Raw genomic sequence first — 56,741 nt, forward strand, 5'->3', positions numbered from 1 at the left:
TCGCTGTCGCTGATGGGCACCTTCCTGGTGCGCTCCGGCGTCCTGACCTCGGTGCATGCCTTCGCCAGCGACCCGAGCCGCGGCGTCTTCATCCTCTGCATCCTGTTGATCTTCATCGGCGGGGCGCTGTCGCTGTTTGCCTTGCGCGCTCCGCTACTGTCGGCCGGCGGTCTGTTTGCGCCGATCTCGCGCGAGGGGGCGCTCGTCGTCAACAACCTGATCCTGACGGTTGCCTGCGGCACGGTTCTGACCGGCACGCTTTATCCGCTGGTGCTGGAAACCCTGACCGGCGACAAGATCTCGGTCGGCCCGCCCTTCTTCAACCTGACCTTCGGCCTGCTGATGGCGCCGCTGCTCGTCATCGTGCCCTTCGGGCCGCTGCTTTCCTGGAAACGCGGCGATCTGCTCGGCGCCCTGCAGCGGCTTTATGTCGTGGCCGGCCTCGCCTTCGTCGCCGCCCTGGTCTTCTTCTATATCGAACATGGCGGTCCGGTCATGGCCATGCTCGGCCTTGCCGCCGGTCTGTTCTTGATCCTGGGCGCGGCCGCCGATCTCTGGTATCGCGCCGGCATCGGCAAGGTGAAGGTCGATATTGCCTGGCGGCGGCTGACCGGCCTGCCGCGTTCGGCCTTCGGCACGGCGCTTGCCCATGCCGGCCTTGGCATCACCGTGCTCGGCATCGTCGCCGTGACCACCTTCCAGACCGAGCATGTGATCGAGATGAAGCAGGGCCAGGCGACGGAAGCCGGCGGCTACAGCATCGTCTTTGACGGCATGCAGCCGGCGACCGGCCCGAACTATACCGAGGATCGCGGCCACTTCTCGATCCGCCGTGCCGGCGCCGAGATCGCCGATGTCTGGTCGGCCAAGCGCCTCTACACCGCAAGGCAGATGCCGACGACGGAGGCCGGCATCCTGACCTTCGGGCTCAGCCAGCTCTATGTGTCGCTCGGCGACGCCACCCATGACGGCGGCATCGTCGTGCGCATCTGGTGGAAGCCGTTCATTCTGTGCATCTGGGGCGGGGCGCTCGTCATGGCGCTCGGCGGCTTCGTCTCGCTCAGCGACCGGCGCCTGCGGGTCGGGGCGCCGAGCAGGAAGGCGAAGGCAAAGACCGGCAAGCCGGCAGCACCGGCCATGGAGCCGGCGGAATGATGCGGCGGCTCCTCCTCGCCCTGACCCTGTTGATGGCGGCCGCCCCGGCCTTCGCCGTCAACCCCGACGAGATGCTCGCCGACCCCGCCCTCGAAGCCCGCGCCCGGACGCTCTCAGCCGAACTGCGCTGCATGGTCTGCCAGAACCAGTCGATCGACGATTCCAACGCCGATCTCGCCAAGAATCTGCGCCTGCTCGTGCGCGAGCGCATTACTGATGGTGACAGCGACCAGCAGGTGCTGGACTACATCGTCTCGCGCTATGGCGAATTCGTCCTGCTGAAGCCGCGCTTCAGCATGCGAACGCTGCTCCTCTGGGGCGCGCCCGTGCTGCTGATCCTGGCCGGCGGCATCTCCCTCGTCGTCTTTGCCCGCAAGCGAGCCGGCAAGCCGACCGGAAGCAAACTCACGGCGGAAGAGCAGGAAAGGCTTGCCGAATTGCTGGAGAAGGAAGCGATCATTCCGCCAAGGCACATGACGGAATGATCGCTCCTATGTCTTGCGATAGGGAAATAGCGCCCGCACAGCCGGATCCCTTAGCCACAGCCCGCCCCACATGAACAGCCCGAGATAGATGCTGAACAGAATGTGGCTGAAGAGCGGATTTCCGGCGCGGATCTGCGTCGCCATCGCACCCCCGAGCAAGCCCATCATCAGCACTGCGCCGAAGACGCTCGTCTGCGGGATGAGATAGAGCACGAGGCAGATAAGCTCGATCAGGCCGATCATCAGCACATAGCCGTTCGGCCAGCCGAGTTGCGTCATCGTTTCTTCGGCGACCGACAGACCCAGAAGTTTGGGCGCTATCGATGCACCAAGCATGAAGAGTGCGAAAAGCCCGGTCAGCACGCGGCCGGTCCAGATCATCGCCGTTTCATTCATCGCTGGCCCGCCGGGATCGTGTTGACCATCCAGGGCGTGCCGAAGTGATCGGTGAACATGCCGAAGCCAGGCGACCAGAAGGTTGCGTTGAAAGGCATGGTGATCCTGCCGCCTTCGGAGAGCGCGTCGAAGACCCGCTTCGTCTCTGCCGCGTCCTCGCTATGATAGGTGGCGCTGAAACCGCCCATATCCTCCTGATATCCGGGAGGGGCGTCGCAGCCCATCAGGGACTGGTCGCCGACATCGAGCCAGGCATGCATGATTTTGTCTTTGAAGGACGCATCGACCGGCACGTCGCCGGGTGCTTCGCCGAAGGTGAACATGCCCGTCAGCTTGCCGCCGAGCACTTTGGCGTAAAATTCGAAGGCCTGCCGGCATTCGCCTTTGAAAACGAGGTTCGTTACGAGTTTCATGGTCATCACTCCCTTTGATGTCCTTGCGCTGCAATCCAGCGTTCCAGCCTGCCGAAGGTGCTCTCCCAGCCATAGCGGTGCCCGGCAACGCTCTCTTCGGATCTCAGATCCGCATGGGTGAAATCCATCCGCGTGCGGCCATCGGCCAGTTCCTCGAAGACGACGGTTACGAGTGTCACGACCGGGGCGCCATCCTCATGCGATCCCTCCCACTGGAAGGTGAAGGAGAGACGCGATGGCTCCTCGATCTCCCTGTAGACACCGCTCTGCCATAGGAGGCGGCCATCTTCCGCATTCTTCAGGCAGGCACGATAAGCACCGCCGACACGCAAATCCTGTACGACACTGACGGCCGGCCATTCGACGGGGCCGAGCCAGCCGACCACCATTTCCGGCCGCGTCCAGGCAGCCCAGAGGAGCGCACGCGGCGCATTGAAGACCCGCTGCATATGCAATGTGGAGCGCGATAGCTGATCGGCCATAATTATTTCCCTGTTTGATTGAGGATGCGCATCGACATTCAGTTGCGTGGGCCGCTATCGTCCGCTCTCTGGACCTTCTGCAGGTAATCGTCCAGTCGGTCGAAGCTCGTTTCCCAGAACCGTCTGTATTGTTCCAGCCAGTCGGCAATACTCTTCATTGCCATCGGCTCGAGTCTCGCCGGCCGCCATTGCGCTTCCTTGCCCCGGCTGATCAGCCCCGCCTTTTCCAGGACCTTCAGATGTTTCGAAACGGCCGGAAGGCTCATCTCGAAGGGGGCGGCAAGTTCGTTGACGGAAGCCTCGCCTTCGGCCAGCCGCGCGATGATCGCCCGGCGTGTGGGGTCTGCGAGGGCCGCGAAAGCGGCACTCAAAGCGTCAGTCTGCATGATCTGCCTCGTATATAACTCTATGGTTAAATATAGGGCGTTGGCCTGCTTGTCAACCGATCGGTTAAATAAGGATGGGCGAACGCCTCGTCCGTCTGACGAGCGCAAAAGATTGCCGGTACATTACGAATTTTTCATCGGCTAGACAGTTCGCAGTAAGGTGTTACGTCCTATATCTCGATCATCACCGATCCGGCATTGCCTGCCGGGACGAGATCTGAACAAGAAGAGAAGGTGCTCAAATGCTGAATAAATTCCGCGGACGTCCGTCCCTCAAAACGGTGCTTCAGGCATCCACCGTTGCTGGTCTGGCTGCCGCCGTGCTCGCAACCGGTATCCCTGTCGAGATCTCCCGTTCTTACGCCGAGGCTGTCAATGTCCAGGCTCCCTCGGTTCCGAGCTTCGCCAACGTCGTTGACGCCGTTTCCCCCGCTGTCGTCTCCGTCCGTGTCGAAAGCCGCATGAAGCCTGCTTCCGATGATGGCGACGGTTTCTCCTTCGATTTCAATGGTCGCGGCTTTGACGATCTGCCCGACGCTCTGAAGCCGTTCTTCCGTCAGTTCGGCGAACAGCAAAACCGTCAGGGCCAGAACCAGCAGCGCCGCTTCGGCCATCAGGGTGAGGGCCGTCTGCGCCCGGTCGCCCAGGGCTCAGGCTTCTTCATCACCGAAGACGGCTACATCGTTACCAACAACCACGTCGTTTCCGATGGCTCGGCCTTCGTTGCCGTCATGAACGACGGTACTGAGCTTGACGCGAAGCTGATCGGCAAGGACCCGCGCACCGACCTCGCCGTGTTGAAGGTCGATGGCAAGGGCCGCAAGTTCACCTATGTGAACTGGGCCGATGACAACAAGGTTCGCGTCGGTGACTGGGTCGTCGCCGTCGGTAATCCCTTCGGCCTCGGCGGCACGGTGACGGCGGGCATCATTTCGGCCCGCGGCCGCGATATCGGCTCCGGCCCCTATGACGATTATCTGCAAGTCGACGCAGCCGTGAACCGCGGCAACTCCGGTGGCCCGACCTTCAACCTCAATGGCCAGGTTGTAGGCATCAACACCGCGATCTTCTCGCCGTCGGGTGGCAGCGTCGGTATCGCCTTCGCAATCCCGGCTTCCACCGCCAAGGATGTCGTTGCCGATCTGATGAAGGACGGTACGGTTTCCCGCGGTTACCTCGGCGTGCAGATCCAGCCGGTCACCAAGGACATTGCCGACTCCCTCGGCCTCTCCGAAGCAAGTGGCGCTCTGGTCGTTTCCGCACAGGACGGCACGCCGGGCCAGAAGGCCGGCATGAAGACCGGTGACGTCGTCACCGCCGTCAACGGCGAACCTGTCAAGGATGCGCGCGATCTCAGCCGCCGCATCGGCGCCATGACGCCGGGCAGCAAGGTCGAGCTTTCGCTATGGCGTTCCGGCAAGGCCCAGTCCGTCACCGTCGAACTCGGCACACTGCCGGCCGACCAGCAGGCCTCGGCTGACGACAACAACGACCAGCAGGAGCAGGCTCAGCCGCCGGCATCCGAAAAGGCGCTCGCCGATCTCGGCCTGACGGTCGGTCCGGCCGAAGACGGCAAGGGTCTTGCCATCACCGGCATCGATCCGAACTCCGATGCTGCCGACAAGGGCATCAAGGAAGGCGAGACGATCACCTCGGTCAACAACCAGGAAGTCTCCAGTGCTGACGATGTCGTCCGCGTCATCAACCAGGCCAAGAAGGACGGCCGCACCCGTGCGCTGTTCCAGATCCAGTCGAAGGACGGCAGCCGCTTCGTCGCCCTTCCGATCAACGGCCAAGGCTGATCTTCTGCCCCAGAATCTGGAGCCGCGCAGATGCTGCGCGGTTCCAGATTTCCAGTTCTGCCAATTTATTTAAGTTTGCCGAATTCTTCACAGCCGCCAAATTCTTCAATTATGAAGGACGCCCGCAATGACCTCTGCACCACAGGAAAACGCTTTCAGCCTTGCCGAAAAGCAGCCGGAGGGTAATGTCGGCCGAATGAAGATTCTCATCATCGAAGACGATCTGGAGGCGGCGGTCTATCTCACGAAAGCTTTTCGTGAGGCGGGTATCGTTGCCGACCATGCAAGCGACGGCGAAAGCGGCCTCTTCATGGGTTCGGAAAATACCTACGACGTCATCGTCATCGATCGTATGCTGCCGCGCCGCGATGGTCTTTCCGTCATCAGCGAGCTGCGCCGAAAGGGCATCCACACACCCGTTCTTATTCTCTCCGCCCTCGGCCAAGTCGACGACCGGGTAACGGGTCTGCGCGCCGGCGGCGACGATTACCTGCCGAAGCCCTATGCCTTCAGCGAGCTGCTCGCCCGCGTCGAAGTGCTCGGCCGCCGCAAGGGCACGCCCGATCAGGACGTCGTCTATCGCGTCGGCGATCTCGAGCTCGACCGCCTCTCGCACGAGGTCCGCCGCGGCGGCAAGGAAATCCCCCTGCAGCCGCGCGAATTCCGCCTTCTGGAATATCTCATGAAGAATGCAGGCCAGGTGGTGACCCGCACCATGCTGCTCGAAAATGTCTGGGATTACCATTTTGATCCGCAGACCAATGTCATTGACGTGCATGTCTCGCGCCTGCGCTCCAAGATCGAGAAAGACTTCAGCCAGCCGCTGCTGAAGACGATCCGCGGTGCGGGTTACATGATCAAGGACGAGGGATGAGCCGTTTCTGGGTTCTCTTCAAGTCCACAGCAGTCCGCCTTTCGGCCCTTTATATTCTGCTCTTCTCGATCTGCGCCGCGACGCTTGTCTTCTATGTGACGGCGATGTCTCAGCGGCTGCTGACCGGCCAAATCCGTGAGGCGGTCGCCCAGGAGGTGACGCAGGTCCAGCGCGCCTATGATGCCGGCGGCATGAACCTGCTGCTGCGCACGATGGAGCGCCGCGCCCGCCAGCCGGGTGCCAATCTCTATCTCATCGCCGGTCCCTCGGGCGATATCCTCGCCGGCAACGTCGCCTCGGTGCAGCCGGGCGTTTTCGAGGAGCAGGGCTGGACCTCGATACCCTTCATGTATCAGCGCTACACCGATAGCGGCGTGGTGCGGCATACGGCGATTGCCAATATCTTCGTTCTGGACAACGGCCTGCGGGTGCTGATCGGCCGCGACCTCGGCGAGCCGGAGCGTTTCCGCGTGCTGGTGCGCCAGGCACTGATGATCGCGCTTGCCATCATGGGCCTCGGCGCCATCATCATCTGGTTCGGCATCGGCCGCAACGCGTTGAAGCGCATCGACCGCATGTCGGATGCCAGCAAGAAGATCATGGCCGGCGACCTTGCGCAGCGCCTGCCGGTCGGCGGCTCCGGCGACGAGTTTGACCGTCTCTCCATCTCGCTCAACACGATGCTGGAGCGCATCGAGAAGCTGAACGAGGGCCTGCGGCAGGTCTCCGACAATATCGCCCATGACCTGAAGACGCCGCTGACGCGACTGCGCAACAAAGCGGCAGATGCGCTCGACAGCGAAAATGGCGAAGCGCGCCGCGGCGCACTGGAAGGCATCATTTCCGAATCCGACCAGCTCATCCGCACCTTCAACGCGCTGCTGATGATCTCCCGCGTCGAAGCCGGTTCTGTCGCCGCGGAAATGTCGTCGATCGAGCTGTCTGCCATCGTCGCCGATAGCGCCGAACTCTACGAGCCCGTCGCCGAAGAGGCGGGAATGGCGCTGATCTCCGAGATCGAGCCTGACATCGAGATCCAAGGCAACCGCGAACTGATCGGTCAGGCGATCTTCAATCTGATCGATAACGCGATCAAATATTCCGCTGATGCCGAGGGAGCAGGCTCGGTCTTGGTGAAGCTCAGCCGCCGCCCCGACGGCATCTGCCTCTCCGTCGCCGACCATGGCCCGGGCGTCCCTGCCGATCGGCGCGAGGATGTGCTCAAGCGTTTCGTGCGCCTGGATGAGAGCCGTTCGAAGCCAGGCACCGGCCTCGGCTTGTCGTTGGTGGAAGCGATCATGGAACTGCATGGCGGCACGCTGGAACTCTCCGACACCGAACCCAGCAATGTCGACCGACCGGGCCTCACCGTCAGCATGGTTTTCCCTGCCAAGCCAGCCTGATTTTCCTGATCATTTTCATATTGGCGCTTTCGGCTTGAGGCCCTAGTTTAATGTCGCATTGCGGCATGGCGGGGAGAGCGAATGCTGACGAAATCGAAGCACGGGCTGAAGGATGTCACCGAAGGACTTCTGCGGCCGTTGAACCAGACGGAACTGAAAGCGGCGCTGGTTGACCTGCAGGATATCGGCAAGAGTGAGCCTGTCGTCGCCAACATGCTGAAGACCGAGGGGCCGCTCCGCGATTTCGTCACCGCCGCTTTGACGCTTTCTCCCTATTTGCGCGAGATCGCCAATCTCGATCCGGCTATCCTCGTCTCAGCCATCACCGATCCACTGGAGCCGCAGATCGAGGCGCTGATTTCAGAAGCGCGCGACTGCTGGAAGCCTGACAGTGAAGGAAGCGCGCCGAACGAAGGCCAGGTGATGACGAGATTGCGCATCGTCAAGCGCAGGGTGGCCTTCCTCGTCGCCCTTGCAGATCTCGCCCGCATCTTCGACGGTCGGGCGACGACCGGCTGGCTCAGCGAACTAGCCGAGGCTTCGGTAGCGGCCGCTATCGATCACTTGCTGCTCGCCACGCATGAAAGCGGTAAGCTGAAACTGAGCAATGTAGCAGACCCAAGCGAAGGCTCCGGCTTGATCGTTCTCGGCATGGGCAAGCTCGGCGCCTTCGAGCTCAACTACTCCTCCGATATCGACCTCGTTGTCTTCTTCGACGAAGAGGCCGGCATCGTGCCCGATCCCGATGATGCGATCGAGATCTTCCCGCGCATGATGCGGCGGCTGGTGCGCATCCTGCAGGAACGCACGGCGGATGGTTATGTCTTTCGCACCGATCTTCGGCTGCGGCCCGACCCAGGCTCGACACCGCTCGCCATCCCTGTCGATGCCGCCATGATCTATTATGAGGGCAGGGGGCAGAACTGGGAGCGGGCGGCCTTCATCAAGGCCCGCGCAGTTGCCGGCGATATCGCAGCCGGCGAGCAATTCCTGCGCGGCCTCGTCCCCTTCGTCTTCCGCAAATATCTCGATTATGCGGCGATTGCCGATATCCATTCCATCAAGCGGCAGATCCACGCCCACAAGGGCCATGGCGCGATCGCCGTGAAGGGCCACAACGTCAAGCTCGGGCGCGGCGGCATCCGCGAGATCGAATTCTTCGTGCAGACCCAGCAGCTGATCGCCGGCGGCCGCATGCCGGCCCTGCGTTCCCGTGTGACGGAGGAGACGCTCGCCGAACTCACGGCGGCGAAGTGGATCGACGCGCAGACGCGCGACGAGCTGACGGAGGCCTATTGGTTCCTGAGGGACGTCGAACACCGCATCCAGATGGTGCGCGACGAGCAGACCCATCTCCTGCCGGAAACCGACGCGGAGCTGAAGCGTATCGCCTTCATGATGGGTTTTACCGATACGCCGAGCTTTTCCGAGCGGCTGGTGGAGGTCTTGAAGACCGTCGAACGTCGCTACGCCGATCTCTTCGAACAGGAAACCAAACTCTCCGTTGGGACGGGCAATCTCGTCTTCACCGGCCAGGGTGACGATCCCGATACACTGGAGACGCTGAAGAAGCTCGGCTTCGAACGCCCTTCGGATATTTCCCGCGTTATCCGCACCTGGCATTACGGCCGCTATCGCGCCACGCAATCGGTCGAGGCGCGCGAACGTCTGACGGAGCTGGCGCCCGAGCTCCTGCGCGTCTTCGGCGAAAGCAAGCGGGCGGACGAGGCGCTGCTGCGCTTCGACAGCTTCATTTCCGGCCTGCCATCCGGCATTCAGCTCTTCTCGCTGCTTGGCAGCAATCCGGCCCTGCTGTCCCTCATCGTCAACATCATGTCCTCGGCACCGAAGCTGGCGGAGGTCATTGCGGCGCGGCCGCATGTCTTTGACGGCATGCTCGATCCCGGCTTGATGGCCGAGCTTCCGACGCGCGATTATCTCGGCGAGCGGCTGAAGGCCTCGCTCGTGCAGGCGCGGCATTATGAAGAGGTGCTGGATCGGCTGCGCATCTTTGCATCCGAACAGCGCTTCCTGATCGGCATCCGCCTGCTGACAGGCTCGATCAACGGCGACATGGCCTCGCGCGCCTTCACCCATCTGGCCGACCTTATCATCGAAGCCGCGCTCAATGCGGTCATGAACGAGATACGAACGGTCCATGGCGATTACCCGGGCGGGCGCATCGCCATTGCCGGCATGGGCAAGCTCGGCAGTTTTGAGTTGACGGCGGGCTCCGACATCGACCTCATCCTGCTCTACGATTACGACGACGCGTCAGCCGAATCCGATGGCGCAAAGCCGCTCGACGCGACACGCTACTTCACCCGCATCACCCAGCGCCTGATCGCCGCTTTCTCCGCTCCGACAGCGGAAGGCGTGCTCTATGAAGTCGACATGCGCCTTCGCCCCTCCGGCAACAAGGGACCGGTCGCCACCCGCATCAATGCCTTCGGTAAGTACCAGCGCGAAGAGGCCTGGACCTGGGAACACATGGCGCTCTCCCGCGCCCGGCTGATTTGCGGCGATCCGAGTCTGATCGGCGAGGCCGAAGACATCATTGCCGACGTCCTGTCGAAAAAGCGCGATGTCGCCAAAGTCGCCCATGACGTTGCCGAGATGCGTGAGCTGATCGAAAAGGAGAAGGCGCCGGAAAATGGCTGGGATCTGAAGCTCATTCCGGGCGGTGTGGTTGATATCGAATTCATCGCCCAATATCTGGCGCTGATCGCCCCGGCAAAGGGTGTTGATACAAGGGTGAACGGCCTCACCACAGGGGCGGCGCTGAAAGCGCTGGGTTCTGGCCTGATGGCCTCCGCCGATTTGGACACCTGCCTGGAAGCCTTCGCGCTTTACACCGAGCTTTCACAGCTTATCCGCCTATGTATTGACGGCCCGTTCGATCCAAAGGACGCGCCGGCCGGCCTCATTGAACTCGTCTGCCGTGCTGGAGATTGCCCGGATATCAAGACACTCGAAGGTGAGGTGAAGCGGCTTTCCAAGGCCGTCCGCAAGATTTTTCAGACGGTGGTGAAGGTCGTCTAACCATCTTAGGCGTGATCGGGGATACGCAGCAAGATTACCGTGCCGATGGATTCGCGAGAGCGGATCTTCATGCTGCCGCCGTGAAGATGGGTCAGCGACCGAGAAATGGCGAGTCCGAGGCCGGAACCGCCCTTGCTCTTAGCATACTGGCTTTGTACCTGCTCGAAGGGCTGGCCGATCTTGGTGAGCGCCGTCTGCGGAATGCCGATGCCGGTATCGGCGATGGTCACGACGACGCCATCGGCGACACGGCGGGTGCGAACGGCAATGCGCCCGCCCTCGTTCGTGAACTTCACGGCGTTGGAGAGCAGGTTCAGCAGCACCTGCTTCATGGCGCGGCGATCGGCCATCAGTGTCATGCCCGAGCAGATGCGCTGTTCGATGACGATGTTCTTCTCGGCTGCCGGAATGGCGGTAAAGCGCAGGCTTTCCTCGATCAGTGGTGCGAGGTCGGTAGGCTCGCGCGACAGCAGCATATGGCCGGCCTCGATCTTCGACATGTCTAAGATGTCGTTGATGACATTCAGCAGATGCTTGCCGCTGTCGTGGATATCGCGGGCATATTCATAGTACTTGGCCGAGCCGAGGGGGCCGAACATCTGGTTCTGCAGGATTTCCGAGAAGCCGAGAATGGCGTTGAGCGGCGTGCGCAGCTCATGGGACATGTTGGCGAGGAATTCCGATTTCGCCTTGTTGGCCGCTTCCGCGCGCTCCTTCTCCACGAGATAGTTGGAGTTGGCGGTGGAAAGCTCGGCCTTCTGCGTTTCCAGTGTCTGACGCGAGGCGGAGAGGTCGTTGATTGTCGCCATCAGGCGGCGCTCGGAGTCGCGCAGGCGATCCTGGTGTCGCTTCAGGAGCGTGATATCGGTGCCGACGGACACGCGGCCGCCGTCGCGGGTGCGCCGTTCGTTGATCTGCAGCCAGCGTTCGTCGGCGAGTTGTACTTCCGTCGTGCGCGAATAGCCTGAACCATCGGCATCGGCGATACGCCGCTCGATGACCGGGCGCGCCGCAGCGGCATTGACCACCGAACGCTCGGTGCCAGGCACCAGCACGCTGTCCGGAAGCCCGTAGGCCTGCTGGAAATGCGCGTTGCACATGACGAGCCGATCGTTCTTGTCCCACAGCACGAAGGCTTCCGAGGTGCACTCGATGGCGTCGGCCAGTCGCTGGTCGGCCTCGGCGTAGCGCTGGGCGAGGCGATGTTGCTCGGTCACGTCCATTGCGATGCCGATCATGTGCACGCGGCCGGAATGGCTGCGGATGACCTGGGCGCGGGCGCGCATCCACACGTAATGGCCGGCCGCATGGCGCATACGGAAGATCTGGTCGACCTGGCCGGAGTTGCCATTGGCGACGGCGCGGGCGATCTCATGCAGCCCGTTATCTTCGGGGTGCATCAGGCGGGCCGCATCGGCAAATCGCATCGTCTTGTCGGAACCGGCAAGTCCGAGCATCTCGTACATCGAGCGCGACCAGAAGAATTCGCGATTTTGGAAATCGAAATCCCAGAGGCCGCAGCGGCCGCGCGACAGCGCGGTCTCAACCCTGAGGTTCGATTCGAGGAAGATATCGTCGGCATCGCGCGCCCGCTTCACCTGCATGTAATAGGCGTAGAGGATGACCAGCAGGATGGAAGAAATGCCGGCAAACAGCGTGACGTTGAGCGTCAGCTCCTCGCGCCAGAGGCGGTTGATCTCGTTGAGCGAAGTGGCCGAGATGATGTAGCCGCCGGCCGATCCCATTAGGGCAATTTCGGCATAATGCAGCTCGCCGCCGATGCTCGTCTCGATGACATCGGTGTGATCGCCGAAGCGGCGAATGGCGGAGATTTCGGGAAAGAGGCTCGAGACATCGGCGCCGACATAGGTGGCCCCTGCCGCCGTTGCCGCAAAGACCTTGCCGCTCGCCTGCACCAAAAGCACGAAGCCGCCGTTTTCCAGGCGGTCTTGCGGCAGGAATTTCGCAAGCCGCGTCTGCGCTTCCATGGCATTGCCGCTATCGAAGAGATCGGTCGCATCGGCGAAGACGGCGGCCGCCGTCACGGCGGAAAGCGCCGTCGCGTGGCGGGCGGAAGCCTCCATGCGGCTGTATTCGCTGATCATGCCGAAGAAATGCGAGGCGGCCACGACTGCAAGGAAGGCGACGATCAGAACCGGAATGGTACGCTTCAGCAGAAGCTCGGCCTTCGGCAGATGGCGCAGCAAGGGTTCAGGAGCGGTTGCGGCCTGCTCGGACAGACTGTCGCGCCAGGCTTTGAGCCCGGCAAAATCGACACGCAGCCGTCCTTCGGCCGCGGTTGCCCGCCGCACGTCCATCATCTCTGAACCTTGTCCCTCGTGTGATTCGCGCGCCGCTCGCTCGAATTACACGTATGGAATCACGCGTGATTCGCCTTGTCCAGAGCTGGCGGTAAAAATTTGTCAACCATTTATAAACGCTGGTTTTTTCAGAGAGATTCGCTGATAGCACACATGGCTGTCTTCGCGATGGAAGACAGCCAGGCGGCAAATCAGTTGCGGCAAATCACCCCTTGAGGGTGCGCTCGACGATATCGCGAACATCGGTCGAAAGGCTGGCTGATTTTTCGATCTCGGTTAGCGCCGCGCGTGCATGATCGGCGCGTGCCGGTTCCAGCGAACGCCAGGAGCGCATCGAGGTCAGCAGGCGTGCGGCGAGCTGCGGATTGCGCTGGTCGATATCGAGAATCTGATTCGCCAGGAACCGGTAGCCTTCCCCATCGGCGCGGCCGAAACCGGTTGGATTGCCGAAGGCGAAGGTGCCGACCAGCGAGCGTACGCGGTTCGGATTGGTGCGCTTGAAAAGCCCGTTTTCCATCAGTGCCTTGACGCGGCCGAGCGCGCTCGGTCCGGGAATGCCGGCCTGGATCGCAAACCACTTGTCGACGACGAGCGCATTTTCCTGAAAACGGCTGCGGAAGGTTTCGAGCGCCGTCTTGGCCTCCGCGCTGTCGGGGAAACGATGGGCGAGGATCGTCAGTGCGTGGCTGAGATCGGTCATGTTGTTGGCGCCGTCGAAGGCTGCCTTGGCGCGATCGGGATTGTCCTCGGCATAGGAGAGGTAGGTCAGCGCAGCGTTGCGCAGTGCGCGGCGGCCGGCGCTCTTGGCATCCGGGCTGAATTCGCCTGATGTGATCATCGCGTCGTAAAGGGCGGCGAAAGTGGCTTTGCCGGCATCGGCGATCTGCTTCATGACGGCCTGACGTCCGGCATGCACGGCGTCGGGGTCGATATTGCTGCCGAGTTCGCGGGCAATGTCGGACTCGCTCGGCAGCGCCAGCGCCTGGGCGCGGAAGGCGGGCTCGAGACTTTCATCGGCGGCAGCCGCAATCAGCGTATCGACGAAGGTCTGCTCGCAGACGATTGCCGCGCCCTCCCGGGCATCGCGGGCGGCCTTCAGGAGGTTCGGCAGCGCCAGATCGGTCAGCGCCTGCCAGCGGGCGAAATGATCTGTCTCGTAACGGGCGAGCAGCGCTAGATCGGCCGGGCTCTGGTCGAAATGCAGGTTGATAGGCGCGGAGAAGGAACGGTTGATCGAAACGACCGGACGCGAGGCAACGCCGTGGAAGACGGCAGTTTGCGTGCGAGCGGTCAGATGCAGAACCTCGCCGGCATATTCCGCGCCATCGACGGAGGCGGGCTCGATCTTGGAGCCGTCCTCGGCAAAGAGCGCCAGGCTCAGCGGAATGTGCATCGGCTCCTTGGTCGGCTGACCGGGCGTGGCCGGGATCATCTGTTCGAGCGACAGGCTGAAGCTCTTGGCACCTGCATCATAGGTGCCGGATGCGGTCACCAGCGGCGTGCCTGCCTGATGATACCAGAGCGAGAACTGCGAGAGATCGCGACCGCTTGCATCCTCGAAGCACTTGACGAATTCCTCGATCGTGACGGCCTGGCCGTCATGGCGATCGAAATAGAGATCCATGCCCCTCTTGAAGGTCTCGCGGCCAAGCAGGGTCGCGATCATGCGCGTCACTTCGCTGCCCTTCTCATAGACCGTCGTCGTATAGAAGTTGTTGATCTCGCGATATTTGGTCGGGCGCACCGGATGGGCGAGGGGGCCGCCATCTTCCGGGAACTGCTCGGATTTCAGATGGCGCACTTCGGCAATGCGCTTGACCGGGCGCGAGCGCTGGTCGGAGGAGAATTCGTGGTCGCGATAAACGGTCAAGCCTTCCTTGAGGCAGAGCTGGAACCAGTCGCGGCAAGTGATGCGGTTGCCGGTCCAGTTATGGAAATACTCATGCGCGATGATCGCCTCGATATTGGCGTAGTCGGCATCGGTCGCCGTCTCGGGATCAGCGAGCACGTATTTGTCGTTGAAGATGTTGAGGCCCTTGTTCTCCATCGCCCCCATGTTGAAGTCGGAGACGGCGACGATCATGAAGATATCGAGATCGTATTCGCGGCCAAAGACGTCCTCGTCCCACTTCATCGAGCGTTTCAGCGCGTCCATCGCATAGGCCGCACGCGGCTCCTTGCCATGCTCGACATAGATCTTCAGCACGACCTCGCGGCCGGACATCGTGGTGAACGTATCTTCGACGACGCCGAGATCGCCGGCGACCAAGGCAAAGAGATAGCTCGGCTTCGGATGCGGGTCGAACCAGGCGGCGAAATGCTTGCCGGGGCCGTATCCGGCGCCACCGAGGAAATTGCCATTCGACAGCAGCAGCGGGTTGGCATCCTTGTCGGCGATGATGTTGACCGTATAGGGCGCCAGCACATCCGGCCGGTCGGGGAAATAGGTGATGCGGCGGAAGCCTTCGGCCTCGCACTGCGTGCAATAGATGCCGTTGGTGCGGTAAAGGCCCATCAGCTGGGTGTTGGCTTCGGGATTAATCAGTGTCGTGACGGTGATTTCGAAAGGTACCGTTTCCGGCAGGTCGCGGATCGTGAGGCTCTCGGGCGTTGCCGTGTAGCGTTCCGGCGCCATTTCATTCTGGTCGACGAGCAGGCTGGTAAGCGTGAGTTCGTCGCCGTCGAGGATGAGGGGGGCCGAAGCGTCGGCGCCTTCGCGGCGGTGGAAGATCAGCCGTGCTTCCACTTTTGTTTCTGTCGGATCGAGTTCAAAGGTCAGGTCGACGCGTTCCAGCACGAAATCGGTTGGGCGGTAATCTGCCAGATTGATGACCTGGCCGGTATCTGTTCGCATGTTCCGTGAAGACCTTTATTAGACAATGGCCGAATACAGAGGCGGGCGCACCCTGCTTAAATTCGGCGCCATAGTTACATTAAAGTCTGAACTAAAGTTAAAGCAAATTGGTCGTGAGCACGAAGTTCTCACCCAAATTATTATGTTCAATTTGTCGTGTCTGCAGCTGAAACGAGAAGTCTGCTATTTGAGATTGAGGGCGGTCTTGATCTCGGCGTCGCTTTCCGTCTGCTGAACGACAACGCCATACCAGCCGAGCCCGTCATAATCCTCGTAACCGAGCGTGCGGGCGAAGGCGACGATCGAGCCGCTATTGTCGTAGTAGCTGCCCTTCGGCTGGCCCGTCTGGTTGGCGAGCGCGAAATGGGTGAAGAGCATGGCTGGATTGGTGCTGGCGATCACCCGGCTTGCGCCGTCGAGCAGCATGACGGTGGTTTTTTCGGCAAGCTGCGGCGGCAGGTTCGCTTCCTTCTCGACGATCGCCTGGCCCTGGTTCTGCCAGTCGAAATACACACCCAACGTACCCAAGAGCTTGCCATCGACCTTGCCCCCTTCGCGAATGCCGGTGGCGTAGACCAGCGCATGCCGCTGGTCGTGCAGAAGGCTCGGCTTTACGTCGTCGACAATATAGTCGTCGCCGGACGCGCAGCCTGCCGCAGCCCGGAACCATGGATCGCCGGCAAGCGATGAACCCGATATCTTGCGACGGAAGTTGGGGTTGGCCGATGCGATCACCCGGCCGGAGAGATCGGTCATCACAAGATCAAGATAGACGGTATAGAAGCGGTTGATAGTGCCGAGCCGCTCGGCGGCGAAGGCGACACGATCCTTGTCCGGCTCCTGCAGCGCCTGCCAGAGCGCGGTATCCGTTGCCCACCAGCGCACGTCTGCAGTACGTTCGAAGAGGTTGCGCACGATGAGCTGGACCAGTGTCTGTGCGAGATCGGTCAGCCGCACGCCTTCCATCTCCGTGACCAGCGAATCCGCCATCGTACGGCTGAGGCCGATACGCCCGAGCACGTTGCTCTCGAACTTGCTGGTGATTTCAGTCGCGATCTGGGCCAGGCGCTGCACTTCGTTGGCGACGACGGCAAAGCCCTTGCCGGTTTCGCCGGCGCGGGCCGCCTCGATCAGCGCATTGATGGCAAGCAGCTTGATCTGTTTGACGATGCTGGTGTTGTCGGTGCTGAACCGCTCCAGATCCGTGCTGATGCCGTCGGTCACGACACGCATCGAGCGGGGCGTTGCGTTCTGCGACCGGGCAATGATCTCTACGCTGAGTGGCTTCATTTAAAAGGATCCTGAAAATGATCAGACGCGACTGGCTGCGAAAATGAATGCGGGATCTTTTGTATGATTAATTGACTGGAAAGATGCGGCTGCATGGTTTGCAACCGGTTAACGTCGTGGGTGCAAATGAGAACATTTTCGGGAGAATGAGCCTAAAACGTAAAGTTTTTTCATCAGCAACGGGAATTGCACAGAAAAGCGGCAGATAAAGAGCGGGTAAATACTTGCTACTTGATAGGTGCAGATTTTTTCCCGCCGGCGCAGTTCTTCGGTTACGATGAAAAAATCGTCCGCTGCGTTCGAGTCGAACGCGTCTCCCCGCTCGGCATGCCCGCATAAGAGCCTGGATCATGGAATCGGTTCTCAGAAACCCGATGAGAGGCATTGCGCTGAAAGTCTCATCGGTCGTGGTCTTCCTGGCCATGCAGACATTCATCAAGCTGGCAGGGTCGGATATTCCGCCGGGGCAGGTGACTTTCTGTCGCTCCTTCTTCGCGCTCTTTCCGATTATGGCCTATCTCGGCTATCGCTATCAGCTGAGGTCTGCTTTCTATACTGCCAATCCGATCGGCCATCTGAAGCGCGGCACGCTCGGCATCATCTCCATGGGCCTCGGTTTTTACGGGCTGCTGCATCTGCCGCTGCCGGAGGCGATCGCGCTTGGTTACGCCACGCCGCTCGTCGCCGTCATTTTCGCGGCCATCTTCCTGGGCGAGACGGTGCGCGTTTATCGCTGGAGTGCCGTCTGTTTCGGCATTGTCGGTGTCGCCATCATCTCCTGGCCGAAGCTCACACTGTTCCGGCAAGGCGGCATGGAAGCAGAACAGGCGGTCGGCGCGCTCTGCGTGCTGCTCTCCGCCGTTCTTGGTGGCATGGCAATGATCCAGGTGCGCCGCCTCGTCGAGGAAGAGAAGACGGCGACGATCGTGCTCTATTTCTCGATCACGGCGTCGGTCTTCTCCCTGGTGACCCTGCCATTCGGTTGGCTGTTGCTCGACTGGTCTTCGGCTCTATTCCTGATCGCCGCCGGTTTCTGCGGTGGCGTCGCGCAGATCCTCCTGACCGAGAGCTACCGGCACGCGGATGTCTCCACCATCGCTCCCTTCGAATACAGCTCGATCCTGCTTGGCGGCATCGTCGCCTATTTTGTCTTCGACGACGTTCCGAGCAGCACCATGCTGCTCGGCACCATCATCGTGATTGCCGCCGGCATCTTCATCATCTACCGCGAGCATCAGCTTGGCCTTGAGCGGCGCGAAGCCCGAAAAGCCGGCACGCCACAATCTTGAGTGGATAAGTTGCTATTGTCGTCGGTCTAGCCCATTCTTTGGTTGCGGAAATGTGACGGAGCGCCGGCTCTGCTTCGGCAAATAAAATCGTCAAATTGGCCCAAAAAATCTCGGATACACACTAAAAATCGATTTTTATAGCGCGTAGATTGCAGAATTCCCCCGCGGGCCTCTCAAAAGAGTGTGGTATCACGAAATCTTGGGATTTCGCTTCTTGCAAAAATGTGGTTATGAAAGTGAATTACTTTCATTTATTCAAAGTCGTGCATAATCGATAGGCCATAGATGCAGGGGAGTTTCAGCATCGCTGCTCCGAACGCTGGCTTGCGAGCGAGGGTTGAGGAAAAGCATTATGGCGTTCACGGCAGAACAGCTGGCGCAGAACCCCGACTTTGTTATGAGCATTCGTTTTCTGGCCGGGCAAATGCGCGGCCTGTTCGATGCGGGGCCGCGGCTGGCGCGCCTGCTGGCCTCGCATCAACGCTGGCTGCTAACGCAGACGGCCTATGCGCTGCATCTGGAACGCGATCCGCAGGACGCGACATCGGGTTTCACCGCGGTTCGGCTGACCGGCAAGATCACTGCTCATAAGGTGGCCAGCCGCAATACCGTGCTCGCCTTCATCGAAGAACTCTTCACCTATCGCTTCATTGCCCACAGGCCCGGCGATGAGCGCCGCCGCCCTCGGCATTTCGAGCCGGCCGAAGTCAGCCATCAGGCGATGTTCGGCTGGCTGTTCTCCAATCTCGGTGCGCTTGATCTGCTCGACGGTGGAAACCGGGCGGCATTCCTGCAGGAAAATCCCACGCTTTTCCGGCAGATCCAGCCGCGTGTCGCCTATAACTGCCTTGAGGATACCAACTGGCGCGAACCGCCGGAGCAGGTGGCGATGTTCCTCTGGACGGAAGCGGGCGGCATGGTCATCGACCATTTCATGTCCCGGCTCGATCTAGAAGGAACCGATCCGACACGTCTGTTGGTCGGTAAGGTGGAGACCCGCTCTCTTGCCGGCGATTTCATGATGTCGCGCACGCATCTTCAACGGCTGCTCGCCAGGGGCGCGCAGCGCGGCTGCCTTGGCTGGTACGACGAGAAGAAGTCGCAGCTGTGGCTTTCGCGCGATTTCCTGAGGGAATATGTCGGCTGGCAGGCGATCAAGTTCGCTTATGTGGACGAAGCCTTCGAATGGGCAAAGGCGCAGTTTGAAAGCGCACGGTGCTGATCAAAGGGCGATGGCGCAAGCCAGAATCTTGACCTCGGGCGGCGTGTCGCAAAGCTCGCGCCGATATTCTTGCGCGGCACAGACGGCAGCGCGGATATGCTCGAAAGAGCCGATGTTGCGCAGCAGTGAAATCAGGATTGAAGACATCGGTCGATACGTCTGAAAATCGAAAAGGCAGGCGAACCGCCTGCCGGATGATCATTTCGGAATATTCAATATTCCTGGAAGTCCGCGAAGATAGCCGCCGGACGCGCGGTGCGACCGCTGATACCGGTACCGCGGGCGATCATCTGTCCGTTTGTGGCAAAGCCGAAACGGCTGTAGCCCTGGGTGGTGCGAACTTGATCGCTTGCTTGGCGCAGGGTTTCAAACCCGCAATGTATAGGACGAAAACGCATGCTCATGGCCTTGGTTCCTGTTCATTCCTCCCAAGACACGCCTTCTATATTGCAGTGCAGCATTGATTCTTCAAGGCACCCTGGCAGGATGCAGCCATGCGTTTAATGCATGGGAAAATTCATAATATTTTCAAACTTGGCTAATTTGTAAGCAGAGACAGCTCTTTAAGTCTAGCCTTGAAAGCCAGCAGGTCGCTCCAGGCCAGCCGCTTATTGATGGGCGCGGTTAACAGGTCCTGCGGATGCAGGCTGGCAATGGCCGGAATGACCTGTTCTGCGACAGCGATCTCTTTCCACCGGCCGCGAAGCCCGTGAATCGTGTCATTATCGCCGAAGAAGAAGCGCGCCGTGTAGTTACCGAGCAGCAAAATGGCACGCGGCTCGGCCAGCGCGATCTGCCGCTCGATGAAGGGACGGCAGATTTCCGTCTCGGCCGCCGACGGCATGCGATTGCCCGGCGGACGCCAGGGAATGATCTGCGTCAGGAGAATGGCTGAGCGCTCGAGCCCGATCGAGGCCAGCATCTTGTCCAGCAACTGGCCCTGCCGGCCGGCGAAGGCCATGCCCTCGCGCTCGTCATCGGCACCCGGGGCCGGGCCGATTACCATGATGCCGCTCGCCGGATCGCCGCTTGCGAAGATGGTCGAGCGGGCGCTGTTCTTCAGGTTGCAGCCGTTGAAAGCTTCGAGCGCTGTTTTGAGTTCGGCAAGCGAGCGTGCGCTCTCGGCGGCGAACCGCGCCTGTTGCACGGCCTCGCTATCCGGTATTGCCGGCTGTACACGCGAGGCAGGCGCAGGAGCCGCAGCTGCGCGCTGTTGCGGCGCTGGAGGGGCAGGGCGGGCGGCTGCCTGCCTGTCCGGTTGCGGTTGTCTTTCTTGCTGTGTGGCAGGAGATGCCGCGCGACGTGCGGCCTTCATCGCCTCGAACTCGGCGAAACGATCGACCGGCTCTTCCTCTAGCAACCAGTCGACACCCGCCTCCGCATGGAAATGCAAAAGCGCTGCAAGTTCGGCCGGACTCAGGTCGTTTGCGGAGATCATGGCGGGACTTTAGCGGAGCGAAAACGGCAATGAAAGGGCGGGCAGAGCCGCCTGCATCCTTTCGGCCTTTATTGCACAGTCCCCCGCCATTGTACGGTCCCCCACTATTGCACGGTCCCGACTATTGCACGGTCCATTGACCGATGTCGTCACGTTCGCCAATCAGCGCCAGACCATGGGCGATGGAGAGCAGTTCGCCGCCCGTCTCGATCTTGTCCCTGTCGAAGCGCTCGGTGAAGATGCGCCGCACCGCCGGCACGAAGGATGTGCCGCCGGTCAAAAACACTTTGTCGATGCCCGATGCATCCGTATTGGTCTTTTCCAGCACCTCGTCGAGTGCGCCTTCGATGCGGGCAAGATCTTCAACGATCCAGCTTTCGAAATCGCTGCGCTTGATTGTGCGGTGGCCGCCGCGCCCGAGCGGAGCAAATTCGAAGGGCGCTTCTTCAGCGGAAGAGAGCGCCATCTTCGTTGCCGAGACCGCCTGATAGAGCGGATAGCCCTCGTCATGGTCGATGAGATCGACGAAGATTTCCAGCTTCTCCGGCTCCAGCGCCGTGCGCACCAGCTTCTTCAGGTCTTCGAACTCCCTTGATGTCTTGAAGATCGAAAGCTGGTTCCAGCGGCTGAAGCTTGCATAATAATTTGAGGGAACCTCAAGGATCTTGTCGAAGCTCTTGAAATGGCTGCCTTTGCCGATCTGCGGCGCGACGATGTTGTCGATCATGCGCGCGTCGAAATGGTCGCCGGCAACACCGACGCCCGAATGGCCGATCGGCGTCGCCGTCAGCTTGCCGGCCTTGGTCTCGAAGCGGATCAGCGAATAGTCGGTCGTACCGCCGCCGAAGTCGGCGACCAGAACGGTCGCATCGGACTTCAGGTTCTGCGCGAAGTAGAAAGCGGCGGCAACCGGCTCATAGACATAGTGAATTTCCGGAAAGCCGAAGCGCGTCAGCGCCTCGTTGTAGCGCTGAACGGCAAGCACCGGGTCCGGATTGGCACCGGCAAAGTGCACCGGACGACCGGCGATGATGCGGGTGACATCCGCAGGCCAGTTCTCGCCAGCATAATGGCGCAGGCGCCGGATGAAGATCTCCATCAGCTCTTCGAAGCTCTGCCGCTTGCCGAAGATGATCGTGCCCTGGAAGAGGGCGCTTGCCGCAAAGGTCTTGATCGACTGCAGGAAACGGCAGTCGCCGGGATTGTCGATGAACTGCTGGATTGCCGCATGCCCGGCCTCGACCTTCAGCGCAGACGCACCGAGCTGCGGATCCTTCATGAAGGAGAGCGCGGTGCGCATGCTGTCGGCCGTACCGGCGCTGCTGGTCAGCGATATGGAATGCGTATCAGCGCCGCCATCAGCAAGCGCGAGAACAGTATTGGTCGTGCCGAAGTCAAGCCCGAGCGCCTGTGCCATGGCCGTGCTCCCTATCAAATCTGTCGAAAATCATTGAACCGGAGCAGATGCCCCGAAATACGAAAGGGCGCCGTTTTGCGCGCCCCTGACATGTTGTGAGAGGCGCGTGATCGCACAGCACAAGGCGGAAAGCAACCCGTACCAATCAGTTTCCGAGTTGCACGCGTGTCTCTTCCGCCATCCTGGATATCCACCTGCGAAACATCTCCATGGCAGGTGTAACGGAGCGGGATTTGAGCCTCGTTAGCCAGTAGCTGCCCTTGGAAATCCAGATCGGAAACGGCTGTTCCAGTTCACCTGCCGCGAGCTGGCGGGAGAACATCAGGGGCGGTGCCAGCGCCACGCCGGCGCCCTGCAGCGCTGCCTCGATCATCAGCACCGAGGAATCGAAGACCATGCCGCGGATCGGCGGAGAGGTAACGCCAGCCTTCTCGAACCAGCCGGGCCATTCGTCGGCGCGGTAGGAGCGCAGCAAGGTCTGATGGGCGACATCCTCGGGAGAGGAGAGCTGGCGGGCGATCGAGGGGATGGAGAGCACCGAAAGTGGTGCTTCGAACAGGGCTTCGGCTTCTATGTCGTGCCAGGCGCCGTTGCCGAACTTGATTGTATAATCAAGCCCTTCGGCGGCGATATCAACGCGGTTGTTATTGGTCGAAAGCCTGAGGTCGATAAACGGATATTGTTCGCGAAAATCGGCAAGCCGCGGCAGGAGCCAGCCGACGGCCAGCGTGCCGACGGCGCCGAGCTTCAGCACTTCGCGCACATGGCCGCCCTCGAAGCGTTCCAGCATGCCGGCCATGCGATCGAAGGAGTCCTGCAGCGCCGGCAGAAGCGCCAGCCCTTCTTCGGTGATCATCAGCCCGCGCGGCAGGCGGCGGAACAGGCTGACGCCGAGACGCTGCTCCAGAAGCTTGACCTGATGGCTGACGGCCGCCTGCGTGACGCAGAGCTCGATGGCCGCCCTCGTGAAGGAAAGATGCCGCGCCGCCGCCTCGAAGGCGCGCAGCGAATTCAGCGGCAAATATGGTCGAACCATGGCAATGGCCTAATCTGATTTATGCCTGACCGGAAATATCGTCGTTTGATTGGGCCTTCCCCGCCAGCGTAGAAAGCTCAGGTCGAACCATATGGAGAAAAAAGTGGCTTTCGAAAGACTTCTTCTTCTTGGATTTTTCCTAACCATTACAGCAGTTTCCGCGGCCGTTGGGCCTGCCTATGCAGCCGATCCCATTCGCTGCACGCTCATCATCGACGAGAAGACCGGTGACACGATCTACCGTCAAGGCAATTGCGATCAAGGCTTCTATCCGCAATCGACGTTCAAATTGCCTTTGGCCATGATGGGCTATGATTCCGGCATTCTCATCGACGAGCACAATCCGCTCTGGACATATGATCCGAAGCTGAAGCGACCCCCACGCGAACAGAAGGATACCGACCCGACCATCTGGGAGCGTGATTCCATCGTCTGGTTCTCGCAGGCCCTGACCCGAAAGATCGGCAAGCGTGCCTTTGCGGATTACGTCAAGCGCTTCGGTTACGGCAATCAGGATGTCTCGGGCGGGCCCGGCGGTACGGATGGGCTCACCGAAGCCTGGCTGATGTCGTCGCTGAAGATTTCGGCCGAGGATCAGGTGCGGTTCCTGCGCCGGTTCCGCACCGGCCGCCTGCCGATTTCGGAGCGCGCACAGCAGATGACCGAGGCGATCGTCCCGCATTTCCAGGCGGCCGACGGCTGGAATATCCAGGGCAAGACAGGCTCCGGCTGGCTGCGTAATGCGGCCGGCAAGACCAATTACGAGCGGCCGCTCGGCTGGTTCGTCGGCTGGGCGACGAAGGGCGACAGACGGCTCATTTTTGCGAGACTCTATATCGCCAATCACCGCTACGCCGACAATCCCATCAGCTTCGAGACGCGGGATACGCTGATTGCGGATTTTCCAAAGCTGGTCGAAGGTCAGTGACATGAAAAGGGCGCCGGAGGGCGCCCTTTCTGTCTTCTTATTCCGCGGCGATCGCCCGCGGTTCTTCTGCCGCATGCGCTTCCGTCTTCTTGCGGCTGAGCATGCGGTGGAGGAAATTCTCGAAGCGATCCATCTCGACAAAGATGACCGGCGTGATGAACAGCGTCAGCATCTGCGAGACGATGAGGCCGCCGACGACGGCAATGCCGAGCGGCTGACGCAGCTCCGAGCTTGCACCGGTGCCGAGCGCGATCGGCAGCGCGCCGAGCAGGGCACAGAAGGTCGTCATCATGATCGGGCGGAAGCGCCGTACACAGGCTTCGTGAATCGCCGCGCTCGCTTTCTCGCCCGTCGTTCGCATGGTCTCCACCGCCACGTCGATCATCATGATCGCGTTCTTCTTGACGATACCGATCAGCATCAGCAGGCCGATGAGGGCAATGATCGACAGATCGAAGCCCATGATCTTCAAGGCCAGCAAGGCACCGAAGGCGGCAGCCGGCAGACCAGAGAGAATGGTCAGGGGGTGGATGAAGCTTTCATAGAGCACGCCGAGCACGACATAGATGGTCAGCACGGCGGCTAGGATCAGATAGGGCGTGTTGCCCTGCGACTGCTGGAAGATCTCAGCCGTACCGCCATAGGAGGTGAAGACGTCGGCCGGCATGCCGATATCCTTCTTGATCTGGTCGATCGCTGCCGTCGCATTGCTCAGCGACACGCCTTCCGGCAGGTTGAAGGAAACCGTGGTCGAGACGAGCTGACCCGTCTGGTTGATGGTCACGGGGCCGACGGTACGCTCGACATGCGCAAAGTTCGACAGCGGAACCAGGCTGCCGTTGGACGAGGCGACGCGGATTTCCGAAAGCTTCTGGTCGTCCCAGGGTTTGCTCGTGTCATATTCGACGATGACGTCGTAGCTGTCGCCGGTCGACTGGATTTCCGCCGCCGCATAGCCGCTGAAGGATTCCTGCAGCGTCGTGCGCAGCGTGTCGTTGTCGATCCCGTAGGCGGCGGCCCGCTCGGTATCGATGACGATATTGGCCTGCAGCGCGTTGTTCTGTGCATCCGAGGTGACGTCGGTGAAGAGCCGTTCGCCGCGCATCGCCTGCTGCATCTTGCCGGCCCACAGATTGGTCTGGTCGGCATTCAGCGCCTGTATGACCAGCTGATACTGGCTGGCAGTCTGGCGGCCGCCGAAACGCAGGCTCTGGTTCGGCGTCACGAAGGCCTGCAGGCCGGCGATCTTGTTAATTGCGGTGCGCAGCTCGCGCAGCGTCTGGTCAAGCGGCGGCCGCTGTTCCTTGTCCTTCAGTTCGACGAACATCGAGCCGTTGTTGAGCGGCTTGTTCGGATTGCCGCCGATCGTCGACATGACATGGTTGACGGCCGGGTTTGCCTTGACCACGGCTGCCGCCTGCTGCTGCAGGGCCTCCATCGCCGAATAGGAAATATCCTGCCGTGCCTGGGTGCTGATGGTCAGGCGGCCGATATCTTCCTGCGGGAAGAAGCTCGTCGGCAGGGCCATAAAGAAATAGACTGTCAGCGCGACGGAAGCGAGGAAGACCCCGAGGATAAAGGGGCGATGGCGAAGACACCAGCCGACCGCGTTGTCATAACCGCGCAGCGTCCGCTCGAAACCGGCATCGAAAATACGGATGAGGAGTGGCGGCCGGCTGTGATTGTTGGATAGGCGCGATCCGAGCATCGGCGTGACCGTCAGCGAGACGATCGCCGAAGAGATGATGGCGATCGCCACCACCATGCCGAATTCGTTGAACACGCGGCCGACGACGCCACCCATCAAGAGGATGGGGATGAAGACCGCGATCAGCGATACCGACATGGAGATGATCGTGTAGCTGACTTCGCCCGCACCCTTGATGGCCGCTTCCCGCACCGGCATGCCTTCCTCGACATGGCGCAGGATGTTTTCCAGCATGACGATCGCGTCGTCCACCACGAGGCCCACCGCGAGCGTCAGGCCGAGCAGCGAAATATTGTCGATACTGTAACCCAGCACGTACATCATGCCGAATGTCGAGATCAGCGACAGTGGAACGGCAAGGCCAGGAATGATCGTCGCCGTGGCGTGGCCGGTGAAGAGGTAGATGACGAGAACGACGAGGCCGATCGTCAGGAGAAGCGTGAATTTCACGTCGGCGATGGCGTCGCGGATCGGCTTTGCCGCATCGTTCATGACGACAGTGGTAACCGAAGGCGGGATTTCGGCGTGAAGTTGCGGCAGCTTGGCGTTGATCGCATCGACGACTTCGACCGTATTGGCATCCGGCTGGCGCTGGATGGCGAGGATGATACCGCGCTGGCCGTCATACCAACTGCCCGTATACTGGTTCTGGACGCTGTCTTGCACATCGGCAATATCGCCGAGATGGATCGGCGCACCATTGGGGTTGGCGATGACGAGCGATCGGAACTGCTCGGCATTTGTGCGCTGCGTGTTCGCCGTAATCGTCATGGCCTGCGAATTGTTCTGCAGCGTGCCGACCGGCTGCTGGCTGTTGGCCGCCGCCAACGCCTTGTTGACGGTATCGATGCCGATGCCGCGGGTGAGCAGCTTGTTGGGATCGACCTCGACGCGCACCGCATAGGTCTGCGCGCCGAAGACGCTGACCTGGGCAACACCCGGAAGCGTCGACAGCGACGGCGAAATGATGTCTTCGGCGATTTCATCCAGTTTGCTGCGGGGCATGGTGTTGCTCTGCACCGAAAGCAGCATGACCGGCGCATCGGCCGGGTTCGTCTTGCGGTAGCTCGGCGGCGTCGTCATGTTGTCGGGCAACTGCCGCGTCGCATGCGAAATGGCCGCCTGCACGTCGGCGGCGGCCGCATCGATATCGCGGTTCAGGTCGAACTGCAGCACGATACTGGTGCTGCCGAGAGAGCTCGACGCGCTGATTTCGCTGATGCCGGGGATGGTCTCGAACTGCTTGATCAGCGGTGTCGCGACCGAGGTGGCCATCGTCTGCGGCGAGGCGCCGCTCAGTTGCGCCGAAACGTTGATCGTCGGAAAGTCGACCTGCGGCAGAGCCGCGACCGGCACGAGCTGGTAGCCCGCAAGGCCAGCCAGGATCACGCCGATCGCAAGCAGCGTCGTGGCGACAGGGCGCTGAATACAAAAATTCGGGATCATGGCTCAGTCCCCACAGCGATCGTTTCGGCCTGCTGCTGTTGCTGAGGCGCGTCGGCGGAAGCGACGTTCAGCGCCTTCTCATCGAACTGTTCGTTGACTGCCTGCTGGTCGCTGAGCTGACCCTGGCCTTCGATGACCACGTGATCGCCTTCCGAAAGGCCGGAAGCAATCGCGGTAAAGCCGCCATTGGCGCGGGCGACGGTAACCGGCGTCAGATGCGATTTGCCATCCTTGGCCACGAAGGTGAAGAAGCCGTTGGGGCCGGGGCTGACGGCAACCGTCGGCACGACCACCTGCTGCTCGTCACTGTTGAAATGCACAACGATATTGACCGACTGGCCGGGCCACAATGCGCCTGAGGCATTCTCGAACTTTGCCTTGGCGAGGATCGTGCCCGATGCCGTATCGACCGTATTGTCGTAGAAGCTGATCTCGCCCTTGCGCACTTCGCCCTTGGCGGAATCAGGCGCCGTGCTGACGTCGACTGGACCGGCGGCGAGCGCCGTTTTGAGTTCCCGCAGGTAACGTTCCTGCAAATGGAACTTCACATAGATCGGATCGTATTTGGCGATCGTGACAATCGCTGCACCGGCATTGACGAAGGCGCCCTTGCTGACAGCGATATCGCCAAGGCGGCCGTCGAAGGGTGCGCGAATGTCGGTATGTTCCAGAATGATCTGATCGGAGGCGAGCGTCGCCTTGTCAGCCTCGACGGTGGCGGCGGCCGTGTCGCGCGCAGCGGTCGCCTGATCCAGGCTCTGCTGCGTACCGGCCTTCTGGTTGAACAGGTCCTGTGCGCGGATCAACGCCGTTCCGGCTTCCGCGAGAGTCGCCGTGTCGCGGACGATCATCGCATTGTCCTTGTCGACCGAAGCCTTGGCCGTCCGGTCGTCCAGCTTGGCGATCAGATCGCCTTCCTTGACCGTTGCGCCGTCCTGAGCCTCGATGCTGACGACCAGCCCCTGCTCCTGTGCGGCGATCGTCGTATTGTCCTCGGCATCGGCCCAGCCGGTCGCCGTCACATCCATCGGCAGCGTGGCCTTCACGGCCGCCACGGTCTTGACCATGGTCGGGCCCGTCGCGCCGCGCCGGCGTCCGCCACCCTGTTGCCCGCCGCCTTGCTGCTGGCCGCCGCCTTGGGCCTGATCGGCCTGCGCCTGCTGTTGGCCACCGCTGCGGACGCTGTCAGGTTTCTTGATGAACTGCGACAGGTAGGGGATATCAGAGGCATAGGGGATCCTGTCCCCGAATTGCCAGAAGCCAACGGCGGCCACGGCTACGATGCTGACGGTGATCCAAAATTTCTTCATGGGCGAGACCGGTTTGTCTTGAGCAAATTGCCTGATTTTCAAGCTCGATTGAGCCGCCTATTTTGCGGCGCAAAAAAGACATAGTCACGCTTGGTGTGATCACTAAGCGGTTATAGCGGCTTAAATTTTCGTAATGAACAATCTGTAATATTCAAACTTTACTAATATATAGCCAGGTAGGCACTGTGTCCATCTTGGGACGTGCCGGCGCGGGCTGTACCGGCGAAACGCCATTGGATCCGCATTGCAGCTCTTGCGCGGGATAGATCCTGGAAAACGCAGAGGCAGCAGATATGGCCGAGTTGAATGCTGGCGAATTTCGCTCACTCATCACAACCACCTTTCCCGAACTGACGGGCTCCGTCTTCAAACTCGCGACCAAGGGCTGGGATTCGATGGCCGTCGATGTGGACGACCGGTTGATCTTCAAATTCCCTCTGAATCTGCGTGCCGAAAGGGCGCTGATAAGGGAAGCGGCGTTCCTCGGCGTCATCAGGCCGTCGCTAACGATGGCTGTCCCCGACATGCGCATCCACGACGGCCCTCCGATCTTCTCGAGCCACGCCAAGCTGCGGGGCGAACATCTCATGACGGAGGATTACGAGGCTCTGCCGGAGGCGGCTCGCCAGCGTCTCGGAGATGATCTCGCCCGCTTCTATGCCGAGCTGCACGATCTTGACAGCGACCGCATGCGCGCGCTTGGCGCCGGGCCGATCCTGCCTTGGCAATCTCCCGAGACCGTCAAAGACAAGGCCCTGCCGCTACTGCCGTCCGAACTGACAAACTATGCGGAAACCGTCATCTGGGACTACCAGGCCCTGCCGCCTGATCCCTATGGCACTATCTTCGGCTTCTTCGACGGCCACGGCTGGAACATGGCCTTCGATCATGCTGCGGGAAGGCTGAACGGTCTTTATGACTTCGCCGATTCAGGCTTCGGGCCGCTGCACCAGGAGTTCATCTATTCGAACTTCATCTCGCCCGATCTGACTGCGCGCATCGTCTCGGCCTACGAGACGCTGACCGGTCGCCAGCTCGACCGCCGGCGCATCGCGATCCTGACAGGCTTCCATCGCCTGTCCGAGCTCGCGGAGCTTGCCGATGATCCTGCCTTTATCGGCGCAAGGGTCGACAGCGTTGCAGCGTGGGCGGTTGCCTCGGCCTATGCCGGATGATGCCAGCGATCAAACGGAGCGCGCCGCACCCCCGTCGCAGCGGATCAGCGAGCCTGTGATGTAGCTCGCCGGCTGGCTGCAGAGGAAGGCGGCCGTTGCGGCAAACTCTTCCACCTTGCCGTAACGCCCGACGGGAATGCGCGCTTCCTTCTCGACGCGGATCTCCTCGACGCTCTTGCCGGTCCGCTTGGCGGCGGCACCATCAAGGTCGTCCAGCCGCGCCGTCAGGATGCTGCCGGGCAGCAACAGGTTGGTGGTCACGCCATGGCCGGCCACTTCCGATGCCAGCGTCTTGCTCCAGCCGGCAAGCGCCGGGCGCAGCGTGTTCGACAGGGCGAGATTGGCGATCGGTTCGATCACGCCTGATGAGGCGACCGTCAGGATGCGGCCCCAGCCCTGTGCCTTCATGCCGGGCAGAAGCGCATTGGTCAGCGTGATGACGCGCGCGACCATCGAGAGGAAGTAGGTCTCGAGCTTTTCCGGCGTCATGTCCTCGGTTGTGCCGGGCGTCGGGCCGCCGGTATTGTTGACGAGGATATCCAGCCCGCCGAATTTCTCCTGTACGGCAGCCGTGACAGTCTGGACGAAATTGTCGTCGGAAAGATCGGCCCAGATCCAGTCCGCCTTGCCCTTGCCCTCGGCGTTGATCGCCTTGCAATTGGCTTCCAGTTGCTCTCCGCTGCGTCCGCACAGAAGAACGTTCGCGCCCTCCTGTGCCAGAGCCTTGGCAATGCCGAGCCCGAGGCCGCGCGAGGACGCCAATACGAGAGCGCGTTTTCCCTTGATGCCGAGATCCATGATTTCCTCCATTTTCTGTTGCCCTTTCTATAGGGGGCAAGCCATGCGCAAGAAAAGGACCAAGGCGAACTTGCAAGGCTTCAACAATTTACGTTAACGTAAGCGTTATATAATCTTTTGTGTAGAGAACTATCATTGTGCGAATTGGAGGATCGCCTGTCGCTTCCCGGCTCGACAATGTTTTCTGGTTTTGACAAGAGAGTTAGCTGATTGGGGATGAACGGCCGTCGGACGGCCGAGCGGAGACGGATGGATGACCGAAATGACTGAGCTGCCGGAACGCGAGAGCATGGAATTCGACGTGGTGATCGTCGGCGCCGGTCCGGCCGGCCTTTCAGCGGCCATCCGTCTGAAACAGATCAATCCGGAACTCTCGGTCGTCGTGCTGGAAAAGGGGGCTGAAGTCGGCGCTCATATCCTCTCCGGCGCCGTCGTCGATCCTATCGGCATCGACCGCCTGCTGCCCGGCTGGCGCGAAGAGGGGGGCCATCCCTTCAAGACCGAGGTGACGGACGACCATTTCCTGTTGCTCGGCCCGGCCGGCTCCGTCCGCCTGCCGAACATCATGATGCCGCCGCTGATGAGCAATCACGGTAACTACATCGTCTCGCTCGGAAATGTCTGTCGCTGGCTGGCGACGAAGGCGGAAGAACTCGGCGTAGAGATCTATCCGGGCTTTGCTGCCACCGAAGTGCTCTACAATGATGAGGGCGCCGTTATCGGTGTCGCGACCGGCGACATGGGCATCGAGAAGAACGGCGAGCCCGGTCCGAACTATGCGCGCGGCATGGCGCTGATGGGCAAATATGTGCTTGTTGGAGAGGGCGTGCGTGGTTCGCTCGCCAAGCAGCTGATTGCCAAATTCGACCTGCAGAAGGATCGCGAGCCGCAGAAATTCGGCATCGGCATCAAGGAACTCTGGGAGGTCAAGCCGGAGAACCACAAGCAGGGCCTCGTGCAGCATTCCTTCGGCTGGCCGCTCGGCATGAACACAGGCGGCGGCTCCTTCCTCTATCACCTGGAAGACAATCTCGTCGCCGTCGGCTTCGTCGTTCACCTGAACTACAAGAACCCCTATCTTTACCCCTTCGAGGAGTTCCAGCGCTTCAAGACGCATCCGGCGATCCGCGGCACCTTCGAGGGCGGCAAGCGCCTTTCCTATGGTGCGCGCGCCATCACCGAAGGCGGCTGGCAATCGGTGCCGAAGCTCTCTTTCCCGGGTGGTGCGCTGATCGGCTGCTCGGCGGGCTTCGTCAACGTGCCTCGCATCAAGGGCAGCCACAATGCCGTGCTCTCGGGTATGATGGCGGCTGACCGTATCGCCGAGGCGATTGCATCGGGCCGTGCCAACGACGAAGTGGTCGAGATCGAAAACGACTGGCGCAAGAGCGATATCGGCAAGGACCTGAAACGCGTGCGCAACGTCAAGCCGCTCTGGTCGAAATTCGGCACCGGCCTTGGCGTTGCCCTTGGCGGTTTCGACATGTGGATCAACCAGCTCTTCGGCTTCTCCTTCTTCGGCACGTTGAAGCACGGCAAGACCGACGCCGCTTCGCTGGAGCCGGCCGCCCAGCATCAGCCAATCGCTTATCCGAAGCCCGATGGTGTGCTCACCTTCGACCGCCTGTCCTCCGTCTTCCTGTCCAACACCAATCATGAAGAAGACCAGCCTGTTCATCTGCAGGTGAAGGACATGGCGCTGCAGAAATCCTCCGAACTCGGCATCTATGCCGGCCCCTCGGCGCGTTACTGTCCGGCTGGGGTCTATGAATGGGTGGAGAAGGATGGCGAACAGACCTTCGTCATCAACGCCCAGAACTGCGTCCACTGCAAGACCTGCGACATCAAGGATCCCAACCAGAACATCAACTGGGTGCCGCCACAGGGCGGTGAAGGACCGGTCTACCCGAACATGTGATGCGGAATGGCTTTTCGGCGCCATGGATTTGGCGCCGAAGCGAATATCTCGCGTTGATGCGTAGTACTGAAGGGATCGCCAAGTAGCGCGCTGTTTATACCTGATAACGCATTCGTTACGCCTCGTCGCAACATCCGGTTAGCATTTCATTAACCATAATCTCCTTAGCCTGCGACATCTTCTTGACGCACTAAGGACACGTTCATGACGATCTCGCGCCGGGGCTTCCTGATCGCACTGCCCCTTTTCGTTGCCGGCTGTTCTTCGACCACTCTGAACAGCCAGACGAATTACGCTGCACTTCCGGATGAGAAGTTTCCGCTGAGACAGGTGCCGATCGATCAGATCAAGCCGGAGCTGCGCCGCACCGAAGTCGCCTATGAGGGCAGCCATGCGCCGGGCACGATCATCATCGATACGCCTGCGCGGCGCGCCTATTACATTATCGGGGATGGTAGGGCGATGCGTTACGGCATCGGGGTCGGCCGCGAAGGTCTCGCCTTTGCCGGCAATGCCTATGTTGGCCGCAAGGCCGAATGGCCGAGCTGGACGCCGACCGAAAACATGCAGCGACGCGAGGAGCGTTATCGCAAGCTCGCCGCCGGCCTGCCGGGCGGTCCGAACAATCCGCTGGGTGCGCGCGCCATGTATCTCTATCGCGCCGGCAACGACACGCATTTCCGCATTCATGGCACGAACCAGCCGCAATCGATCGGCCTTGCCATGTCGAGCGGCTGCATCCGCATGATGAACCACGATGTCATCGACCTCTATAATCGGGTCGAAGTCGGCGCCAAGGTCGTGGTCATCCAGGCGACAGCTTGAGCCCTATGCTGAATACGTCCGCCAAGTCCACGGCCACTTTAAGCAACGAGATGCCTTCGAGAGAGGAAGCGAATGTTGTCGATGGCGGAGTAATTGACGGGTGAGGCAAGTGCGCTCAATATACTGCGGCTTATTCCTAAGGGGAGAACCGCAATGCGTAGTATAAATGTGATAAATTCTATCATGGTGCTATCTATGCTTGCCACTGCTTCGCACGCATTGGCCGGTATCAGGACCGTTACCCAAAGGCCTACAACTCAGTCGTTGCCAGCGGGCCACGCAGTGCTTTTTAATGACGGTCAGTGTCCCGCAGGGCAAATTGCGAAATTCGTGCATAAACAGAAGTCGGATGGGCTCAAGAAGTCCTGCGTTCATTTGAACTGAAGCGAAACGAAAACGCTCTGTCACGCGAAGCCGCCGCAGTTGATGACTGCTGGCGGCCTTTTCCGTTCTAACGATCAGCGCCGCTTGGCGGCAATTCCGGTCGAGAGCGCCACGCCGACGCCCGTAATGAAGGCGGCGCTGATCTCGGCAAGGCCGATCTGTTCGCCGAGCAGGAGGCCGCCGCCGAGCGTTGCAAGAACCGGCGTCAGGGCCGTGAAGGCCGCAGCCTGCGTTCCGCCGAGAGTGCGGACAGCCGTGCCATAGGCGACCATGGCGACGAGGCCGGAAAGAACGCCTTGGCTCAGGACCTGCAGGCCGACTTCCGGAAGCGACGCCAGGGGCAAGGAGATGCCGAAGACCAGCGCCAGTGCTGCCATGATCAGGAAGGACCAGACGGCAATCAGCGCGCTCGCCTGAATGGCCGTCAGACCCGAACGGCGGAAGGCGTGCGTATAGCTCGCCCAGAGAATGGCGCCGGCCGGCAGCATCAAGAAACTCGTCCAGGGCAGGGAAGCATCGGCCAGGCTACGAAGGAGCAGGATCAGCACACCGGCGACGATCGCCGCCAGTCCGGCGATGCGGGTCGCATCCGGCCGCTCGCGAAACAGGAGAATGCCGATCAGCGCTGTAGCAAGCGGCATGGAGCCGCCGAGCAGAATGCCGGACGAAGCGGCCGGCGTGGAGTGAATGGCAAGCGTCGTCACCAGAAAGAAGATCGCGCCGCAGCCGGCGACCATGATTGCCAGCAGGGTGAGCGGCAGGCCCTTCGGCAACAGTCCCGTGCGCAGCCATACCGGTGAGAGAGCGAGTGCTGGGATGCCGAAGCGTATGAGGCCGATATCGATCGAGCCGAGCGGCGTTGCGGCACTGTGACGGGTCGCCAGAAACCATGTCGACCAGATCAGCACGGTAATCGTGCCGGCGGCATAACCGAGGGCCTGTGAAGGCGATTTGTCGTTCGAAAATGCGATCGTGCTCATCGTTCTGTCCTTTCCTCCAGTCGGATCTCATCCGGTTGAGGAGAAGATTAGCGCCAGATGCCGAGGCATGTCCTTGCTATCTATGGCTCAAAAATCGTGCTACGCGCAATGATCTGCCAATGAGTGCCGTTACGGTTCGCAAAAATGCCAAATCTCGATAAATTCGATATTGCCATCCTGAAATGCCTGCAGGAGGACGCGCGCGCCACCAATGTCGAGATCGCCGACAAGGTGAACCTCTCGCCGTCGCCCTGCCTGCGCCGCATCCGCAATCTCGAGAAGCTCGGCGTCATCCGCCGCTATACGGCCGATATCGACCGCAAGGAGGTCGGCCTCGGCCTTACGGTCTTCGTCGAGTTCAAGGTCGCTCACCACAGCCGGGAGAATTCCGAGGCGCAGCAGGCAGCGCTGCTCGCCATCCCCGAAATCGTCTCCTGCTTTCTGATTTCGGGCACGGCTGATTTCCTGGCAGAGGTCGTGGTCGAAGACCTTTCGGCCTATGAGCGGCTGCTGACGGAGACGCTGCTGACACTGCCGAACGTCACTGATATCAGATCGAATTTCGCCATCCGCAGCATCAAGACGCATGGACCGCTGAAGCTGCCAGAGCGCAACTAATGCTCATCCCGGACAAGGGACGTGCGAAGCGGGTTTGGTTCGGAATTGCATGAAAACAGGCCTCTGCATGCGCAAACGATTTCAGGCCGGATGGCCTGAAATCCCGAAGCAGGATCTACAGCAGCGTCCCGCTGAGGATGAGCAGCGCCACCGAGAAATAGATAACAAGTCCGGTCACATCGACCAGCGTGGCGACGAACGGAGCCGATGCCGTTGCCGGATCGAGCCGCAGCTTCTGCAAGAGGAAGGGCAGCATCGAACCCGACATGGAGCCGAAGGTGACGATGCCGACGAGGGCTGCAAAAACCGTCAGGCTGACCAGCTGCCAATGCGGGCCGTAATCATAGAGCCCGGCCGTCTGCCAGAAGATTACGCGGATCATGCCGACCAGGCCGAGGATCGCACCGAGCACGACGCCCGTCGGCAACTCGCGCAGCAGCACCCGCCACCAATCGGTCAGCTTCAACTCGCCGACGGCAAGCGCCCGGATGATAAGCGAGGTCGCCTGCGAACCGGAATTGCCGCCGGAGCTCATGATCAGCGGAATGAAGAGCGTCAGCACGACGGCCTTTTCCAGCTCGCCTTCGAAATGCTGCATGGCGCTGGCCGTCAGCATCTCGCCGAGGAAGAGGGCACAGAGCCAGCCAGCCCGCTTGCGGATCATGCCGCCGAAGCCGATCTTCATATAGGGCCGACCAAGCGCTTCCATACCGCCGAATTTCTGGGCGGCTTCGGTCGTATCCGCAATCATTGTGTCGATGACGTCATCGACCGTGACGATGCCGAGGATCAGGCCATGGTCGTCGACCACCGGCAGCGCCAGGAGATCGTGCTTGCGAATGAGGCGTGCGACGTCCTCCTGCTTCATCATGGGATTGGCCGAAACGGGGATGCCTTTCTGCGCTACCGAGAGGATCGAAGCATCAGGCTCGCCGGTGATGAGGCGGCGCAATGTCACGACATGCAGCAGTGCGCCGGAATTATGGTCCAGCACATAGATGGCATAGACGGTCTCGCGGGAGCGTTCGACCTGCCGCACATGGTCCAGCGTCTGCGCGACCGTCCAGTCGTCGGGCACGCTGACGAATTCCGTCGTCATGATGCTGCCGGCTGTGCGCGGGGGATAGCCCATCAGATGCTGGATGGCGACGCGAACAGGCTCCTCCAGGCTGGAGAACAGACGCACGCGGTCATCGACATCGAGCTCAAGCAGAACGTCGGCGACGCGGTCGTTGGACATGCCGTGCAGAAGACGGGCCGAATCCGCGCTGTCCATCAGCGCCAGAATGGCCGGTGCATTGCGCAGTTCCGGACGGTCGAGAATATTGACGGCATAGTCCTGCGGCATCCGCGAAAGGATGCGGCCGGCTTCAGCCGGGGCGAGCGCGTTCAGCGACTCCACGCGCTCGGCAATGGTCGCGACACGGTTGTTGTTCATGAAGGCGCGAGCGGCATAGCCGGCCCGCAGGGGGAAGCGATTGATATTCACTGGCTCGCCTTTCCGTCGATCCGCCGTAGCGTCCGAACGGGCGAGCCTGGAGCATCCAGGTCAGCGCGCGGCGGCCGCGTACGGCAAAGGCAATCGACTGCTACTGTCGCTTGGCATCTGAATGATGGCTCCGTTGATATCCGTGCACGACGTATGTCATGCACGTGTCACACTAGGTGGTCTCGAATGCGAAAAAAGTCAAGCTGCTTAAATGCTTAACGCCAGAATGCCGCACCCTTGGCGCGGCATTATAAGTCAGCATCATTTACGCATTATTCCAAAGGCCTGAAAAGGCGGATTTTCGCTTCCGAAAACCTCAGAATCCGGCGAGAACGACCTTGCCTTTCATCTTGCCGCTCTCGACCATGGCGTGGGCCTTCTTGAGATTCGCGGCATTGATCGTGCCGACGCTTTCCGACAGCGTCGAGCGGATTTTGCCGGCGTCGACGAGTTCGGAAATCTTGTTCAGGATCTTGTGCTGCTCGATCATGTCGGGTGTAGCGAAGAGCGGCCGTGTAAACATCAGCTCCCAGTGAACGGAAGCAGCCTTGCGCTTGAAGGGCACGATATCAAACGTCTTGGGGTCGTCGATCAATCCGAAACGGCCCTGCGGCGCCAGTGCCTCGACGATATCGCCGACGTGCTTGTCAGTATTCGTCGTCGAGAAGATGAAGCCCGGTGCTCCGAGGCCGAGAGCTGCGACTTGCGGGGCAAGCGGCTGTGAATGGTCGATGACGTGATGCGCGCCGAGTTCCTTCACCCAGCTCTGGGTCTCCGGACGCGAGGCTGTGGCGATGATGGTAAGATCCGTCAGTGCCCGGGCGATCTGGATGGCGATCGAGCCGACGCCACCTGCTCCACCGATGACGAGCACGGCAGCGGCAGCACCCGGCACGGGATCGGTGACGCGCAGCCGGTCGAACAGTGCTTCATAGGCGGTGATCGAGGTTAGCGGCAGGGCAGCCGCCGCTGCAAAGTCGAGGCTGTTGGGTTTGCGGCCGACAATGCGCTCGTCCACGAGCTGGAATTCGGCGTTCGAGCCGGGGCGATTGATGACGCCGGAATAGAAGACCTCATCACCCGGCTTGAACAGCGTGACGTCGGAACCGACAGCCTTGACAATGCCGGCGGCATCGAAGCCCAGCACCTTCAGCTCGTCGGCTGGTGGCGCCATGCCGGCGCGGACCTTCACATCGACGGGGTTGACGGAGACGGCCCTGATCTCGACCAGCAGGTCGTGACCCTTGGCCTCAGGCGTCGGCAATTCGACGTCGATCAGCGAGGTTTCGGCAGTGATCGGCTGTGGGGTCTTATAGGCGACGGCGCGCATCTTTTGAAACTCCTGTGTTCATTGCACGAGAGCTAGATGCGACCTATGTTCCGGCAACGCAAGAATGCACAAATTCTGTACGTAGTACCAAAAAGGATACTGTCGATGTCGCTGCCGCGCGCCAAATTACTCACGAATTTTCCCGGCTGCCCGGTGGAGGCGACGCTCAGTTATCTCGATGGAAAATGGAAGGGCGTGATCCTTTTCCACCTGATGGACAAGACTTTGCGCTTCAATGAACTCAGACGCCACCTGCCTGCGATCACCCAGCGCATGCTGACGAAGCAGCTGCGTGAGCTGGAAGAATCCGGCCTCATCTCACGAACAGTTTACCCGGTCGTGCCGCCGCGCGTCGAATATGCGCTGACCCCGCTCGGTTCCACGCTGAAGCCGGTCATCCGGGCACTTGCCGCCTGGGGTGACGAATTCGTCTTCTGTAGCCCCGAAGGCCGGGAACTGCATATTGCGAAGGCTCTAAGCGCGCCGGCTGCGGAGCTCCAGGCGTAGCGAGGCCGCAAAGACGAAAAGGCCGAGGAAAGACAGGAAGGCGCCGACATAGCCGGTCGCTGCAAAGCCATAACCCCAGGCGATAACGAGACCGCCGAGCCAGGCGCCGACCGCGTTGGCGATATTGAAGGCCGAATGGTTGGAGGCGGCAGCCAGCGTCTGCGCATCGGCCGCGACATCCATCAGGCGCGTCTGCAGCGCCGGGCCCGCCGCAAAGCCGCAGCCGACGAGGAAGACTGAGAGCCCGAGCATGTAGGGGTTCGAGGCGGTTAGCGAGAACATCGTCAGCACGACGATATTATAGACCAGCGAGCCGCCGATCGTGCCGAGCAGCGACTTGTCGGCAAGCCATGAGCCGATGACATTGCCGGCATTCATGCCGACGCCAAAAAGCACGAGCATAAGCGCAACGGCCGTTTCCGGCAGCATTGCGACCTGTGTCGTTGTCGAAGCGATATAGCTGAACATCGCGAACATGCCGCCATAGCCGACCGCCGCGATAGCAAGCGTCAGCAATATCTGCGGACGGCGGAAGGCGCCGAGTTCGCGCAGTGCGCTTGCCCCTTCGGCGACCTTGTCACGCGGCACGTAGAACCAGATGAGGGCGACCGTCACCAGGCCGATGATGCCGACGGTCAGGAAGGCGACCTGCCAGTCCAGCGCCTGACCGAAGAAGGTGGTCAACGGCGTGCCGAGCAGGGTAGCAACCGTGAGGCCGAGCATGACGCGGCCGACGGCGCGGGCACGGCGATGCACCGGCACCATGGAGGCAGCGACGAGGGCGGCCACGCCGAAATAGGCGCCATGTGGCAGACCGGTGATGAAGCGCAGCACCGTGAAGCTCTCGAAGGTCGGCGCGACGGCGCTCAGGATATTGCCGACCGCAAAGAGCAGCATGAGGCAGAGGAGCAGCGTACGCCGCGCCATCTTGGCGGCAAGGACAGCGATCACAGGCGCGCCGATCACCACGCCGAGCGCATAGGCGCTGATGACATAACCTGCCTGCGGGGTGGTGACCGAAAAGGTGTCCGCCACATTTGGTAGCAGACCCATGATGGCGAATTCACCGGTGCCGATACCAAAACCGCCGGCGGCAAGGGCCAGCTGCACCAGGGCCACGGTCATGCAAGAGGGAAGCTCCGCCTCCGGCCTCGAATCGGTGGAATCATCATCGATGGAATCGTTTACGGCAACCTGGCTCACGGGCGGTCCTCGGCGAATCTGTGCTTGTCGGCGACCTCTGGCATGGGGCAGGGTCGGCAGTCAGAAATGATGGGCAGAAATGGCGGGAGGTGGAGATACGCTCTCCATTATGCCATCTATCGAACAGGAGGTCGGGAGCGTCGAGTGCTTTTTTTGCAGTGCAGCGTCGTGTTATCTGCATACGTGTATTGCAATATTTGCGTTTCGGCGATGTGACTGGTCAAACCTTCCGGCTTGAAATCGCAACCGCTTCAACCATTTCTTGAGGGCAGGGACAGCGAGGATAGGAAACCGGGACCTCATGAAGCTCGTCGGCTTTTTCAATCGCGACGGCGGTACCTTCAGAACGACGGACATGCAGGCGTACGAGAGGCGGGCTGAAGAGGTCTTCCGCCAGGCCGGGCATGATTTCGATGCCATCGTCTTCTCCGGCAATGAGATCGTTCCCGCCATGGAACGCGCCGGGCGGCGCGACGACATCGACGGCATCGTTGCCGGCGGGGGCGACGGCACGATTTCTGCCGCTGCTTCGATCGCCTGGAGAAACGGCGTGGCGCTCGGCGTCGTGCCGGCAGGTACCATGAACCTCTTTGCCCGCTCGCTGAAAGTGCCGCTCGATATCTGGCAGGCGCTTGAGGTCCTGGCTTTTGGCGAACTCGACAATGTTGATATCGCCAGCGCCAACGGGAGGCCCTTCATTCACCAGTTCTCCGCGGGCCTGCACGCACGCATGGTGCGATACCGCAATTCCTACAGCTATCGTTCCCGCTTCGGAAAGATGCGGGCGAGCGCCCGTGCCGCTTTCGGCGTCGTCTTCAATCCGCCGGAATTCGACGTGGTCTTCGAGGCGGCAGGTATGAGGGAGACCCGTCGCGTTTCCGCCATCTCGGTCTCCAACAACCCTTTCGGCGAAAACACATTGCTCTATGCCGACAACCTGCGCAGCGGCGAGCTTGGTTTCTATACCGCAAGACCGCTGAAGCCGCTCGGCGTCGCACGGTTGGCGATCGACATGCTGCGCGGCAAGTTCCGTGAGAACGATGCGGTCATGGTCATGCATCCGGCCGAGGTGCATCTGCATTTTCCGAAGCTGCGCGCCAAGGCGAACTGCGTCATGGATGGCGAACTGCTGCCGCTGGAGCGCGATGTCGCCATCAAGCTTCATCCCGGCGAATTGAAGGTGCTGGTCAAGCAGGGATTGGCGGCGCAGGAAGGCGAACGTGAACGGCGCGAGCCTGCGGCCTGACATCGCCGCAGTGCCTCATTTGCCAGAAGAAAAACCGACATGACCGTTGATCAGGTCCTGCGCAGGTTAGAGGCGTGGAAGATACGTGCGGTAATCGAAATCGGATACAGTGCGCAGATGTGCGATCGCTTCCTTGTACTTCGTGTCGCCATAAAGCTTGCGATACCGCTCTCCAAAGATATCGGCGATGAAGGCCGATTGCCGGAATGTCTCCACCGCCGTCAGGAAATCATGGGTCAGCCGTTTTGCGCCTGGTGGCGTATAGGCGGGCGTCGTTTCCTCGCCGGGATTTAGATCGCCGTCGAGGCCGAGCAGCATGCCGCCGAGGATGGCCGCCAGCAGCAGGTAGGGATTGGCATCGGCACCGGCCACGCGATGCTCGATGCGCGCGGCCGGCCCGTTGCTGTCAGGAATGCGGATCGCCGTGCCGCGATGCCCGTTGCCCCAGGTCAGATCGGTCGGCGCGAAGGATCCCGGCTGGAAACGGCGGTAGGAATTGGCAAAGGGCGCGAAAACGAGCTGGGCCTCGTGCATGGTCTGCAGCATGCCTGCCGTCACCGATTTCAGCAGCGTCGGTTCGCCGCCCCTGGCATCGAGGATATTGTTGCCCTGGCTGTCGATGATGCTCGCATGCACATGCAGTCCGGAACCTGCATGGTCGGAATAGGGCTTGGCCATGCAAGTCGATTTTAGCCCGTGCTTGCGCGCTGCCTGCTCGGCGATGCGCTTCAGGTACAGGCAGTCGTCGGCTGCGGCCAGCGCATCGGGCCGATGCAGCAGGTTCACCTCGAACTGGCCGGGACCGAACTCCGCCGTCGTCGCCTCTGCCGGCAGGTTCATCGCATTGGCATAGTTGCGCAGCGTCAGCAGATAGCTGTCGAGTGCATCGACGGCGCTCATGTCATAGAGCTGAAAACCGTTCGGATCGCCGCGATAGGTAAGGCTTGCCGGCGGGCAGGGCGTGCCTGTCTCGCGCCAATTCTCCTCGACGACATAGAATTCCAGCTCCGTTGCCACGACAGGCGTCAGCCCGCGCTCGGCATAGCGCTCGAGAACGGAGGCGAGGATGCCACGCGGATCCATAAAGCTGCGGCTGCCGTCGAACTCATGCATGGTGGCAAGCACCTGCATGGAACCCTTCGGCGCCCAGGGCATAGGGGCCAGGCTGCGGCGGTCAGGAATGACATTGCCGTCGGGGTCGCCGATCGTCAGTGACAGGCCGGTAGTGTCGTCATTGTCGTCGCCCCAGATATCGAGCGACTGCGTCGAGGTCGGCAGGCGGATATCGCCGGCCCAGACCTTCTTTTCGGCGGAAAGCGGAAGCTGCTTGCCGCGCAGGTCGCCATTCATGCCGACGATTAGGATCTCGAAACGCGGATCGCCCGCTTCAGCCTCTTTGCCGTTGCTCGCCATGACCTTGAAAATCCTCTCGCAGAAGGCCAAGCTCGTAAACGATCAGTCAAAGCCTTTCAATCCGAAGGTCCAATCATGTCCGATACTTACCCGATGTCCAATCTTGCTGCGATCGATGCCGCCCATCACCTGCATCCCTTCTCCGACATGAAGAAGGTGAATGCCGACGGCACGCGCATCATCGAGCGCGGCGAGGGCGTGCACATCTTCGATAACAAGGGCAAGAAGTATCTCGATGGTTTCGCCGGCCTCTGGTGCGTCAATATCGGCTATGGCCGCAAGGAAATCGCCGATGCCGTAGCAAAGCAGATGAACGAGCTGCCCTATTACAATACTTTCTTCGGTACGACTTCGCCGCCGACGACCCTGCTGGCGGAGAAAGTGACGTCCAAGGCGGGCCCGCGCTTCAACCATATCTTCTTCACCGGCTCCGGCTCCGAGGCGAACGACACGTGGTTTCGCATGGCCCGCGTCTATTGGGCGGCGGTCGGCAAGCCTTCCAAGAAGACCGTCATTGCCCGTCGCAACGGCTATCACGGTTCGACGGTTGCAGGCGCCAGTCTCGGCGGCATGAAATACATGCATGAGCAGGGTGATCTGCCGATTCCTGGCATCGTCCATATCGGTCAGCCCTATTGGTATGGGGAGGGCGGTGATCTCACGCCTGCCGAATTCGGCCTGAAGGTGGCCCGGGAACTTGAAGAAAAGATCGATGAACTCGGCGAAGACAATGTCGCCGCCTTTGTTGCCGAGCCGATCCAGGGAGCGGCCGGCGTCATCATTCCGCCGGAGACCTACTGGCCGGAGATCGACCGAATCTGCAAGTCGCGGAACATCCTGCTCGTGAGCGATGAGGTCATATGCGGCTTTGGTCGCCTCGGCGAATGGTTCGGCCATCAATATTTCGGCGTCGAGCCCGATTTCGCGCCGATCGCCAAAGGCCTGTCGTCAGGCTACCTGCCGATCGGCGGCGTGCTTGTCAGCGATCGCATCGCCAATGTGCTGATCAATGAGGTCGGCGATTTCAACCACGGTTTCACCTATTCCGGCCACCCGGTCTGCGCTGCCGCCGCACTCGAAAACCTCCGCATTATCGACGAAGAGAAACTCGTCGAGCGCGTGCGCGACGATATCGGCCCCTATTTCGCAAAGAAATGGGGTGAACTTGCCGAGCATGATTTCGTCGGCGAGGCGCAAAGTATCGGCCTGATGGGCGGCCTGCAGCTGGCCGCCGATAAGAAAACTCGTACTCGTTTCGAGAAGCCTGATCCGATCGGCTCCCTAGTGCGCAATCACGCACTCGCAAACGGTCTCGTGCTGCGCGCCACCGGCGACCGTATGCTCGCCTCGCCACCGCTCATCATCAGCCATGAGGAGGTGGATGAGATGGCGCGCATCGCAAAGATTGCGCTGGACGCGGCCTGGAAGGAACTGCGCTCTTAGAGAGACGCCGCTTAGGGATAGGCGACAGCGTAGGCGAACTGATAGGTGTCACCCGGCCGGCCGTAAATATAGGGCAGGGTGACGACATGCGTTTCCGGCTGCTTCAAGCCGTTCTCCGTCAGCACATCCCCGAAATATTCGTTCGGCCAGGCGGGTGGCGTCTTGCCCTTGTCATCGCGCCAGACGAAGACGACCGGATGTTTCGCGTCAAGATGGAACGTTGGCTTGAAGTCCGGATAAAAATAGGACTGCACCGGAGTGCCAGGCATCTGCAGCCGCATATTGCCTTCCAGATGTGGGTCGTAACCGACGATCAGTCCCGGCTCACCGCCGATATCCTTGCGGATCGTGTCGGCAAAACTGTCATAGGGAATGTTCAGCCGCTGATAGTCGCCAAAGAGCGGCCCCCAATAGGCGCGCATGGCGAGCACGACGAGCACCACAGCCATGATGACGCCGCTGACCGCAAGCGATGCCCGCAAGGGCACGCCGGTATCGACCTCGGCACTTTCGGCCTTCATGCAGATATAGAGCGGCAGAATGAGGAAAAGCGGCGTCAGCCAGCGGTCGGCGATATTGTCGACGCCTGCAAACAAGATCATCAGCGCAATGGCACCGATCTCGATCAGCAGGATACAACCCGATATCCGCGACCAGCGGCTGGAAGCGCGCCACATCGCCGGCAGTGATCTGGCAAAGAGCGACAGAAGGACGACGACCGAAAGACCGGCAATGCCGATAATCGCGACGACAAACCGAAGCAAACCGGTCGATACTTGTAAGGCGAGGCCTTTGCTTTCGTCGCCCGTCATCTTGTGCAGCGTGCGGTCGATCGCAAGATCGAGGTGATCCAGGAACCAGAGCGCGTGCGGCAGGACGATCGCGATCGCCAGGACGATGGTCAGGATCAGCCGCCAGTCGAAGAGCCGTTTGCGGAAATCGGTATCGATCAGGGCGGCGATGAAGGCTGCGGCGGGAAGAAGTGCAAAATTATACTTCGAGATCACGCCAATGCCGGTCGCGATGCCGACAATGGCATAGGAGATCGCCGAAGGCGTCTTCAGCGTGCGGAAAAACCCATAGAGGAACAGCGAGCCGGCAAAGATCGTCGCCACCGAATGCGTCAGGTCCCGCTGCGCCTCGAAGACGACCTGCGGCACGGTTAGCAGGCCGAGCGTCGCCACCACCACCAGGCTGCCGTTCTTTAAGGTCGACCGCGCCGCCAGCCAATAGAAGACATAGGAGAGGAACAGCATGCTGCATTTGAGGATCGACAGCGAAAACAGCGACACGCCGAAGAGCGATGTCACGCCGTATTGCACCCAGTTGTAAAAGGGCGGCTGTGAATTGTAGCCGAACGCAAACCACTGCGAGAGCAGTATCTGCTCCGCCTCGTCCAGTTCCAGCGCATTGGGAATGCTGAGCCGGACGATCAGGTGGAGCAGAAAATAGGTTCCAAGCACCGCCAGGATCAGATGTGGCCGGCGGCTGATGAGGCTCTGCACGTCAGCTTTCTCTGGAGAAGATCTGGCGCACGATATAGTTCGGCGACGCGTCGTCGCGATAGTAGGTGCGTGCGATCATCTCCGCCAGGATGCCCGTCGTGATCATCTGCACCGATGAGAGCAGCAGCACGACGCCGACCATCAGCATCGGTCGCGTGCCGATATCATTGCCCATGATGAACTTGTCGAAGCCGAGATAGAGCAGGATCAGCACTGCAAGAGCCCCGAGGCCGAGACCGAGCGAGCCGAAGAAATGGCCCGGACGTGCCTTGTAGCGCATGAAGAACATGACGGACAGCAGGTCGAGGATTACGCGGAAAGTGCGCGAAATGCCGTATTTCGATGTGCCGTGCTGGCGCGCATGGTGGGTGACGACCATTTCGCCGATGCGCGAGCTTGGCACGACGCCGGCGACCCAGGCGGGGATGAAACGGTGCATCTCGCCCATCAGCTTCACCTGCTTGATGATCGAGGCGCGATAGATCTTCAGGCTGCAGCCGTAGTCGTGCAGCTTTACGCCGGTGATGCGGCCGATCAGGTAGTTCGCGCACCAGGAGGGAATCTTCCGCAACAGCAGGCCGTCCTGGCGGTTCTTGCGCCAGCCGACGAGAAGGTCGAGTTCGCGCCGCTCCAGTTCCGCGACCATCGATGGAATATCCTTCGGGTCGTTCTGCAGGTCGCCGTCCATGGTGGCGATCAGCCGGCCCCGCGCCGTGTCGATGCCCGCCTGCATGGCGGCGGTCTGGCCGAAATTGCGCTGCAGCTCGACGATGCGCAGCGTCAGCCTTTCCTGATTGATATATTTGCGGGCATTGACGAGCGTCGCGTCCGTGCTGCCGTCGTCAACGAGGATCAGTTCCCAGCGATGCGGATAGTCGGTCATGGCCGCGACGATGCGCTCGACGAGCGGGCCGATGCTTTCTTCCTCGTTGAAGACCGGAACGACCAGCGACAGTTCGAGCGGTTGTACCGGATCATTCGTATCGAGAATGGACTCTACCGTTGTCTGCAAGTTTCATTTCTCCTAAAAGGCCCGGCAATGGAAGACCCTGGAACACCAGCCGCCGCAGCCAAACTTAGGAAGCCTGATACATGAAGACCCCGAGTGTTGAAAGCGGGCAATCCTGGTTTCTACGCAATCGCATGAGCCTGCTGACCGTCGCAATCGTCGCAGCTTATGCGCTTTTCATCGAATGGTTCTGGGGCTGGGCGGTCATATTACAGCAATGGGCCGCCGTCGGTCCACGGCCGATCATCGGCGCGCTGATCCTGCTGACCAGCACCTATTTCCTCCGGACATGGCGTATCTACGACTATTTCCCCCGGGAGACGGTGGGCCGGTTTGCAGCGCTCTTCCGCGTCACGCAGATCCATAACCTCTTGAATATCATGCTGCCCTTCCGCGCCGGCGAGACCAGCTTTCCAGTGCTGATGCGCACCGAATTCGGCATTCCGCTGACGCGCGGCACCTCGGCGCTGCTCGTCATGCGGCTGCTCGACCTGCATGCGCTGCTTGCCGCCGCCGGCATGGGTTTTGCTGCCGAAGCCTCTAATCGGGCGCTTGCATGGCTGGTCTGGGCGCTCTTCCTGCTTCTGCCGGTCTTCGCCTTTGCTGCCCGCAAGCCATTGCTGCGCCTCGGCGCTAGGCTCGCGCCGCACAAGGCACAGGCACTGCTTCATGAAATCGAGAACGGACTGCCCGTCGATGCAGTCGCCTTTGCCCGTGCCTGGGCGATGACGGTCGTGAACTGGCTGGTCAAGGTTCTGGTGCTCGCCTGGGCGCTCGGTCTGATGGGCGTCATGCCTATGGCTGCAAGCTTCGGCGGCGCGCTCGGCGGCGAGCTGTCCTCGGTGCTGCCGGTGCATGCGCCCGGCGGCGTCGGCACCTATCCGGCGGGCATTACCGCTGGCGCGGTCGCCTTCGGCGCATCGAGTGAACGCTCGGCGCTGGATCTATTGGCACAGGCAAGCGTCAACGCGCATCTCCTGATCATCGTTTCCGCCCTGACCGGTACGGCGATCTCGTTGCCCCTCGGCCGCCGCCGCCAGATCAGGTCCTAGAGCCTTTCCTAACCAGGAAGGGCTCTAAGCTCCGCAATACGCTTGCGCAGAAAGACCCGTTCCGGCTCCTGCCGGCAGAATGCCAGTGCCGTCTCGTAAGCTCCAATCGCTTCGGCCTTGCGGCCGAGCCGGCGCAGGAAATCCGCCCGTGCCGAGTGGGCCAAGTGATAGGCTGAAAGCTGCCCCTTGGCGATGATGGCATCGACAAGCGCAAGCCCTTTTTCCGGCCCCTCCGTCATGGCGATTGCGACCGCGCGATTGAGCTCGGCGATATCGGAAGGATGGGCGGCAATCAGCAGATCGTAATAGAAGGCGATCCGGCGCCAATCCGTTTCCTCTGTTCTGGCGGTCTTCGCATGTTCGGCGGCGATTGCCGCTTGGACGGTATAGACGCCGATCTCTGGTGTGCGCATGGCGATCGCAAGCAGCGAAAGCCCTTCGGAAATCATGCCGCGGTCCCAGTACGAGCGATCCTGATCGGCGAGCAGCACCAGCGCCCCGTCGCTATCCTGCCGGGCAGCACGGCGCGATTCCTGCAGCAGAAGCAGCGACAGAAGGCCCGCGACATCCGGATGCGGCAGCAGGGCCGCGAGCAGCCGAGCTAGCCGGATCGCCTCTGCCGTCAGGTCGGCGCGTACGATCGTATTGCCTGAGGATGCCGAATAGCCTTCGTTGAAGACGAGGTAGATGACATGCAGCACCCGGTCGAGCCTTTCGGGCAGCTCGGCACCAGCAGGCACTTCATAGGGAATCTTCTCCGTCTTGATCCGGTTTTTGGCGCGCACGATGCGCTGGGCGACAGTCGGGGCCGGAACCAGAAAGGCGTGGGCGATCTCTTCCGTCGTCAGTCCGCAGACCTCACGCAAAGCCATTGCCATCTGCGCATCGGCGGCAAGGGCCGGATGGCAGCAGATGAAGATCAGCCGCAGCATGTCGTCCTCGATCGGTTCCATGTCGCCGATTTCCGTTTCTGTGCCGCCAGGGTAAAGCCCGTCTTCGATATGCTGCAGCGAGGCATTGAAGCGTGCCCGCCGCCTGAGATGATCGATCGCCTTGAAGCGGCCGGTCGAAACCAGCCAGGCGATGGGATTGTTGGGCATGCCGTCGACCGGCCATGTCCGCGCAGCCGCCGCAAAGGCGTCATGCAGCGCCTCCTCCGCCCGGTCAAAATCGCCGAGCAGGCGGATCAGCGTTGCCAGAACCCGGCGCGAATGCTGGCGGTAAATATCCTCGATCACCTGCTCCAAAATTGAATCCTCACGGCGGCAGGGTGAGTATTCTCACCGGCCGTAATTCAATCGCCCCGAAACGGACGCTTGGGATGCCCGCAACAACCTTGCGCGCTTCTTCGAGATCGGCCGCCTCGATGATGTAGATGCCGGCCAGATGTTCCTTGGTCTCGACATAGGGGCCATCGGTCGAGGACAGAACGCCTTGGCGCACTCTCAGCACCGAGGCGCTGTCAGGTCCTTCCAGTGCATCGGAATGGATCATGATACCGTTGCGCTCAAGCTCTTCGTCGTACCGGAAATGCGCCCTCACGAGTTCGTCGCCTTCTGCCGGGCTGAGCGTACCGTCCGTATCGGCGGAATTATAGATGAGACAGACGAAGCGCATGGCCTACCTCCCATCCTTGATCGAATAGGCCGGCCGGATTTCGATTGATGCATATTTGAGGATCGGGAAGGTGGAGATAATCGACTGTGCTTCCGCCATATCCTTGGCTTCGATCACCACGAAGCCGCCTAGATGCTCCTTGATTTCGGCGAAGGGGCCATCTGTCGCGGCGACGGTGCCGTTGCGAACGCGCAGCGTCACGGCCTGCTCCGGCTCGTAAAGCGCCAGCGCGCTGAGCATATGGCCGCTGGCGCGCCATTGGTCGTCGCTGACGATGCATTCCTGCGTGACTGCGGCCCATTCCTCCGGCGTCACTTTGCTGCTCTTTTCGGTATCGAACCAGATCTGACCCAGAAACTTCATGGCATGACCTCCTCAGCCGAATTCATGAATGGGGCGAACTTCGATCGCGCCAAGCTTTGCCAGCGGAATGCCGGCCGCAACCCGGATCGCATCGTTGAGATCCTTGGCTTCGATCAGGATGAAGCCGCCGAGCGCTTCCTTTGTCTCGATGAAGGGACCATCGGTCACCGACATCTCGCCGCCGCGCACGCGGACGGTAACGGCCGATTGCGGTGGCTGCAACGCCTGGGCAACGATCAGGTGGCCGCTGCCGGCCAGGTCACGATCGTAGCCAAGCGAATCCCCGTCGAGCTTGTTCTTCTCCTCATCGGACATCGCCGACAGCATCGAGCCGTCGAACCAGACCTGGCATAGATATTTCATTCCTCTGTCCTCCACGCTGCGCGTCCACAGCCTTTGGACGAGCAGCCTATGCGCTTTTCGACAGGGAAGAAAAAAATCTTTTAGCGGGAATGAATGTCGAAAGGTCGAGGCGGCATTCGACAAAGCTCCATCTGAGACATTGAGGAGATGGGCAATGAGCATGCTTGAAATCGGAATAGCACATCTGATCGTCGCACGCGGTGCACGCAAGATGCCGCCGCTTGAGAATGCCGAAGCGATAAGGGTGCTTCTGAGGACCGGGATTGCGCTGGCGGCGTTTGCCGGCCTTGTCGAGGCGCTGCAGCTCGCCGCGAGTGTCTAGACCAGAGATCGGGAAGCCCGTCTGATAAGGACGGGCCGCCCTTGATTTCTTACTGGAATGCCGTCTCGAAGAAGCTGCGCAGCTTGCGGGAATGCAGGGCTTCCGTCGGCATGGCAGCGAGTTTCTGGATCGCGCGGATACCAATCTGCAGATGCTGGTTCACCTGCGTGCGGTAGAAGGCGGTCGCCATGCCCGGCAGCTTCAATTCGCCATGCAGCGGCTTATCGGAAACGCAGAGCAGCGTTCCATAGGGCACGCGGAAGCGGAAGCCGTTGGCGGCAATCGTTGCCGATTCCATGTCGAGCGCGATGGCGCGGGCCTGCGACAGGCGCTTCACCGGGCCTGCCTGATCGCGCAGTTCCCAGTTGCGGTTGTCGATCGTGCCGACCGTGCCGGTGCGCATTATGCGCTTCAGCTCGAAGCCTTCGTAACCGGTGATCTCGGCAACTGCGGCTTCCAGCGCCACCTGCACTTCGGCCAGTGCGGGGATCGGCACCCAGACTGGAAGGTCGTCGTCCAGCACGTGGTCTTCGCGCATATAGGCATGCGCCAGAACATAGTCGCCGAGCCGCTGGCTGTTGCGCAGTCCGGCGCAATGGCCGAGCATCAGCCAGGCATGCGGGCGCAGCACGGCCACGTGGTCTGTGATCGTCTTGGCGTTGGACGGGCCGACGCCGATATTGATCATGGTGATCCCGGCATGCCCCTTCTTCTTCAGGTGATAGGCCGGCATCTGCGGCAGGCGGGCAAGCGTGGCATCCGTTTCCGGGACGCTCGATCCCGCCAGCGTGACGATATTGCCGGGTTCCACGAAGGCCGTGTAGCCATCGCCGCCCTCAGCCATCAGCTTGCGCGCCCAGGAGCAGAACTCGTCGATATAGAACTGATAGTTCGTAAACAGCACGAAGTTCTGGAAATGCTCGGCACCTGTCGCCGTGTAGTGCGACAGGCGGGCGAGCGAATAGTCGATGCGCTGCGCGGTGAAGGGCGCAAGCGGCGACGGTTCGCCCGGAGGCGGCAGGTATTCGCCATTGGCGATCAGGTCATCCGTGATGTTGAGGTCGGGCGTATCGAAAAGATCGCGGAGCGGGACATCGACGAAAGCCGAAGCCGATGCTTCCACATGCGCACCTTCGCCGAAAGCGAAGTGCAGCGGGATCGGCGTCGACGATTCTGAAACGACGACCGGCACATTATGACTCTTCATCAGAAGCAGCAGCTGCTCCTTCAGGTAATGCTTGAAGAGCTTAGGCCGAGTGATCGTCGTCGTATAGACGCCCGGCGCCGTCACATGGCCGTAGGACAGACGGGAGTCGACATGGCCGAAGCTGGCCGTCTCGATGCTGACCTGCGGGTAGAAGGCGCGATAGTGGCAGGTGATAGGCGCACCCTGGGCGAGCTTCGTGAAGCTCTCGATCAGGAAAGAGGTATTGCGCTCGTAAAGCGCCGTCAGCGCTTCCACAGCCTTTGCCGGATCGTCGAAGGTTTGCGGCTCGAAAGGGGGAGGGGACGAAATATCGAAAGCGGATAGTGGATAGATTCGTTTGCTCATGAGGTATTATAGAGGGTTGTTTTTAACAAGCAAACGACGCGCAAGGGCTGAGACCCAGATATTTTTCCCGATATTTCCAGATCTCAGCGGATAGCGGTGCAGAAACCGCCGGTGCTTTCAAGGCACGTATAGTTCGCGCCGAAATGCGACTGCTGCGCGCCGCCGGCGCCGGTGCGTACGACCACCGCCGAAAACGAGATCGCGAAGATCGCCGCAAAGAGCGTTATGATTGTAAACCGTCTCGCTAGAATGAACACGTCCACGTCCTTACCCCGATATGCGCCCTTCATGGTCCTGTTTTGCCATGACGCTGCTGAACGGGTGCTGAGATGGCGGTTCATTTGGCGTTCAGTTTCCGAGGCCGGCTAAGGTTCTCGAAGACCGTTCTTCAAAGACGTGTCCATGTCTGAGATTTGCAGAGGACGTTCATCACGCAGCCCTTCAGCCTCAGAGAGCTGCCGGAAATGTTGCCAAAACCGCTGTAGGTCTTGTCGTCGGAGGGATCGGTGATCTCCCCGTTGTAGCTACCGCCGGTTCCGGCCAGCGTGCCGATCTTCTTGCCGGCATATTTGCCCGACTTCAGCGTAATGCAGTATCCGCCGCCGCAAGGGGCAATCACTGCCGTATCGCCGGCGACAGTCTTCCACTTGCCGACAATAGGTTCTTCGGCCTGGGCAAGGCCCGCCGCAAGTGCCAGCGCGCTGGCGAGAACGAGGGTACGGATCATCTCTTCCTCCATGAGATATGAATTGGCGCGAAAATAGCTAACGCGAACGTAAAGGTAAACACGCCGCAGAAGCACCGGAAATCCGGCTTTCGCCTCCAGTTTTTCTGCTGACAGCCTGATCCGGGCTGATTTCATGGTAAATAAATCCTCAATTTCCAAATCCTAACATTCTGTAAAAGACGTGCGAAAATCCTTAATTGGCAGGGATTCTGATGTTTAACAAAAACCCAATTTTACCAAGCATTTGCACTTTGTTTGCGTCAAATTAATCATGCATTTTAGGCGTTTTTTGAAAGCCGTTTGACATAGTGAGCCCATCAAACGAGCGGGGTTAACCCGCCGGACCGGAGAGGCCGAAAGCCGCAGAAGACGGCAAGGCTCGAAGGTAAAACAGGGTACGTCTTAACAGGCTAACAGGGATAGAACCGATGGCACGCTTTGAAATGCACAATGCTGAAATGGCCACCATGGGTGGCGATAACAACAGCGCCGATGTCTTCTGCGAAATGGGTCTGATGTATGCGACCGGCCGAGGTTGCGAGATCGATCTCGTCGCCGCTCACAAGTGGCTGAACATCGCCGCAATCAAGGGCAACGACCGCGCTGCCGAGCTGCGCGCCGATGTCGCCGCGTCGATGAGCAAGATGCAGCTTGCATCTGCGCTCCGTGCCGCCCGCGAATGGATGACGATCCACTAAAGCATGTCGCGCAAAAGTGCGCAGCGGTTTTGCGATAACGACATGCGCTTTACGGGCCGTCTCCCGAGAACACGGCAATAACAGAATAACAACCTCAAAAGAGGGGAGCTGGCGGGGCGCTTCGGACGGGGCCGATGCCAGGAGAAGGAAACCGCGACCGGCTTGTCCTCTGCCGGCCGCGGTTTACCCGTTTGAAGCGTTCCAGCAAAACGGCGTGGCGGTTTTACGTCCGGAATTACGCAAAGCAATCGGCTTCAGCCGAGCTTCTTCAGCACCAGCGGCAGGGCCTCTTCGAGCAGGGCCATATCGGCTTCCGGTCCGACACTGACGCGGATGCAGCGGTTCAGCGGCGCCACCCCCGGCATGCGGATGAAGACGCCGTGTTCCATCAGCCCGTCGACGATCGCCCGCGCGTGAGCGCCATCGCGTCCAGCATCGATGGCCACGAAATTGGTGGCTGATGGAAGCGGCTGCAGGCCGTTCGCCCGGGCGATATCAGCGATCCTGTCGCGTGCGGCATGGATCTTATCGATCACCTCGGAAAGATAGGCCTGATCCTTGAGCGCGGCGAGGGCTGCGACCGTTGCCAGCCGGTTCATGCCGAAATGGTTGCGGATCTTGTCGAAGGCCTGCGCCGTGCCCGGTGTGGAAATGACATAGCCGACGCGAGCGCCGGCAAGCCCGTAGGCCTTGGAGAATGTACGGGTGCGCACGATGTTCGGCAGATCGATGAGTGAGGCGATCGACGGCAGGGAGGAGGCCGGACCGGTCTCGTTATAGGCTTCGTCGAGGATCATCATGCAGGTTTCCGGCAGGGCGCGCGCAAAGGCGACGATCTCTTCGGCATCCCACCAGCTTCCCATCGGATTGTCGGGATTGGCGAAATAGACGAGCGGCGCATTCTCGCGCTTGACCGCATCGAGCAGCGCATCGAGATCCTCCCGGTCGCCGGCATAGGGAACGGTGACCAGCCGGCCGCCGAAACCGTTCACATGGAAATTGAAGGTCGGATAGGCGCCGAGGGAGGTGACGACAGTGCCGCCGGGCTCGATCACCAGCCGCACGATCTGGCCGAGCAATTCGTCGATACCGCCGCCGATGGCGATATTGGCCGGTGTCACGCCGAGATGGGCGGCGAGCGCTTCGCGCAGCGCGTAATTTTCCGGATCGTTATATTTCCAGATATCGCCGGCCTGTTCCCGCATGGCGGCAAGGACCGAGGGGGCCGGGCCGAAGCCGTTTTCATTGGCGCCGATGCGCGCTTCGACCTTCAGTCCGCGCTGGCGCTCGATGGCCTCGGGGCCGACAAAAGGAACGGTGGAGGGCAGGGCGCTGACAAGGGGCGTGAAGCGCGAGAAGGCAGACATGCGACGGCAATTTCCCAGAATTATTGAAAAAGCGGCGCAACAATAGGCTCTCGTCCTGCCAAGGCAAGCAAGATTATTTTTCGTTCGATACAGCTCAGATGCGGCTGCCGTTCCGGCGCGCGTCGATCGCTTCCACGTTGCCGATCATGAAATCGGCGCGCACTACCTTGCGTAGAACGTCCTGCTCGATCAGGTTGATGAAGCGAACGCCGATACGCTCGTTGTGCCGATAAACTTCGGCGCAGCCGATGCGGTAGGCAAGGCCCAGAATGTTCAGATAATAATGCTTGGGCAGGCCAGCAGTGGTCGAAACGACGAAGGTTGCGCCGCCCTGAGAAATCTCGAGGATTTCGGCGCTCCGCATCGAAATCCCGGTCAGACAGGGGCGAACGGCGACGATGCGGGCCGGCCGCTTGACGTTGAATTCCTCCCAGCGAATGTCATAGACAGCCGACTTCACTGTAGCGAGGTGTGTTGCGCGGAGCATTTCCATTTCGCATTCTCCGTCAGACAGCTCAAATTTCAGGCTGCTCGACAGAGGCTCACACGAATGTTTTTCACATTCGTCAAATATAGAACTACAATTTTAACGAGTTTGAATTTTGTACGTTAGCGGCACATCTATTGTGCCCTCTTGGGAATAAACCGTCGTCGCTCAGGCGAGCAATCCTACCGCGCAGTAGCCTCCAGCAGCACAAGTGCCGTCGGAAAGGTAGGCTAGGCCATGTCTGCCATGCTCATGGCAAGCGCCGGCTCTTCAATGTCGACAAATTAGCGGTGTCATAGGCTGCATAAGCCGCCGGTCTCAAAATGAAACCATATGCAAGCTGGCTGACGTCGGATCGCCAATAGTTCTTTTTCAGCAGAGTTTTCCCGAACTCTTTCAATTGCCGGGCGTTTTTCCCCCTAGCATCGGCCTGAAAATCGGAATCCTTTTCGAGAAAGCACGATGCACAGATTCAGAGCGTCCTGTGCCTGTCCAGATGGACGTATGGCGTTCTGGATGATGCGCTGCTGCCAATCATGAAAGCGAGGAAACTCAAATGACAGACGTCAAAGTTCCCTGGGAATCCTGGGTCGTTGTCTGCGATGGTGCCAAAGCCTTGATCCTGCAGAATGCCGGTGACGCGGAACTCATGAACCTTCAGGTTCGTGAAACCCTGACGCAACCCAATCAGCCGACCCGCGAAATCGGTACCGACAGGCCGGGCCGATCCTATGCGCCGGATGGCACGAGCGGCAGCGCCATGGAGGAGACCAACTGGCAGGACCAGGCGGAAGAAGAATTCCTGAAGGAGGTTGCCGAAAAGCTCGACGAACTGGTGCATGAGAAGGAAGCAAGCCGCATCGTTCTCGTCGCTCCGCCGCGGGCTCTCGGCGCGTTGCGCCCTAATCTCAGTGCGGAGGCGCAGGCGGCGATCTCGGCGGAAGTGGCGAAGGATTACACCAACCTTCCCGTCGATGAGATCGAGCGGCATCTCGCCGCTTGATCGCCGTCATGCATCAAAACGCGGGTCGCAAGGCTCGCGTTTTATGCGTCGAGAAGGCTCGATATCAGAGGCTGGCTTCGAAGCTCAAGCGCAGGACGTGATGCAGGAATTCGGGGTTCAGCAGCATGTTGAAGCTGATCGTCACGAATTCGCCTTCGCGCTTGACCATGGTCGAGCCGATCTCGTCGCGGATGCCGAGGATTTCCAGGAAGAAATGCAGCGGCATGTCCAGGTTGGGGCTGACTTCCAGCAGCGCGCCAGCAAGCGTGATCGTGCGGATCAGGCAACGGACCTGTGTGCCGGTGCTCAAGTGGTGGCCGACGAAGATGATGTTGCCGGGCCGGTCGAGGTTGAATTCCTTATAAGCCTGTTCGGGCTTGGGATGTTCTGTGTCGAGGTGCATCTGAAAGGCCATATCAGCCTCCGCTTGTTGTACGATCGGATTTTAACGCAGGATTGCTCACATCTGCTGAACAACATCTTTAAAAATTGAGAGCTTGTGCGAAATCTATTGGCAAAACGCATTTATCGCGGGCAATACTGTTCAGAATCTGCCCAATTTTTCGCCATCGCTATGCCGCCATTGACTTGCGGCCTGTCGTCGCGCATAGAGAAGCCGGTTCGAGGCACCGGCCGCTCGCGGATGAAGA

Annotated in this window: 53 protein-coding genes; 21 read left to right on the plus strand and 32 right to left on the minus strand. The window is 60.6% G+C overall.

What is annotated here, in order from left to right; translation table 11 throughout:
* Together EV281_RS00005 and EV281_RS00010 are read left to right on the plus strand one after the other, a co-directional pair.
* Positions 1-1,155: cytochrome c-type biogenesis CcmF C-terminal domain-containing protein (locus tag EV281_RS00005; RefSeq protein WP_281026247.1), on the plus strand; the 1,155-nt coding region annotated here is incomplete at its 5' end.
* Complete coding sequence (locus tag EV281_RS00010) at positions 1,152-1,640, plus strand: cytochrome c-type biogenesis protein (RefSeq protein ID WP_132650934.1); 489 nt, start codon at positions 1,152-1,154, stop codon at positions 1,638-1,640. The genes EV281_RS00005 and EV281_RS00010, both read left to right, overlap by 4 nt.
* Positions 1,641-1,646: 6 nt before the next feature.
* On the opposite strand, the gene EV281_RS00015 is transcribed toward EV281_RS00010, so the two are convergent.
* From EV281_RS00015 to EV281_RS00030, 4 genes are read right to left on the minus strand one after another with little or no spacing between them, the layout of a single operon-like run.
* On the minus strand, positions 1,647-2,036 hold the full coding sequence (locus tag EV281_RS00015) for a DoxX family protein (RefSeq protein ID WP_132650935.1): 390 nt from the start codon (positions 2,034-2,036) through the stop codon (positions 1,647-1,649).
* Positions 2,033-2,449 carry a VOC family protein gene (locus EV281_RS00020; RefSeq protein ID WP_132650936.1) on the minus strand — a complete coding sequence of 139 codons (417 nt, stop codon included), beginning with the start codon at positions 2,447-2,449 and terminating at the stop codon, positions 2,033-2,035. Before EV281_RS00020 ends, EV281_RS00015 begins: the two co-directional genes overlap by 4 nt.
* 5 nt (positions 2,450-2,454) lie before the next feature.
* Positions 2,455-2,931, minus strand: a complete 477-nt coding sequence (locus tag EV281_RS00025; RefSeq protein WP_132650937.1) for an SRPBCC domain-containing protein — start codon at positions 2,929-2,931, stop codon at positions 2,455-2,457.
* Positions 2,932-2,969: 38 nt separating this feature from the next.
* On the minus strand, positions 2,970-3,317 hold the full coding sequence (locus EV281_RS00030) for a metalloregulator ArsR/SmtB family transcription factor (RefSeq protein WP_132650938.1): 348 nt from the start codon (positions 3,315-3,317) through the stop codon (positions 2,970-2,972).
* Positions 3,318-3,559: 242 nt separating this feature from the next.
* On the opposite strand from EV281_RS00030, the gene EV281_RS00035 reads away from it, so the two are divergent.
* The 4 genes from EV281_RS00035 (at position 3,560) to EV281_RS00050 (ending at position 10,438) form a co-directional block, all read left to right on the plus strand.
* Positions 3,560-5,119, plus strand: coding sequence for a Do family serine endopeptidase (locus tag EV281_RS00035; RefSeq protein WP_132650939.1), 1,560 nt, complete (start codon positions 3,560-3,562; stop codon positions 5,117-5,119).
* A 127-nt stretch (positions 5,120-5,246) separates the two neighbouring features.
* Positions 5,247-5,993 (plus strand): response regulator transcription factor, encoded by a 747-nt coding sequence (locus EV281_RS00040; RefSeq protein WP_132650940.1) that lies wholly within the window; start codon positions 5,247-5,249, stop codon positions 5,991-5,993.
* A complete protein-coding gene (locus EV281_RS00045; protein WP_132650941.1) occupies positions 5,990-7,396 on the plus strand; it encodes a HAMP domain-containing sensor histidine kinase in 1,407 nt (468 codons plus the stop codon). Before EV281_RS00040 ends, EV281_RS00045 begins: the two co-directional genes overlap by 4 nt.
* Positions 7,397-7,477: 81 nt before the next feature.
* Entirely contained in the window at positions 7,478-10,438 is a 2,961-nt protein-coding gene (locus tag EV281_RS00050; protein ID WP_132650942.1) for a bifunctional [glutamine synthetase] adenylyltransferase/[glutamine synthetase]-adenylyl-L-tyrosine phosphorylase, read from the plus strand.
* Between the two features lie 5 nt (positions 10,439-10,443).
* Here EV281_RS00050 and EV281_RS00055 read toward each other — a convergent pair whose 3' ends face one another.
* From EV281_RS00055 to EV281_RS31975, 3 genes are all read right to left on the minus strand, one after another.
* A complete protein-coding gene (locus tag EV281_RS00055; RefSeq protein WP_132650943.1) occupies positions 10,444-12,759 on the minus strand; it encodes a PAS domain-containing sensor histidine kinase in 2,316 nt (771 codons plus the stop codon).
* 205 nt (positions 12,760-12,964) lie between these two features.
* A complete protein-coding gene (pepN, locus tag EV281_RS00060; RefSeq protein WP_132650944.1) occupies positions 12,965-15,613 on the minus strand; it encodes an aminopeptidase N in 2,649 nt (882 codons plus the stop codon).
* Positions 15,614-15,796: 183 nt separating this feature from the next.
* A complete protein-coding gene (locus EV281_RS31975; protein ID WP_132650945.1) occupies positions 15,797-16,903 on the minus strand; it encodes a methyl-accepting chemotaxis protein in 1,107 nt (368 codons plus the stop codon).
* Positions 16,904-17,253: 350 nt separating this feature from the next.
* Between EV281_RS31975 and EV281_RS00070 the strand changes: the two genes are divergently transcribed.
* Both EV281_RS00070 and EV281_RS00075 read left to right on the plus strand, forming a co-directional pair.
* The gene (locus EV281_RS00070; protein ID WP_132650946.1) at positions 17,254-18,192 is read left to right on the plus strand and encodes a DMT family transporter; all 939 of its coding nucleotides are present in this window, start codon (positions 17,254-17,256) and stop codon (positions 18,190-18,192) included.
* 352 nt (positions 18,193-18,544) lie between these two features.
* Positions 18,545-19,414, plus strand: a complete 870-nt coding sequence (locus tag EV281_RS00075) for a hypothetical protein (protein ID WP_132650947.1) — start codon at positions 18,545-18,547, stop codon at positions 19,412-19,414.
* On the opposite strand, the gene EV281_RS30965 is transcribed toward EV281_RS00075, so the two are convergent.
* The 5 genes from EV281_RS30965 to EV281_RS00095 form a co-directional block, all read right to left on the minus strand.
* Positions 19,415-19,561: a hypothetical protein gene (locus EV281_RS30965; RefSeq protein WP_165911812.1), complete on the minus strand. Its 147-nt coding sequence runs from the start codon at positions 19,559-19,561 to the stop codon at positions 19,415-19,417.
* A 65-nt stretch (positions 19,562-19,626) separates the two neighbouring features.
* Positions 19,627-19,818, minus strand: coding sequence for a hypothetical protein (locus tag EV281_RS00080; RefSeq protein WP_132650948.1), 192 nt, complete (start codon positions 19,816-19,818; stop codon positions 19,627-19,629).
* Positions 19,819-19,952: 134 nt separating this feature from the next.
* On the minus strand, positions 19,953-20,852 hold the full coding sequence (locus tag EV281_RS00085; protein WP_132650949.1) for a uracil-DNA glycosylase: 900 nt from the start codon (positions 20,850-20,852) through the stop codon (positions 19,953-19,955).
* A gap of 121 nt (positions 20,853-20,973) precedes the next feature.
* Positions 20,974-22,269 (minus strand): Hsp70 family protein, encoded by a 1,296-nt coding sequence (locus EV281_RS00090; protein ID WP_132650950.1) that lies wholly within the window; start codon positions 22,267-22,269, stop codon positions 20,974-20,976.
* A gap of 145 nt (positions 22,270-22,414) precedes the next feature.
* Positions 22,415-23,305: a LysR family transcriptional regulator gene (locus EV281_RS00095; RefSeq protein ID WP_132650951.1), complete on the minus strand. Its 891-nt coding sequence runs from the start codon at positions 23,303-23,305 to the stop codon at positions 22,415-22,417.
* A gap of 103 nt (positions 23,306-23,408) precedes the next feature.
* Here EV281_RS00095 and blaOXA point away from each other — a divergent pair, with 103 nt between their 5' ends.
* A complete protein-coding gene (blaOXA, locus tag EV281_RS00100; protein WP_132650952.1) occupies positions 23,409-24,233 on the plus strand; it encodes a class D beta-lactamase in 825 nt (274 codons plus the stop codon).
* Positions 24,234-24,270: 37 nt separating this feature from the next.
* Here blaOXA and EV281_RS00105 read toward each other — a convergent pair whose 3' ends face one another.
* Together EV281_RS00105 and EV281_RS00110 are read right to left on the minus strand one after the other, a co-directional pair.
* A complete protein-coding gene (locus tag EV281_RS00105) occupies positions 24,271-27,387 on the minus strand; it encodes an efflux RND transporter permease subunit (RefSeq protein ID WP_132650953.1) in 3,117 nt (1,038 codons plus the stop codon).
* Positions 27,384-28,697 carry an efflux RND transporter periplasmic adaptor subunit gene (locus tag EV281_RS00110; RefSeq protein WP_132650954.1) on the minus strand — a complete coding sequence of 438 codons (1,314 nt, stop codon included), beginning with the start codon at positions 28,695-28,697 and terminating at the stop codon, positions 27,384-27,386. The genes EV281_RS00105 and EV281_RS00110 overlap by 4 nt, the downstream gene beginning before the upstream one ends.
* Before the next feature lie 293 nt (positions 28,698-28,990).
* Between EV281_RS00110 and EV281_RS00115 the strand changes: the two genes are divergently transcribed.
* Positions 28,991-29,872, plus strand: a complete 882-nt coding sequence (locus EV281_RS00115; RefSeq protein WP_132650955.1) for an aminoglycoside phosphotransferase family protein — start codon at positions 28,991-28,993, stop codon at positions 29,870-29,872.
* A 9-nt stretch (positions 29,873-29,881) separates the two neighbouring features.
* Here EV281_RS00115 and EV281_RS00120 read toward each other — a convergent pair whose 3' ends face one another.
* On the minus strand, positions 29,882-30,670 hold the full coding sequence (locus EV281_RS00120) for an SDR family oxidoreductase (RefSeq protein WP_132650956.1): 789 nt from the start codon (positions 30,668-30,670) through the stop codon (positions 29,882-29,884).
* 253 nt (positions 30,671-30,923) lie between these two features.
* Between EV281_RS00120 and EV281_RS00125 the strand changes: the two genes are divergently transcribed.
* The 3 genes from EV281_RS00125 (at position 30,924) to EV281_RS32035 (ending at position 33,797) form a co-directional block, all read left to right on the plus strand.
* On the plus strand, positions 30,924-32,588 hold the full coding sequence (locus EV281_RS00125) for an electron transfer flavoprotein-ubiquinone oxidoreductase (RefSeq protein ID WP_132650957.1): 1,665 nt from the start codon (positions 30,924-30,926) through the stop codon (positions 32,586-32,588).
* 204 nt (positions 32,589-32,792) lie between these two features.
* On the plus strand, positions 32,793-33,413 hold the full coding sequence (locus EV281_RS00130) for a L,D-transpeptidase (protein ID WP_132650958.1): 621 nt from the start codon (positions 32,793-32,795) through the stop codon (positions 33,411-33,413).
* A gap of 183 nt (positions 33,414-33,596) precedes the next feature.
* Complete coding sequence (locus EV281_RS32035; protein WP_348631012.1) at positions 33,597-33,797, plus strand: DUF6719 family protein; 201 nt, start codon at positions 33,597-33,599, stop codon at positions 33,795-33,797.
* Positions 33,798-33,871: 74 nt separating this feature from the next.
* On the opposite strand, the gene EV281_RS00140 is transcribed toward EV281_RS32035, so the two are convergent.
* A complete protein-coding gene (locus EV281_RS00140) occupies positions 33,872-34,777 on the minus strand; it encodes a DMT family transporter (protein ID WP_132650960.1) in 906 nt (301 codons plus the stop codon).
* Between the two features lie 144 nt (positions 34,778-34,921).
* Between EV281_RS00140 and EV281_RS00145 the strand changes: the two genes are divergently transcribed.
* A complete protein-coding gene (locus EV281_RS00145; protein ID WP_132650961.1) occupies positions 34,922-35,395 on the plus strand; it encodes an Lrp/AsnC family transcriptional regulator in 474 nt (157 codons plus the stop codon).
* Positions 35,396-35,510: 115 nt separating this feature from the next.
* On the opposite strand, the gene mgtE is transcribed toward EV281_RS00145, so the two are convergent.
* Together mgtE and EV281_RS00155 are read right to left on the minus strand one after the other, a co-directional pair.
* Positions 35,511-36,884, minus strand: a complete 1,374-nt coding sequence (gene mgtE, locus EV281_RS00150) for a magnesium transporter (RefSeq protein ID WP_132650962.1) — start codon at positions 36,882-36,884, stop codon at positions 35,511-35,513.
* Positions 36,885-37,200: 316 nt separating this feature from the next.
* Entirely contained in the window at positions 37,201-38,214 is a 1,014-nt protein-coding gene (locus EV281_RS00155) for a zinc-binding alcohol dehydrogenase family protein (protein ID WP_132650963.1), read from the minus strand.
* A 105-nt stretch (positions 38,215-38,319) separates the two neighbouring features.
* On the opposite strand from EV281_RS00155, the gene EV281_RS00160 reads away from it, so the two are divergent.
* Positions 38,320-38,721 carry a helix-turn-helix domain-containing protein gene (locus EV281_RS00160; RefSeq protein WP_132650964.1) on the plus strand — a complete coding sequence of 134 codons (402 nt, stop codon included), beginning with the start codon at positions 38,320-38,322 and terminating at the stop codon, positions 38,719-38,721.
* On the opposite strand, the gene EV281_RS00165 is transcribed toward EV281_RS00160, so the two are convergent.
* Complete coding sequence (locus tag EV281_RS00165; protein WP_132650965.1) at positions 38,689-39,924, minus strand: MFS transporter; 1,236 nt, start codon at positions 39,922-39,924, stop codon at positions 38,689-38,691. The two genes, EV281_RS00160 and EV281_RS00165, sit on opposite strands and share 33 nt — an antisense overlap.
* A 301-nt stretch (positions 39,925-40,225) precedes the next feature.
* Between EV281_RS00165 and EV281_RS00170 the strand changes: the two genes are divergently transcribed.
* Positions 40,226-41,170 (plus strand): diacylglycerol kinase family protein, encoded by a 945-nt coding sequence (locus tag EV281_RS00170; RefSeq protein WP_132650966.1) that lies wholly within the window; start codon positions 40,226-40,228, stop codon positions 41,168-41,170.
* 66 nt (positions 41,171-41,236) lie between these two features.
* On the opposite strand, the gene EV281_RS00175 is transcribed toward EV281_RS00170, so the two are convergent.
* Positions 41,237-42,583 (minus strand): glutamine synthetase family protein, encoded by a 1,347-nt coding sequence (locus EV281_RS00175; protein WP_132650967.1) that lies wholly within the window; start codon positions 42,581-42,583, stop codon positions 41,237-41,239.
* A gap of 75 nt (positions 42,584-42,658) precedes the next feature.
* Between EV281_RS00175 and EV281_RS00180 the strand changes: the two genes are divergently transcribed.
* Complete coding sequence (locus EV281_RS00180; protein WP_132650968.1) at positions 42,659-44,026, plus strand: aspartate aminotransferase family protein; 1,368 nt, start codon at positions 42,659-42,661, stop codon at positions 44,024-44,026.
* 11 nt (positions 44,027-44,037) lie between these two features.
* Here EV281_RS00180 and EV281_RS00185 read toward each other — a convergent pair whose 3' ends face one another.
* Together EV281_RS00185 and EV281_RS00190 are read right to left on the minus strand one after the other, a co-directional pair.
* Entirely contained in the window at positions 44,038-45,531 is a 1,494-nt protein-coding gene (locus EV281_RS00185) for a glycosyltransferase family 39 protein (RefSeq protein WP_165911813.1), read from the minus strand.
* A gap of 1 nt (position 45,532) precedes the next feature.
* Positions 45,533-46,543 (minus strand): glycosyltransferase family 2 protein, encoded by a 1,011-nt coding sequence (locus EV281_RS00190; RefSeq protein WP_132650970.1) that lies wholly within the window; start codon positions 46,541-46,543, stop codon positions 45,533-45,535.
* 80 nt (positions 46,544-46,623) lie between these two features.
* Here EV281_RS00190 and EV281_RS00195 point away from each other — a divergent pair, with 80 nt between their 5' ends.
* A complete protein-coding gene (locus tag EV281_RS00195) occupies positions 46,624-47,592 on the plus strand; it encodes a lysylphosphatidylglycerol synthase domain-containing protein (RefSeq protein ID WP_132650971.1) in 969 nt (322 codons plus the stop codon).
* Between the two features lie 8 nt (positions 47,593-47,600).
* Here EV281_RS00195 and EV281_RS00200 read toward each other — a convergent pair whose 3' ends face one another.
* From EV281_RS00200 to EV281_RS00215, 4 genes are read right to left on the minus strand one after another with little or no spacing between them, the layout of a single operon-like run.
* A complete protein-coding gene (locus EV281_RS00200; RefSeq protein ID WP_132650972.1) occupies positions 47,601-48,839 on the minus strand; it encodes an RNA polymerase sigma factor in 1,239 nt (412 codons plus the stop codon).
* A gap of 10 nt (positions 48,840-48,849) precedes the next feature.
* Complete coding sequence (locus EV281_RS00205; protein ID WP_132650973.1) at positions 48,850-49,209, minus strand: YciI family protein; 360 nt, start codon at positions 49,207-49,209, stop codon at positions 48,850-48,852.
* 3 nt (positions 49,210-49,212) lie between these two features.
* On the minus strand, positions 49,213-49,572 hold the full coding sequence (locus tag EV281_RS00210; protein ID WP_132650974.1) for a YciI family protein: 360 nt from the start codon (positions 49,570-49,572) through the stop codon (positions 49,213-49,215).
* Between the two features lie 12 nt (positions 49,573-49,584).
* Entirely contained in the window at positions 49,585-49,935 is a 351-nt protein-coding gene (locus EV281_RS00215) for a YciI family protein (protein ID WP_132650975.1), read from the minus strand.
* Positions 49,936-50,089: 154 nt separating this feature from the next.
* Between EV281_RS00215 and EV281_RS30970 the strand changes: the two genes are divergently transcribed.
* Positions 50,090-50,257 carry a hypothetical protein gene (locus EV281_RS30970; RefSeq protein ID WP_165911814.1) on the plus strand — a complete coding sequence of 56 codons (168 nt, stop codon included), beginning with the start codon at positions 50,090-50,092 and terminating at the stop codon, positions 50,255-50,257.
* A gap of 49 nt (positions 50,258-50,306) precedes the next feature.
* Here EV281_RS30970 and amn read toward each other — a convergent pair whose 3' ends face one another.
* The 3 genes from amn to EV281_RS00230 all read right to left on the minus strand — a co-directional run bounded on the left by amn (position 50,307) and on the right by EV281_RS00230 (position 52,536).
* The gene (gene amn / locus EV281_RS00220) at positions 50,307-51,809 is read right to left on the minus strand and encodes an AMP nucleosidase (protein WP_132650976.1); all 1,503 of its coding nucleotides are present in this window, start codon (positions 51,807-51,809) and stop codon (positions 50,307-50,309) included.
* An 83-nt stretch (positions 51,810-51,892) separates the two neighbouring features.
* A complete protein-coding gene (locus EV281_RS00225; protein WP_165911815.1) occupies positions 51,893-52,072 on the minus strand; it encodes a hypothetical protein in 180 nt (59 codons plus the stop codon).
* Between the two features lie 125 nt (positions 52,073-52,197).
* Positions 52,198-52,536 (minus strand): DUF2147 domain-containing protein, encoded by a 339-nt coding sequence (locus tag EV281_RS00230; protein WP_132650978.1) that lies wholly within the window; start codon positions 52,534-52,536, stop codon positions 52,198-52,200.
* Between the two features lie 428 nt (positions 52,537-52,964).
* On the opposite strand from EV281_RS00230, the gene EV281_RS00235 reads away from it, so the two are divergent.
* On the plus strand, positions 52,965-53,234 hold the full coding sequence (locus EV281_RS00235; protein WP_132650979.1) for a sel1 repeat family protein: 270 nt from the start codon (positions 52,965-52,967) through the stop codon (positions 53,232-53,234).
* Between the two features lie 254 nt (positions 53,235-53,488).
* Here EV281_RS00235 and EV281_RS00240 read toward each other — a convergent pair whose 3' ends face one another.
* Both EV281_RS00240 and EV281_RS00245 read right to left on the minus strand, forming a co-directional pair.
* Complete coding sequence (locus EV281_RS00240) at positions 53,489-54,601, minus strand: pyridoxal phosphate-dependent aminotransferase (RefSeq protein WP_132650980.1); 1,113 nt, start codon at positions 54,599-54,601, stop codon at positions 53,489-53,491.
* A 94-nt stretch (positions 54,602-54,695) separates the two neighbouring features.
* On the minus strand, positions 54,696-55,094 hold the full coding sequence (locus EV281_RS00245; RefSeq protein WP_132650981.1) for a PilZ domain-containing protein: 399 nt from the start codon (positions 55,092-55,094) through the stop codon (positions 54,696-54,698).
* Between the two features lie 550 nt (positions 55,095-55,644).
* Here EV281_RS00245 and EV281_RS00250 point away from each other — a divergent pair.
* Positions 55,645-56,091: a host attachment family protein gene (locus EV281_RS00250; protein ID WP_132650982.1), complete on the plus strand. Its 447-nt coding sequence runs from the start codon at positions 55,645-55,647 to the stop codon at positions 56,089-56,091.
* 64 nt (positions 56,092-56,155) lie between these two features.
* Here EV281_RS00250 and EV281_RS00255 read toward each other — a convergent pair whose 3' ends face one another.
* Positions 56,156-56,494, minus strand: coding sequence for a hypothetical protein (locus EV281_RS00255; RefSeq protein WP_132651964.1), 339 nt, complete (start codon positions 56,492-56,494; stop codon positions 56,156-56,158).
* Positions 56,495-56,741: the final 247 nt, after the last annotated feature.

It is taken from the genome of Rhizobium sp. BK418, from assembly GCF_004341105.1.
Lineage (GTDB): Bacteria > Pseudomonadota > Alphaproteobacteria > Rhizobiales > Rhizobiaceae > Rhizobium.

Excerpts from the sequence above, each read along its gene's own strand:
- EV281_RS30970 (WP_165911814.1), top strand. The coding sequence starts at position 50,090 with ATGAGCATGCTTGAAATCGGAATAGCACATCTGATCGTCGCACGCGGT.
- EV281_RS00040 (WP_132650940.1), top strand. The coding sequence starts at position 5,247 with ATGACCTCTGCACCACAGGAAAACGCTTTCAGCCTTGCCGAAAAGCAG.
- EV281_RS00070 (WP_132650946.1), top strand. The coding sequence starts at position 17,254 with ATGGAATCGGTTCTCAGAAACCCGATGAGAGGCATTGCGCTGAAAGTC.
- EV281_RS00140 (WP_132650960.1), bottom strand. The coding sequence starts at position 34,777 with ATGAGCACGATCGCATTTTCGAACGACAAATCGCCTTCACAGGCCCTC.
- EV281_RS00055 (WP_132650943.1), bottom strand. The coding sequence starts at position 12,759 with ATGATGGACGTGCGGCGGGCAACCGCGGCCGAAGGACGGCTGCGTGTC.
- EV281_RS00125 (WP_132650957.1), top strand. The coding sequence starts at position 30,924 with ATGACCGAAATGACTGAGCTGCCGGAACGCGAGAGCATGGAATTCGAC.
- EV281_RS00180 (WP_132650968.1), top strand. The coding sequence starts at position 42,659 with ATGTCCGATACTTACCCGATGTCCAATCTTGCTGCGATCGATGCCGCC.
- EV281_RS00155 (WP_132650963.1), bottom strand. The coding sequence starts at position 38,214 with ATGCGCGCCGTCGCCTATAAGACCCCACAGCCGATCACTGCCGAAACC.
- EV281_RS00085 (WP_132650949.1), bottom strand. The coding sequence starts at position 20,852 with ATGATCTCCGCAAACGACCTGAGTCCGGCCGAACTTGCAGCGCTTTTG.
- EV281_RS00045 (WP_132650941.1), top strand. The coding sequence starts at position 5,990 with ATGAGCCGTTTCTGGGTTCTCTTCAAGTCCACAGCAGTCCGCCTTTCG.
- EV281_RS00120 (WP_132650956.1), bottom strand. The coding sequence starts at position 30,670 with ATGGATCTCGGCATCAAGGGAAAACGCGCTCTCGTATTGGCGTCCTCG.
- EV281_RS31975 (WP_132650945.1), bottom strand. The coding sequence starts at position 16,903 with ATGAAGCCACTCAGCGTAGAGATCATTGCCCGGTCGCAGAACGCAACG.
- EV281_RS00015 (WP_132650935.1), bottom strand. The coding sequence starts at position 2,036 with ATGAATGAAACGGCGATGATCTGGACCGGCCGCGTGCTGACCGGGCTT.
- EV281_RS30965 (WP_165911812.1), bottom strand. The coding sequence starts at position 19,561 with ATGTCTTCAATCCTGATTTCACTGCTGCGCAACATCGGCTCTTTCGAG.
- EV281_RS32035 (WP_348631012.1), top strand. The coding sequence starts at position 33,597 with ATGGTGCTATCTATGCTTGCCACTGCTTCGCACGCATTGGCCGGTATC.
- EV281_RS00235 (WP_132650979.1), top strand. The coding sequence starts at position 52,965 with ATGGCACGCTTTGAAATGCACAATGCTGAAATGGCCACCATGGGTGGC.
- EV281_RS00250 (WP_132650982.1), top strand. The coding sequence starts at position 55,645 with ATGACAGACGTCAAAGTTCCCTGGGAATCCTGGGTCGTTGTCTGCGAT.
- EV281_RS00170 (WP_132650966.1), top strand. The coding sequence starts at position 40,226 with ATGAAGCTCGTCGGCTTTTTCAATCGCGACGGCGGTACCTTCAGAACG.
- pepN (WP_132650944.1), bottom strand. The coding sequence starts at position 15,613 with ATGCGAACAGATACCGGCCAGGTCATCAATCTGGCAGATTACCGCCCA.
- EV281_RS00130 (WP_132650958.1), top strand. The coding sequence starts at position 32,793 with ATGACGATCTCGCGCCGGGGCTTCCTGATCGCACTGCCCCTTTTCGTT.
- EV281_RS00175 (WP_132650967.1), bottom strand. The coding sequence starts at position 42,583 with ATGGCGAGCAACGGCAAAGAGGCTGAAGCGGGCGATCCGCGTTTCGAG.
- amn (WP_132650976.1), bottom strand. The coding sequence starts at position 51,809 with ATGAGCAAACGAATCTATCCACTATCCGCTTTCGATATTTCGTCCCCT.
- EV281_RS00145 (WP_132650961.1), top strand. The coding sequence starts at position 34,922 with ATGCCAAATCTCGATAAATTCGATATTGCCATCCTGAAATGCCTGCAG.
- EV281_RS00020 (WP_132650936.1), bottom strand. The coding sequence starts at position 2,449 with ATGAAACTCGTAACGAACCTCGTTTTCAAAGGCGAATGCCGGCAGGCC.
- EV281_RS00075 (WP_132650947.1), top strand. The coding sequence starts at position 18,545 with ATGGCGTTCACGGCAGAACAGCTGGCGCAGAACCCCGACTTTGTTATG.
- EV281_RS00080 (WP_132650948.1), bottom strand. The coding sequence starts at position 19,818 with ATGAGCATGCGTTTTCGTCCTATACATTGCGGGTTTGAAACCCTGCGC.
- EV281_RS00215 (WP_132650975.1), bottom strand. The coding sequence starts at position 49,935 with ATGAAATATCTATGCCAGGTCTGGTTCGACGGCTCGATGCTGTCGGCG.
- EV281_RS00050 (WP_132650942.1), top strand. The coding sequence starts at position 7,478 with ATGCTGACGAAATCGAAGCACGGGCTGAAGGATGTCACCGAAGGACTT.
- EV281_RS00095 (WP_132650951.1), bottom strand. The coding sequence starts at position 23,305 with ATGGTTCGACCATATTTGCCGCTGAATTCGCTGCGCGCCTTCGAGGCG.
- EV281_RS00230 (WP_132650978.1), bottom strand. The coding sequence starts at position 52,536 with ATGATCCGTACCCTCGTTCTCGCCAGCGCGCTGGCACTTGCGGCGGGC.
- EV281_RS00160 (WP_132650964.1), top strand. The coding sequence starts at position 38,320 with ATGTCGCTGCCGCGCGCCAAATTACTCACGAATTTTCCCGGCTGCCCG.
- EV281_RS00030 (WP_132650938.1), bottom strand. The coding sequence starts at position 3,317 with ATGCAGACTGACGCTTTGAGTGCCGCTTTCGCGGCCCTCGCAGACCCC.
- EV281_RS00245 (WP_132650981.1), bottom strand. The coding sequence starts at position 55,094 with ATGGAAATGCTCCGCGCAACACACCTCGCTACAGTGAAGTCGGCTGTC.
- EV281_RS00205 (WP_132650973.1), bottom strand. The coding sequence starts at position 49,209 with ATGCGCTTCGTCTGTCTCATCTATAATTCCGCCGATACGGACGGTACG.
- EV281_RS00035 (WP_132650939.1), top strand. The coding sequence starts at position 3,560 with ATGCTGAATAAATTCCGCGGACGTCCGTCCCTCAAAACGGTGCTTCAG.
- EV281_RS00255 (WP_132651964.1), bottom strand. The coding sequence starts at position 56,494 with ATGCACCTCGACACAGAACATCCCAAGCCCGAACAGGCTTATAAGGAA.
- EV281_RS00110 (WP_132650954.1), bottom strand. The coding sequence starts at position 28,697 with ATGAAGAAATTTTGGATCACCGTCAGCATCGTAGCCGTGGCCGCCGTT.
- EV281_RS00195 (WP_132650971.1), top strand. The coding sequence starts at position 46,624 with ATGAAGACCCCGAGTGTTGAAAGCGGGCAATCCTGGTTTCTACGCAAT.
- EV281_RS00090 (WP_132650950.1), bottom strand. The coding sequence starts at position 22,269 with ATGGCACAGGCGCTCGGGCTTGACTTCGGCACGACCAATACTGTTCTC.
- EV281_RS00240 (WP_132650980.1), bottom strand. The coding sequence starts at position 54,601 with ATGTCTGCCTTCTCGCGCTTCACGCCCCTTGTCAGCGCCCTGCCCTCC.
- EV281_RS00105 (WP_132650953.1), bottom strand. The coding sequence starts at position 27,387 with ATGATCCCGAATTTTTGTATTCAGCGCCCTGTCGCCACGACGCTGCTT.
- EV281_RS00010 (WP_132650934.1), top strand. The coding sequence starts at position 1,152 with ATGATGCGGCGGCTCCTCCTCGCCCTGACCCTGTTGATGGCGGCCGCC.
- EV281_RS00210 (WP_132650974.1), bottom strand. The coding sequence starts at position 49,572 with ATGAAGTTTCTGGGTCAGATCTGGTTCGATACCGAAAAGAGCAGCAAA.
- EV281_RS00025 (WP_132650937.1), bottom strand. The coding sequence starts at position 2,931 with ATGGCCGATCAGCTATCGCGCTCCACATTGCATATGCAGCGGGTCTTC.
- EV281_RS00115 (WP_132650955.1), top strand. The coding sequence starts at position 28,991 with ATGGCCGAGTTGAATGCTGGCGAATTTCGCTCACTCATCACAACCACC.